Source organism: Dokdonella sp., from assembly GCF_035511235.1.
Classification (GTDB): domain Bacteria; phylum Pseudomonadota; class Gammaproteobacteria; order Xanthomonadales; family Rhodanobacteraceae; genus Dokdonella.
The window spans coordinates 57,672-113,063 of sequence record NZ_DATKFQ010000036.1 but is presented as its reverse complement, the minus strand read 5'-3'; the positions used below and the strand labels follow the sequence as shown (position 1 = coordinate 113,063).

The 55,392-nt window shown below is 70.1% G+C and carries 56 protein-coding genes (2 of these 56 running past the window's edge); 34 read left to right on the top strand and 22 right to left on the bottom strand.

Annotated elements, in window-relative coordinates; genetic code table 11:
* Together cysI and VMR06_RS15520 are read right to left on the bottom strand one after the other, a co-directional pair.
* A protein-coding gene (gene cysI / locus VMR06_RS15525) for an assimilatory sulfite reductase (NADPH) hemoprotein subunit (protein ID WP_325377949.1) crosses the window boundary here: on the bottom strand, positions 1-1,627 show its 5' portion. It extends 62 nt beyond the left edge of the window; 1,627 of the gene's 1,689 nt are visible here — the first part of the coding sequence; the start codon lies at positions 1,625-1,627; its stop codon lies off the left edge, out of view.
* A complete protein-coding gene (locus VMR06_RS15520) occupies positions 1,627-3,435 on the bottom strand; it encodes an assimilatory sulfite reductase (NADPH) flavoprotein subunit (RefSeq protein WP_325377947.1) in 1,809 nt (602 codons plus the stop codon). Before VMR06_RS15520 ends, cysI begins: the two co-directional genes overlap by 1 nt.
* Before the next feature lie 229 nt (positions 3,436-3,664).
* Between VMR06_RS15520 and VMR06_RS15515 the strand changes: the two genes are divergently transcribed.
* A complete protein-coding gene (locus VMR06_RS15515; protein WP_325377945.1) occupies positions 3,665-4,864 on the top strand; it encodes an OprO/OprP family phosphate-selective porin in 1,200 nt (399 codons plus the stop codon).
* A 96-nt stretch (positions 4,865-4,960) separates the two neighbouring features.
* Positions 4,961-5,914 (top strand): GTP cyclohydrolase FolE2, encoded by a 954-nt coding sequence (gene folE2 / locus VMR06_RS15510; protein ID WP_325377943.1) that lies wholly within the window; start codon positions 4,961-4,963, stop codon positions 5,912-5,914.
* 30 nt (positions 5,915-5,944) lie between these two features.
* On the opposite strand, the gene serA is transcribed toward folE2, so the two are convergent.
* The gene (gene serA, locus VMR06_RS15505) at positions 5,945-7,180 is read right to left on the bottom strand and encodes a phosphoglycerate dehydrogenase (protein WP_325377941.1); all 1,236 of its coding nucleotides are present in this window, start codon (positions 7,178-7,180) and stop codon (positions 5,945-5,947) included.
* A 172-nt stretch (positions 7,181-7,352) separates the two neighbouring features.
* On the opposite strand from serA, the gene VMR06_RS15500 reads away from it, so the two are divergent.
* A complete protein-coding gene (locus tag VMR06_RS15500; protein WP_325377939.1) occupies positions 7,353-8,750 on the top strand; it encodes an FAD-binding oxidoreductase in 1,398 nt (465 codons plus the stop codon).
* Positions 8,751-8,787: 37 nt separating this feature from the next.
* Positions 8,788-9,294, top strand: a complete 507-nt coding sequence (tadA, locus tag VMR06_RS15495) for a tRNA adenosine(34) deaminase TadA (RefSeq protein ID WP_325377937.1) — start codon at positions 8,788-8,790, stop codon at positions 9,292-9,294.
* Positions 9,295-9,409: 115 nt separating this feature from the next.
* Here tadA and VMR06_RS15490 read toward each other — a convergent pair whose 3' ends face one another.
* Together VMR06_RS15490 and VMR06_RS15485 are read right to left on the bottom strand one after the other, a co-directional pair.
* Positions 9,410-11,095, bottom strand: a complete 1,686-nt coding sequence (locus VMR06_RS15490) for an electron transfer flavoprotein-ubiquinone oxidoreductase (RefSeq protein ID WP_325377935.1) — start codon at positions 11,093-11,095, stop codon at positions 9,410-9,412.
* A gap of 162 nt (positions 11,096-11,257) precedes the next feature.
* A complete protein-coding gene (locus VMR06_RS15485) occupies positions 11,258-12,154 on the bottom strand; it encodes a phosphoribosylaminoimidazolesuccinocarboxamide synthase (protein ID WP_325377933.1) in 897 nt (298 codons plus the stop codon).
* Positions 12,155-12,361: 207 nt separating this feature from the next.
* Here VMR06_RS15485 and djlA point away from each other — a divergent pair, with 207 nt between their 5' ends.
* Both djlA and rpe read left to right on the top strand, forming a co-directional pair.
* A complete protein-coding gene (gene djlA, locus VMR06_RS15480; RefSeq protein ID WP_325377931.1) occupies positions 12,362-13,144 on the top strand; it encodes a co-chaperone DjlA in 783 nt (260 codons plus the stop codon).
* A gap of 5 nt (positions 13,145-13,149) precedes the next feature.
* Positions 13,150-13,824, top strand: coding sequence for a ribulose-phosphate 3-epimerase (gene rpe / locus VMR06_RS15475; RefSeq protein ID WP_325377929.1), 675 nt, complete (start codon positions 13,150-13,152; stop codon positions 13,822-13,824).
* A gap of 76 nt (positions 13,825-13,900) precedes the next feature.
* Here the strand turns inward: rpe and VMR06_RS15470 are convergent, their stop codons facing one another.
* From VMR06_RS15470 to VMR06_RS15460, 3 genes are read right to left on the bottom strand one after another with little or no spacing between them, the layout of a single operon-like run.
* Positions 13,901-14,059 (bottom strand): hypothetical protein, encoded by a 159-nt coding sequence (locus VMR06_RS15470; RefSeq protein ID WP_325377927.1) that lies wholly within the window; start codon positions 14,057-14,059, stop codon positions 13,901-13,903.
* Positions 14,056-14,208 carry a hypothetical protein gene (locus tag VMR06_RS15465; protein ID WP_325377925.1) on the bottom strand — a complete coding sequence of 51 codons (153 nt, stop codon included), beginning with the start codon at positions 14,206-14,208 and terminating at the stop codon, positions 14,056-14,058. The genes VMR06_RS15470 and VMR06_RS15465 overlap by 4 nt, the downstream gene beginning before the upstream one ends.
* Before the next feature lie 17 nt (positions 14,209-14,225).
* Positions 14,226-14,384 carry a hypothetical protein gene (locus VMR06_RS15460; RefSeq protein ID WP_325377923.1) on the bottom strand — a complete coding sequence of 53 codons (159 nt, stop codon included), beginning with the start codon at positions 14,382-14,384 and terminating at the stop codon, positions 14,226-14,228.
* 175 nt (positions 14,385-14,559) lie between these two features.
* Here VMR06_RS15460 and pdsR point away from each other — a divergent pair, with 175 nt between their 5' ends.
* From pdsR to VMR06_RS15390, 14 genes are all read left to right on the top strand, one after another.
* Positions 14,560-15,249: a proteobacterial dedicated sortase system response regulator gene (gene pdsR / locus VMR06_RS15455; RefSeq protein WP_325377921.1), complete on the top strand. Its 690-nt coding sequence runs from the start codon at positions 14,560-14,562 to the stop codon at positions 15,247-15,249.
* A gap of 76 nt (positions 15,250-15,325) precedes the next feature.
* Complete coding sequence (locus tag VMR06_RS15450; protein WP_325377919.1) at positions 15,326-17,350, top strand: ATP-binding protein; 2,025 nt, start codon at positions 15,326-15,328, stop codon at positions 17,348-17,350.
* 176 nt (positions 17,351-17,526) lie between these two features.
* Entirely contained in the window at positions 17,527-19,005 is a 1,479-nt protein-coding gene (gene trpE / locus VMR06_RS15445; protein WP_325377917.1) for an anthranilate synthase component I, read from the top strand.
* A 95-nt stretch (positions 19,006-19,100) separates the two neighbouring features.
* On the top strand, positions 19,101-19,289 hold the full coding sequence (locus tag VMR06_RS15440; RefSeq protein ID WP_325377916.1) for a hypothetical protein: 189 nt from the start codon (positions 19,101-19,103) through the stop codon (positions 19,287-19,289).
* A 102-nt stretch (positions 19,290-19,391) separates the two neighbouring features.
* Complete coding sequence (locus VMR06_RS15435) at positions 19,392-20,852, top strand: hypothetical protein (RefSeq protein WP_325377914.1); 1,461 nt, start codon at positions 19,392-19,394, stop codon at positions 20,850-20,852.
* A 208-nt stretch (positions 20,853-21,060) separates the two neighbouring features.
* On the top strand, positions 21,061-22,551 hold the full coding sequence (locus VMR06_RS15430) for a hypothetical protein (RefSeq protein WP_325377912.1): 1,491 nt from the start codon (positions 21,061-21,063) through the stop codon (positions 22,549-22,551).
* Positions 22,552-22,590: 39 nt separating this feature from the next.
* The gene (locus tag VMR06_RS15425) at positions 22,591-24,084 is read left to right on the top strand and encodes a hypothetical protein (protein WP_325377910.1); all 1,494 of its coding nucleotides are present in this window, start codon (positions 22,591-22,593) and stop codon (positions 24,082-24,084) included.
* A gap of 288 nt (positions 24,085-24,372) precedes the next feature.
* A complete protein-coding gene (locus tag VMR06_RS15420; protein WP_325377908.1) occupies positions 24,373-25,944 on the top strand; it encodes a S8 family serine peptidase in 1,572 nt (523 codons plus the stop codon).
* Positions 25,945-26,010: 66 nt separating this feature from the next.
* Positions 26,011-26,940 carry a 5'-nucleotidase gene (locus tag VMR06_RS15415; RefSeq protein WP_325377906.1) on the top strand — a complete coding sequence of 310 codons (930 nt, stop codon included), beginning with the start codon at positions 26,011-26,013 and terminating at the stop codon, positions 26,938-26,940.
* Between the two features lie 44 nt (positions 26,941-26,984).
* On the top strand, positions 26,985-28,190 hold the full coding sequence (locus VMR06_RS15410; RefSeq protein ID WP_325377904.1) for a class I SAM-dependent rRNA methyltransferase: 1,206 nt from the start codon (positions 26,985-26,987) through the stop codon (positions 28,188-28,190).
* Positions 28,191-28,260: 70 nt separating this feature from the next.
* Positions 28,261-29,160 (top strand): prolipoprotein diacylglyceryl transferase, encoded by a 900-nt coding sequence (gene lgt, locus VMR06_RS15405; protein ID WP_325377902.1) that lies wholly within the window; start codon positions 28,261-28,263, stop codon positions 29,158-29,160.
* Positions 29,160-29,954: a thymidylate synthase gene (locus VMR06_RS15400; RefSeq protein ID WP_325377900.1), complete on the top strand. Its 795-nt coding sequence runs from the start codon at positions 29,160-29,162 to the stop codon at positions 29,952-29,954. Before lgt ends, VMR06_RS15400 begins: the two co-directional genes overlap by 1 nt.
* Positions 29,955-29,956: 2 nt before the next feature.
* Positions 29,957-30,445 (top strand): dihydrofolate reductase, encoded by a 489-nt coding sequence (locus VMR06_RS15395; protein WP_325377898.1) that lies wholly within the window; start codon positions 29,957-29,959, stop codon positions 30,443-30,445.
* A gap of 96 nt (positions 30,446-30,541) precedes the next feature.
* Entirely contained in the window at positions 30,542-31,153 is a 612-nt protein-coding gene (locus VMR06_RS15390; protein ID WP_325377896.1) for a cysteine dioxygenase family protein, read from the top strand.
* Positions 31,154-31,178: 25 nt separating this feature from the next.
* Here VMR06_RS15390 and VMR06_RS15385 read toward each other — a convergent pair whose 3' ends face one another.
* From VMR06_RS15385 to rsmA, 3 genes are all read right to left on the bottom strand, one after another.
* The gene (locus tag VMR06_RS15385) at positions 31,179-32,030 is read right to left on the bottom strand and encodes a symmetrical bis(5'-nucleosyl)-tetraphosphatase (RefSeq protein WP_325377894.1); all 852 of its coding nucleotides are present in this window, start codon (positions 32,028-32,030) and stop codon (positions 31,179-31,181) included.
* Positions 32,030-32,413, bottom strand: a complete 384-nt coding sequence (apaG, locus tag VMR06_RS15380) for a Co2+/Mg2+ efflux protein ApaG (RefSeq protein ID WP_325377892.1) — start codon at positions 32,411-32,413, stop codon at positions 32,030-32,032. Before apaG ends, VMR06_RS15385 begins: the two co-directional genes overlap by 1 nt.
* Before the next feature lie 86 nt (positions 32,414-32,499).
* Entirely contained in the window at positions 32,500-33,291 is a 792-nt protein-coding gene (rsmA, locus tag VMR06_RS15375) for a 16S rRNA (adenine(1518)-N(6)/adenine(1519)-N(6))-dimethyltransferase RsmA (RefSeq protein ID WP_325377890.1), read from the bottom strand.
* A gap of 90 nt (positions 33,292-33,381) precedes the next feature.
* On the opposite strand from rsmA, the gene VMR06_RS15370 reads away from it, so the two are divergent.
* Complete coding sequence (locus VMR06_RS15370) at positions 33,382-34,257, top strand: DMT family transporter (RefSeq protein WP_325377888.1); 876 nt, start codon at positions 33,382-33,384, stop codon at positions 34,255-34,257.
* Positions 34,258-34,517: 260 nt separating this feature from the next.
* Here VMR06_RS15370 and pdxA read toward each other — a convergent pair whose 3' ends face one another.
* From pdxA to asnS, 6 genes are all read right to left on the bottom strand, one after another.
* Positions 34,518-35,513: a 4-hydroxythreonine-4-phosphate dehydrogenase PdxA gene (pdxA, locus tag VMR06_RS15365; protein WP_325377886.1), complete on the bottom strand. Its 996-nt coding sequence runs from the start codon at positions 35,511-35,513 to the stop codon at positions 34,518-34,520.
* 31 nt (positions 35,514-35,544) lie between these two features.
* Positions 35,545-36,858, bottom strand: coding sequence for a peptidylprolyl isomerase (locus VMR06_RS15360; protein WP_325377884.1), 1,314 nt, complete (start codon positions 36,856-36,858; stop codon positions 35,545-35,547).
* A 96-nt stretch (positions 36,859-36,954) separates the two neighbouring features.
* Positions 36,955-37,743, bottom strand: coding sequence for an SDR family oxidoreductase (locus VMR06_RS15355; protein ID WP_325377882.1), 789 nt, complete (start codon positions 37,741-37,743; stop codon positions 36,955-36,957).
* Positions 37,743-38,081 carry a hypothetical protein gene (locus VMR06_RS15350; protein WP_325377880.1) on the bottom strand — a complete coding sequence of 113 codons (339 nt, stop codon included), beginning with the start codon at positions 38,079-38,081 and terminating at the stop codon, positions 37,743-37,745. The genes VMR06_RS15355 and VMR06_RS15350 overlap by 1 nt, the downstream gene beginning before the upstream one ends.
* The gene (locus VMR06_RS15345) at positions 38,074-38,385 is read right to left on the bottom strand and encodes a hypothetical protein (protein ID WP_325377878.1); all 312 of its coding nucleotides are present in this window, start codon (positions 38,383-38,385) and stop codon (positions 38,074-38,076) included. The genes VMR06_RS15350 and VMR06_RS15345 overlap by 8 nt, the downstream gene beginning before the upstream one ends.
* Positions 38,385-39,794: an asparagine--tRNA ligase gene (gene asnS, locus VMR06_RS15340; RefSeq protein WP_325377876.1), complete on the bottom strand. Its 1,410-nt coding sequence runs from the start codon at positions 39,792-39,794 to the stop codon at positions 38,385-38,387. Before asnS ends, VMR06_RS15345 begins: the two co-directional genes overlap by 1 nt.
* Before the next feature lie 186 nt (positions 39,795-39,980).
* On the opposite strand from asnS, the gene VMR06_RS15335 reads away from it, so the two are divergent.
* The 7 genes from VMR06_RS15335 (at position 39,981) to radA (ending at position 45,937) form a co-directional block, all read left to right on the top strand.
* Entirely contained in the window at positions 39,981-40,319 is a 339-nt protein-coding gene (locus tag VMR06_RS15335) for an iron-sulfur cluster assembly accessory protein (RefSeq protein WP_325377874.1), read from the top strand.
* A gap of 156 nt (positions 40,320-40,475) precedes the next feature.
* The gene (gene rpsF, locus VMR06_RS15330) at positions 40,476-40,937 is read left to right on the top strand and encodes a 30S ribosomal protein S6 (protein ID WP_325377872.1); all 462 of its coding nucleotides are present in this window, start codon (positions 40,476-40,478) and stop codon (positions 40,935-40,937) included.
* Between the two features lie 36 nt (positions 40,938-40,973).
* Positions 40,974-41,201, top strand: a complete 228-nt coding sequence (gene rpsR, locus VMR06_RS15325) for a 30S ribosomal protein S18 (protein WP_067645960.1) — start codon at positions 40,974-40,976, stop codon at positions 41,199-41,201.
* A 118-nt stretch (positions 41,202-41,319) separates the two neighbouring features.
* On the top strand, positions 41,320-41,766 hold the full coding sequence (rplI, locus tag VMR06_RS15320) for a 50S ribosomal protein L9 (RefSeq protein ID WP_325377867.1): 447 nt from the start codon (positions 41,320-41,322) through the stop codon (positions 41,764-41,766).
* Positions 41,767-41,980: 214 nt separating this feature from the next.
* Positions 41,981-43,369, top strand: a complete 1,389-nt coding sequence (locus tag VMR06_RS15315) for a replicative DNA helicase (RefSeq protein ID WP_325377863.1) — start codon at positions 41,981-41,983, stop codon at positions 43,367-43,369.
* 109 nt (positions 43,370-43,478) lie between these two features.
* The gene (gene alr, locus VMR06_RS15310; RefSeq protein WP_325377859.1) at positions 43,479-44,558 is read left to right on the top strand and encodes an alanine racemase; all 1,080 of its coding nucleotides are present in this window, start codon (positions 43,479-43,481) and stop codon (positions 44,556-44,558) included.
* The gene (gene radA, locus VMR06_RS15305; protein ID WP_325377857.1) at positions 44,558-45,937 is read left to right on the top strand and encodes a DNA repair protein RadA; all 1,380 of its coding nucleotides are present in this window, start codon (positions 44,558-44,560) and stop codon (positions 45,935-45,937) included. Before alr ends, radA begins: the two co-directional genes overlap by 1 nt.
* Positions 45,938-46,270: 333 nt before the next feature.
* Here the strand turns inward: radA and VMR06_RS15300 are convergent, their stop codons facing one another.
* Entirely contained in the window at positions 46,271-47,071 is an 801-nt protein-coding gene (locus VMR06_RS15300; protein WP_325377855.1) for a cytochrome C assembly family protein, read from the bottom strand.
* 135 nt (positions 47,072-47,206) lie between these two features.
* Here VMR06_RS15300 and ffh point away from each other — a divergent pair, with 135 nt between their 5' ends.
* The 6 genes from ffh (at position 47,207) to htpG (ending at position 52,746) form a co-directional block, all read left to right on the top strand.
* Positions 47,207-48,583 carry a signal recognition particle protein gene (gene ffh / locus VMR06_RS15295; protein WP_325377853.1) on the top strand — a complete coding sequence of 459 codons (1,377 nt, stop codon included), beginning with the start codon at positions 47,207-47,209 and terminating at the stop codon, positions 48,581-48,583.
* A gap of 162 nt (positions 48,584-48,745) precedes the next feature.
* Entirely contained in the window at positions 48,746-49,006 is a 261-nt protein-coding gene (rpsP, locus tag VMR06_RS15290) for a 30S ribosomal protein S16 (protein ID WP_325377851.1), read from the top strand.
* Positions 49,007-49,011: 5 nt separating this feature from the next.
* Positions 49,012-49,521: a ribosome maturation factor RimM gene (gene rimM, locus VMR06_RS15285; RefSeq protein WP_325377849.1), complete on the top strand. Its 510-nt coding sequence runs from the start codon at positions 49,012-49,014 to the stop codon at positions 49,519-49,521.
* 20 nt (positions 49,522-49,541) lie between these two features.
* On the top strand, positions 49,542-50,318 hold the full coding sequence (trmD, locus tag VMR06_RS15280) for a tRNA (guanosine(37)-N1)-methyltransferase TrmD (protein ID WP_325377847.1): 777 nt from the start codon (positions 49,542-49,544) through the stop codon (positions 50,316-50,318).
* A gap of 34 nt (positions 50,319-50,352) precedes the next feature.
* Positions 50,353-50,721, top strand: coding sequence for a 50S ribosomal protein L19 (gene rplS / locus VMR06_RS15275; protein ID WP_325377845.1), 369 nt, complete (start codon positions 50,353-50,355; stop codon positions 50,719-50,721).
* A gap of 150 nt (positions 50,722-50,871) precedes the next feature.
* A complete protein-coding gene (htpG, locus tag VMR06_RS15270; protein ID WP_325377843.1) occupies positions 50,872-52,746 on the top strand; it encodes a molecular chaperone HtpG in 1,875 nt (624 codons plus the stop codon).
* A 98-nt stretch (positions 52,747-52,844) separates the two neighbouring features.
* Here htpG and VMR06_RS15265 read toward each other — a convergent pair whose 3' ends face one another.
* The 4 genes from VMR06_RS15265 to VMR06_RS15250 form a co-directional block, all read right to left on the bottom strand.
* Complete coding sequence (locus VMR06_RS15265) at positions 52,845-53,378, bottom strand: hypothetical protein (RefSeq protein WP_325377841.1); 534 nt, start codon at positions 53,376-53,378, stop codon at positions 52,845-52,847.
* Positions 53,371-53,931, bottom strand: a complete 561-nt coding sequence (locus VMR06_RS15260) for a sigma-70 family RNA polymerase sigma factor (protein WP_325377839.1) — start codon at positions 53,929-53,931, stop codon at positions 53,371-53,373. Before VMR06_RS15260 ends, VMR06_RS15265 begins: the two co-directional genes overlap by 8 nt.
* A 143-nt stretch (positions 53,932-54,074) precedes the next feature.
* Positions 54,075-55,109, bottom strand: a complete 1,035-nt coding sequence (locus VMR06_RS15255; RefSeq protein ID WP_325377837.1) for a hypothetical protein — start codon at positions 55,107-55,109, stop codon at positions 54,075-54,077.
* 169 nt (positions 55,110-55,278) lie between these two features.
* Positions 55,279-55,392 carry the 3' portion of a 2OG-Fe(II) oxygenase gene (locus tag VMR06_RS15250; protein ID WP_325377835.1) on the bottom strand. 600 nt of this gene lie beyond the right edge of the window, so the window shows 114 of its 714 coding nt (coding positions 601-714); the start codon falls outside the window, past its right edge; it ends in the stop codon at positions 55,279-55,281.

The window sequence follows — 55,392 nt, the reverse complement described above, 5'->3', positions numbered from 1 at the left end:
CGAAGCGCTCGCCGGGCCGGCGCTCGGCGGCATAGCGCGCGAACAGGCGGTCGAGCTCGGCGAGGATCTGTGCCTCGGTCACGTTCTCTTGGTGCAGCCGGTTGAGGCGGCGGCCGCAGGCGTCGGCGCCGAGCATCAGGTTGTAGCGGCCGGGCGCCTTGCCGATCAGCGCGATCTCGCCCAGATACGGACGCGAGCAGCCGTTCGGGCAGCCGGAGATGCGCAGGCCGATCGGCGCGTCGGACAGGCCGTGCACCGCCAGCAGGGCCTCGATCCGATCGAGCAGCTCGGGCAGATAGCGCTCGGCCTCGGCCATCGCCAGCGAGCAGGTCGGCAGTGCGACGCAGGCCAGCGCATCGCGGCGGACCGGCGCGCGCCGATGGTCGTCCAGGCCGTGCTCGGCGACCAGGCGCTCGATCGCGTCGCGCGCGGCCGCGGAGACGTTGGCCACGATCAGGTTCTGGTTGCCGGTCAGGCGGAAATCGCCGTCGTGGATCCGCGCGATCGCGCGCAGGCCGCTCAGATGGCGGCGCGCACCGCGGTCGGCGACGCGGCCGGACTCGATGCGCAGACCCAGATGCCAGCGTCCGTCGTGCCCCTCGACCCAGCCGAAGCGGTCGCCGGCGTGCTCGAACGCACAGGCGCGCGCGGGCTGAAGCGGCTCGCCGAGCCGCCGCTCGACCTCGGCCTTGAACGCGGCCAGGCCGATCCGGTCGATCGTGTACTTGAGCCGCGACAGCTTGCGGTCGCTGCGGTCGCCCAGATCGCGCTGCGCGGTCACCACCGCCTCGGCGACCGCGAGCAGGCGGTCGGGCGTGACGAAGCCGATCACCTCGGCCAGCCGCGGATAGGTCCGCGCGTCGCCGTGCGTCGCGCCGAGTCCGCCGCCGACCGCGACATTGAAGCCGTGCAGCACGCCCTCCTCGATGATCGCGATCAGGCCCAGATCGTTCGCGAACACGTCGACGTCGTTGTACGGCGGGATCGCCAGCGCGGTCTTGAACTTGCGCGGCAGATAGACCGGCCCGTAGAGCGGTTCGTCCTCCTCGCCGCTGCCGGCGACCTTGCGTTCGTCGAGCCACAGCTCGTAGTAGGCGCGGGTCTGCGGCTTCAAGTGCTCGGACAGGCGGCAGGCCCAGGCGTAGACCTCGGCATGCGCGCGCGACTCGACCGGATTCGGCGAGACCATGACGTTGCGGTTGACGTCGCCGCAGGCCGCGATCGAGTCGATCAGGCTCTGGTTGATCGCCTGGATCGTCGCCTTGAGCTGATGCTTGATCACGCCGTGGAACTGGAACGCCTGACGCGTCGTCAGCCGCAGCGTGTGATTGGCGTAGCGCGTCGCGATCGCATCGAGCGCCAGCCATTGCGCCGGCGTGACCACGCCGCCGGGCGTACGCGTGCGGATCATGAAGCTGTAGGCCGGTTCGAGCTTCTGCGCGCGGCGCTCCTCGCGCAGGTCGCGGTCGTCCTGCTGATAGCTGCCGTGAAACTTGATCAGCTGGGTATCGTCGGCGCGCAGCGCGCCGGTCAGTTCGTCGGCGAGGCTCTCGGCCAGCGTGCCGCGCAGGCGCCGGCTGGCGGCCTTGATCGTCTCGACCGGGGAGGGCGGGGCAGCGGGCGGCATCAGTAGACGTCCCGGCCGTAGCGGCGATCGGCCGCGAGCGCGGCCACCCATTCGGCGGCCGACTCGGCGTCGTGGCCGCCGTGCGCGACCGCGATCTCGCGCAGCGCCGCATCGACGTCGCGCGCCATGCGCGAGGCGTCGCCGCAGACGTAGAGGTGGGCGCCGTTCTCGATCCAGTCGTAGAGCTCGCGGCCGCGACGGCGCAGCGCGTGCTGCACGTAGACCTTTTCGGGGCGGTCGCGCGAGAACGCCAGATCCACGCGGTGCAGATGGCCCTCGCGATGCGCTTGCTGCCATTCGGTCTGGTAGAGGAAGTCCAAGCGGAAATGGCGATGACCGAAGAACAGCCAGTTGCGTCCCGCTGCGCCGCTCTCGCTGCGTTCCTGCACGAAGGCGCGGAACGGCGCGACGCCGGTACCGGCGCCGATCATGACGATGTCGCGCGCCGGATCCTCGGGCAGGCGGAAGCGCTCGTTCGGCTCGACGAAGACCGGCACCGCATCGTCCTCGCCGCGATCGGCCAGGAAGCGCGAGGCGGTGCCGGCGCGTGCCTGGCCGAAGGCCTCGTAGCCGACCACGGCGACGGTCAGATGCACCTCGTCGCCGACCACGGCGCGGCTCGACGCGATCGAGTACAGACGCGGTGCCAGCGGGCGCAGCGCGGCGACGAGATCGGCGGCGTCCCAGGCCGCGGGATAGCGCTGCAACAGATCGATCAGCTGGTGGCCGTCGAGCAGGGCGCGCAGGGCATCGGCAGCGTCGGCCGCGAGCGCCGCGTCGAGCACGGCCGAGCGCGCACGCTGCGCGTGCGCGGCGACGAACGGCCGCGTCAGCCGCGTCAGCTCGCGCCGCGCCGCCAGCCATTGTGCGAGCGGCAGCGTCTCGCCGGCGATCGTCACCGTCTGCTCGCGATCGGCGCCGAGCGCCGCAAGCACGGCCTCGACCAGGCCCGGCGGCTGGGTCGGCCAGACGCCGAGCGCGTCGCCGGGCCGGTAGTCGAGGTTCGAGCCCTGCAGCGAGAGTTCGACGTGGCGGACGTCGCCGGCGCTGTCGCGGCCGACGATGCGCCGGTTCGACAGCAGCGGCGCCCTGAACGGCCGCTTGCGCGACCAGGCCGTCGCGTCCGCCGGCGCCGCCGGGCCGCGCAGCGGCGTCACCGTCGCCAGCGCGGGCGTCGGTTCGAGCACGGCCTGGGCTTGCGTCAGCGCGGTCCGCCGCCACGAAGCGGCGGCCGTGTCGACGTCGACGTCGGCTTCGCCGCGCGCGAACAGCCGTTCGGCGCCGAGGGCGGCCAGGCGCTCGTCGATCAGCGTGCCGACCGCGCAGAACTTCGGATAGCTCGAATCGCCAAGGCCGAGCACGGCATAGCGCAGCTGCGGCAGCCGCGGTGCGCGGCGGCCGGTCAGATGCTCGACGAACGCGCGTGCATCGTCCGGCGGATCGCCGTCGCCCTGCGTGCTGACGACGACGTAGAGCAGGCGCTCGGCCGGCAGCTCGCGCAGCGGATAGGCATCGGCGCGCAGGACGCGCCGCGGCAGGCCGGCCTGCTCGAGCTCGCGCGCGAGCGCCTCGGCCTGGCGGCGGGCGTTGCCGGTCTGCGAGCCGTAGACGATCGTGGCCGGGATCGCCGCCGCCGCTGCGGCCGACGGGACCGACGCGGCCTGGCGTATCGTATGCGCGGCCAGACCGGCGAGATAGCCCGAGGCCCATTGCAGGGCGTCGCGGTCCAGTCCTTCGGTCAGGCGCGTCAGTTGCGCGAGCGTGTCCGGACTGAGGGCGGTTGCCGGGCGGGCGGGTAGGGCGGACACCGATACTCCGTGGATTTGGACGTCCAGACGTCCGAATGAGAACGGATGCTAGGCGCTCCGGGCGCGCCGCGGAACGAACCGATGGTTATGGGTTCATGCCGGGCGCGGTCCGGATCGCCATGCGCTTGCCGGCGCGGCCGGGTGATCGGGATATGCGCAGCCCTCATTTCCGGGCCGGACGGCGCCGTGGCGATAGTGGCGGCCGATACTCATCAGCAGGGGGATGCACATGCGCAAGCTTGCAACGGGGCCGTTGGCGGCGTTTGCGGTCGCGATCGCGCCGGCGAGTGGCCCGGCGGCCGCCTACGGCATCGACGACTGGCCCACCCACGTCGTGTTCGCCGACGGCGCCGACCTCGGCCTCAGCGCGCAGTACCAGTTCGACACCAACCGGTTCTCGGACGATCGCCTGCCCGACGGAAGCCACCGCTTCGACGACGAGAGCGCGAACCGGCGCAAGGAACTCGGCTTCTATCTGCGCAAGAAGGGCGTCTACGACCTCGGCACGGTCTACGACTTCTGGAACAAGCAGTGGCTGGACACCTACGCGCGCGTGCAGTCCCAGGCGCTGTTCGGCGCGGACTATGGTGCGTTCCGGATCGGCTACACCAAGACCCCGGTCGGCTTCGAGGGCGTGACCAGCTCGCGCGCGACCAGCTTCCTCGAGACCGCGCTGCCGATCCAGGCGTTCTACGAGAACCGCCGCACCGGCATCGACTGGGCGTTCGAGCGGCCGCGCTACCGGGTCGATCTGGGCTACTACTTCGGTCAGGATCTGCAGGGCGACAACGACGGCACGACCGTCGGCGGTCGCGTGGCGGTCACGCCGGTCAAGGCGGCCGGGCAGGTGCTGCATCTGGGCGTCTCGGCCTCGCGCGAGTCGCCCGATGCCAGCACCGACGGGCAGGGCCGGCGTAACCGGCCGTCGATCCGGCCGCGCGCAAGGCCCGAGGCCGCGCTGACGCCGGTGCGCCTGGTCGACACCGGCACGCTCGGCGACGTCGACACGATCGACCGCCTCGGCCTGGAGGCGCTGTGGATCGACGGTCCGTGGTCGCTGCAGGGCGAAGTGCTGACGCTCGCGGTCGAGCGCAGCCGCGGCCTGCCGGACTTCCGCGGGCACGGCTACTACGTGTTCGGCAGCTGGATCGCGACCGGCGAATCGCGGCCGTACAGCGGCGGCAACAGCGGCAACGTCAAGCCGAAGGGCCGCTGGGGCGCGCTCGAATGGCTGCTGCGCTACAGCGCGGTGGATCTGGACGACGGCGCGATCCGCGGCGGCCGCCAGCACGACTGGACGCTCGGCGCGAACTGGTACCTGACCCCGTACGTCAAGTTTCAGGCCAACTACGTCAAGGCGGCCAGCCGCCGGCAGGGACTGGACCTCGATCCGGCGGTGTTCCAGCTGCGCGCGCAGGTCTTCTTCTGAGACGTGCGGGCGCGGGCTCACTTGACCTTCGGCCGATCGCGCCCAAGATAGGGCCGGCGGGTCCGCCCGCCCCCGATCCTGAACGAGTTTTCCGCGATGACCGCCACCGACAGCAGCGCCCTGCGCGCGATGCCCGATATCGCCACCGAGCCGCAGGCGGCCACCGCCGGCGTGCTGGACTGGGTCGGCATGGACGAGATCGCGGCGCCGGTGCGGCTGGCGCTGGCCGACGGCAGCATCGTGCAGTCGCCGGCACGCGTGGCCGCATTCGTCAACCTCAAGCGTCCGGACGCGCGCGGCATCCACATGTCGCGGCTGTATCTGCACGTGGACCGGCATCTGTCGTCCGAGCCGCTGACGCCGTGCTCGCTGCGGCGGCTGCTGCGCGATTTTCTCGATTCGCACGCCGATCTGTCCGATCGCGCGAAGGTGTCGATCCGCTTCGACCACATGGTGCGGCGGCCGGCGCTGCGCAGCGACAACAGCGGCTGGAAGTCCTATCCGATCCAGGTCTCGGCCTCGCTGCACGAGGGCCAGTTCGCGCTCGAGCTCGGCTGCCAGATCGCCTATTCGAGCACCTGTCCGTGCTCGGCCGCGCTGGCGCGCCAGCTGATCCAGCAGCGCTTCGCGGCCGACTTCGCCGACCGCCCGCTGTCGCGCGAGGCCGTGCTCGACTGGCTCGGCCGCGAGCAGGGCATCGTCGCCACGCCGCACAGCCAGCGCAGCCTCGCCGAGGTGCGCGTGCGCCTGGCGCCGGGCTTCGAGTTTCCGATCCTGGACCTGATCGACCGTGTCGAGGACGCACTGCAGACGCCGGTGCAGACCGCGGTCAAGCGCGAGGACGAGCAGGCGTTCGCGCTGCTCAACGGCCAGAACCTGATGTTCTGCGAGGATGCGGCGCGGCGCATGCAGCACGCGCTCGACGCCGACGAGCGCATCGCCGACTTCTGGGTGCGCGCCAGCCATCTGGAGAGCCTGCACCCGCACGACGCGGTCGCGGTCGCCAGCAAGGGCGTACGCGGCGGCTACGGCGCCGACCCGGCCCCGTAATCCCCCGGCCGGCCGCGGTCCGATCTCCGGTCAGTACAATACGCGCGCGCGCAGCGTACCGGGAATCTGCGCCAGCGCGTCCTTGAGCGCGCCGGCCTGCGCCTCGGACGTCGACACGTCGATCACGACGTAGCCGATCGACGGATTGGTCTGCAGATACTGGCCGTCGATGTTGACGTTCTCGCGCGAGAACAGCTCGTTGATCCGCGACAGCATGCCCGGCGTGTTGCGATGGATGTGCAGCAGGCGGCGGCTGTGCGGATGCTCGGGCAGCGTGACCTCGGGGAAGTTGACCGCCGACAGCGTCGAGCCGTTGTCGCTGTAGCGCACCAGCTTGGCCGCGACCTCAATGCCGATGTTGTCCTGGGCTTCGAGCGTGCTGCCGCCGACGTGCGGCGTCAGCAGCACGTTGTCCATGCCGACCAGCGGCGAGACGAAGCGGTCGTCGTTGCCCTTGGGCTCGACCGGGAACACATCGATCGCCGCGCCGGCGACGTGGCCGCTGCGCAGCGCGTCGGCCAGCGCGTCGATGTCGACCACGGTGCCGCGCGAGGCATTGATCAGGCAGGCGCCGCGGCGCATCCGTGCCAGTTCGGCGGCGCCGATCATCAGCCGCGTCTGCGGCGTTTCGGGTACGTGCAGCGTGACCACGTCGGCGCGCGCGAGCAGGTCGTCGAGGTTCGCCGCCGGCTGCGCGTTGCCGAGCGTGAGCTTGGACTCGATGTCGTGGAACAGCACGCGCATGCCGAGCCCCTCGGCGAGCAGGCCGACCTGGGTGCCGATGTGGCCGTAGCCGACGATGCCGAGCACCTTGCCGCGCACCTCGTAGCTGCCGGCGGCGGACTTGGACCAGCCGCCGCGATGGCACTGCGCGTTCTTCTGCGGGATGCCGCGCATCAGCAGGATTGCCTCGGCCAGCACCAGCTCGGCGACGCTGCGCGTATTGGAGTACGGCGCGTTGAACACCGGCACGCCCAGATCCTGGGCGGCCGCCAGGTCGACCTGGTTGGTGCCGATGCAGAAGCAGCCGACCGCGATCAGGCGCTTGGCGCTCTCGAGTACGCCGGCGTCGAGCTGGGTGCGCGAACGGATGCCGATCAGATGCGCCTCGGCGACGCGGCGCTTGAGCTCGGCTTCGGGCAGCGACTTGTCGTGGTACTCGATCTGCGAGTAGCCGGCGGCCTTGAACGTCTCGACGGCGCTGGGGCTGACGCCTTCGAGCAGCAGTACGCGGATGTCCTGCTTCGGGAACGAGGTCTTCTTCATCGGTGGCGGTGGCGTCTCGCGGCGGAGCCCGGTCCGGGCCGGCCGGGCGAGGGCCAGACTATGCCACGAGCCGGCCGCGCCGCGCGGCGGCGGCCGGTGGACGGTTTGCCGCATCGCTGGCAGGCTAGGTGCCCGCGGCCCGCCGGGGCCGCATCCGTAAGTCCGCTCGCCGATGCCCAAGACCGATCCCGTGCTGGCCGACCTGGTCGCCGGCCAGCCGCAGCTGACCGTGACCACCGATCCGGGCGACCTGGAGCACTACGGCCGCGACTGGACCCGGCGCTGGCGGCCGGCCCCGCTCGCGGTCGTGCTGCCGAGCGAGGTCGCGCAGGTGCAGGCGATCGTGCGCTGGGCGCTCGAGCGCCACATCGCGCTGGTGCCCTCGGGCGGACGCACCGGCCTTTCCGGCGGCGCCGTCGCCGCGCACGGCGAGGTCGTGGTCAGCTTCGAGCGCATGAACCGCGTGCTCGGCTTCGACGCCGCCGACCGCACGCTGACGGTGCAGCCGGGCCTGCCGCTGGAGCGCCTGCAGCAGGCCGCCGCCGAGCACGGCCTGCTCTATCCGGTCGACTTCGCGGCGCGCGGCTCGTGCACGATCGGCGGCAACATCGCGACCAACGCCGGCGGCATCCGCGTGATCCGCTACGGCAATACGCGCGAATGGATCGCCGGGCTCAAGGTGGTCACCGGCAGCGGCGAGCTGCTCGATCTCAATCGCGGCCTGATCAAGAACTCCAGCGGCTACGATCTGCGCCATCTGATGATCGGCTCGGAAGGCACGCTGGGCCTGGTCGTCGAGGCGCGCGTGCGCCTGACCGATCCGCCGCCGGCCTCGAGCGTGATGCTGTTCGCGCTGCCGGCGATGGACGCGCTGATGCGCGTGTTCGACGCCTGCCGCCGCCAGCTGACGCTCGGCGCGTTCGAGTTCTTCACCGACCGCGCGCTGCACCACGTGGTCGCGCACGGCGCGCAGCCGCCGTTCGCGCAGGGCGCGCCGTTCTACGTGATCGTCGAGTTCGACGCGGCCGGCGAAGCCGAGCAGGCGCTGGCGCTGAACGTGTTCGAGCAGTGCCTGGACAACGGCTGGGTCGTCGACGGCGTGATGAGCCAGAGCGCGGCCCAGGCCGCCGCGCTGTGGCGATTGCGCGAGGGCATCACCGAGAGCCTGGCGCCGCACCGCCCGTACAAGAACGACATCGCGGTGCGGATCGGCGAGATTCCGGCCTTCATGCACGGCATGCAGGCGATCTTCGCGCGCGAGTATCCCGATTTCGAGGTGGTCTGGTTCGGCCACATTGGCGACGGCAACCTGCACATCAACGTGCTCAAGCCGGCCGGCCTGGCCGACGATGCGTTCATCGCGCAGTGCGAGCACGTCACGCGCCTGCTCGGCGATGCGCTGGCCGCCTGCGGCGGCAGCATCTCGGCCGAGCACGGCATCGGCCTGGTCAAGAAGCCCTACCTCGCCGGTACGCGCAGCCCCGCCGAGATCGCCGTCATGCGCGGCATCAAGCGCGTGCTCGATCCGGCCGGCCTGCTCAATCCCGGCAAGCTGTTCGACGAGCCGTGAAGCGCCGCGCCGCCAGACCTCCGTCGCCGGGCGTCCGATGGAACCGCTGACGCCGATCGACGCCGCACTCGACGCGCGCGACCGCCATTACATGCAGCGCGCGCTCGACTGCGCGCGCGAGGCGCAGGCGCGCCACGGCGAGGTGCCGGTTGGCGCGCTCGTCGTGGTCGGCGACGCGATCGTCGCCGAGGGCGGCAACCGCTGCATCACCGACCACGATCCGACCGCGCACGCCGAGATCGTCGCGCTGCGCGCGGCCGGCCGCGCGCTCGGCAACTACCGCCTGCCCGGCGCGACGCTGTACGTGACGCTGGAGCCGTGCGTGATGTGCGCCGGCGCGATGATCCATGCGCGCGTCGAGCGCGTCGTCTACGCTGCCGCCGATCCGAAGACCGGCGCGGCCGGCAGCGTGTTCGACACGCTGATCAGCGAGCGCCACAACCACCGCGTCGCGGTGCGCGGCGGCGTGCTCGCCGAGGAGGCCGGCGAGCTGCTGCGCGGCTTCTTCGGCGCGCGCCGGCAGGCGGCCGCGCTGCGCCGCTGAGGTCCGCGCCGGCGAGCTGGGCGCTGGCGTATGCGGCCGTCCGCCCCCGCCGAGCGGGCGCCGCTACGGCGCCCGCGCACATCCGGATCTGCGCAAGGCTCGCGCCAGCGGCGGCTCACATGCCCGAGTAGTTCGGTCCGCCGCCGCCCTGTGGCGCGACCCAGACGATGTTCTGCGTCGGGTCCTTGATGTCGCAGGTCTTGCAGTGCACGCAGTTGGCCGCGTTGATCTGCAGGCGCTCGCCGCCGCCTTCGGCCGGTACGAACTCGTAGACCGCGGCCGGGCAGTAGCGCGCCTCGGGGCCGGCATAGGTGGCGAGGTTGATCGCGACCGGCACCGCCGGATCCTTCAGCGTCAGATGCGCCGGCTGGTCCTCCTCGTGATGGGTGCTGCTGAGGAACACCGAGCTCAGCCGGTCGAACGTCAGCACGCCGTCGGGCTTCGGATAGACGATGCGCGTATGGCGGTCGGCCGGCTCGAGGCAGGCATGGTCGGCGACGCGGCGGCGCAGCGTCCACGGCGGCGTGCGCAGGCCGAGCTTGGGCAGCAGCCACTGCTCGATGCCGTTCATCAGCGTCGCGACCAGCAGGCCCTTCTTGAACCACTGCTTGAAGTTCTTCGAGGCATCCAGCTCCTCGCGCAGCCAGCTGCGCTCGTAGGCCTGCGGATAGGCGGTCAGCTCGTCGCGCGCGCGGCCGGCGCCGATCGCCTCGAACGCGGCCTCGGCGGCGAGCATGCCGGTCTTGATCGCGGCATGGCTGCCCTTGATGCGGCTGGCGTTGAGGAAGCCGGCCTCGCAGCCGATCAGCGCGCCGCCCGGGAACACGGTCCTGGGCAGCGAGACGACGCCGCCGGCGGTGATCGAGCGAGCGCCATAGCCGATCCGCTTGCCGCCTTCGAGGTGGCTGCGGATCGCCGGATGCGTCTTGAAGCGCTGGAATTCCTCGAACGGGCTCAGCCACGGGTTCTTGTAGTCCAGGCCGACGACGAAGCCGACCGCGACCTTGCCGTCCTCCAGGTGGTACAGGAACGAGCCGCCGTAGGTATCGGACGCCAGCGGCCAGCCGGCGGTATGCACGACCAGGCCCGGCCGGGCCTTGGCCGGGTCGACCTGCCACAGCTCCTTGATGCCGATGCCGTAGCTCTGCGGATCGCGGCCCTCGTCGAGCCGGTAGCGCGCGATCAGCTCGCGGCCGAGCTGGCCGCGCGAGCCTTCTGCGAAGATCACGTATTTGGCGGTCAGCTCCATGCCGAGCTGGAACTGCTCGGTCGGCTCGCCGTCCTTGCCGACGCCGAGGTTGCCGGTCGCGACGCCGCGCACCGCGCCGGCCTCGTCGTAGAGCACCTCGGCCGCGGCGAAGCCGGGAAAGATCTCCACGCCGGCCGCCTCGGCCTCGCGCGCGAGCCAGCGCACGACGTTGCCGAGGCTGACGATGTAGTTGCCGTGGTTGTTCAGGCTCGACGGAATCAACAGCTTCGGCGTCGCGATTGCGCGCTCGCGGCCGAGGAACAGGATCTGATCCTCGGTGACCGGCTGGTTCAGCGGCGCGCCGCGCGATTGCCAGTCCGGGATCAGCTCGGTCAGCGCGCGCGGATCCATGATCGCGCCGGACAGGATATGCGCGCCGGGCTCCGATCCCTTCTCGAGCACGCAGACCGACAGCTCGCGACCGGCCGCGGCGGCCAGCTGCTTGAGCCGGATCGCGCAGGCCAGACCACCGGGGCCGGCACCGACCACGACGACGTCGTATTCCATCGACTCGCGCGGGCCGTATTTCGCTAGCAGTTCATCGTGATTCATGGCTGAGGTTCCGTCGGGACGACCCTGGCTTCGAGGGGATGCCGGACACGGACGGTCCGCACCGGCGGTTCGACCGCCGATGATCGCACGGCGGCGCGCCGAGGGCATGCCGCACGGTGGCGTGAAGGACGCCGCCGGCCGCGGCGGGCGGATGCCGGACGCTCAGTCCAGCGTGATGCCGGCGAGCTTCTGCAGCGCCTCGGCGTAGCGCGCGGCGGTGCCGTCGATGATCGCGCGCGGCAGGATCGGCGCCGGGGCGCGCTTGTTCCAGTCCAGCGTCTCGAGGTAGTCGCGCACGTACTGCTTGTCGTAGCTCGGCGGGCTGCTGCCGGGCTGGTACTGGTCGGCCGGCCAGAAGCGCGAGGAGTCGGGCGTCAGCATCTCGTCCATGACGTAGAGCCGGCCTTCGGCGTCGGTGCCGAACTCGAACTTGGTATCGGCGATCAGGATACCGCGCTCGGCCGCATAGGCGGCGGCATAGCGGTACAGCTTGAGTGTCGCGTCGCGGACCCGCTCGGCGAGGTCGGCACCGATCGTCGCGACGACCTGGTCGAAGCTGACGTTCTGGTCGTGGTCGCCGAGCGCGGCCTTGGTCGACGGCGTGAAGATCGGCTCGGGCAGGCGGTCGGCCTGGCGCAGGCCGGCCGGCAGCGCGATGCCGCAGACCCTGCCGCTGGCCTGGTAGTCCTTCCAGCCCGATCCGATCAGATAGCCACGCGCGATCGCCTCCACCGGCAGCGCGTTGAGGCGGCGTGCGACGACGCTGCGCTTCTCGTACAGCGCCGCGTCCACGCCGGCCGGCAGCACCGACGCGACCGGCTTGCCGGTCAGGTGGTTGGGCACCAGCGTCCGGGTCTTGTCGAACCAGAAGTTCGACAGCTGGGTCAGGATTTCGCCCTTGCCGGGAATCGGATCGGGCAGGACGACGTCGAATGCGCTCAGGCGGTCGCTGGCGACGATCAGCAGCTCGTCGGCCGAGAGCGCATAGACGTCGCGAACCTTGCCGCGGTGGATCAGTTCGAGGTCGGGCAGGTTCGACTGGTGCAGGATGGTCGGCACGGCGGTGAACGGTCTTTCGTGGAAAGGGCGCGATTGTAGCGGCAACTGATCGGCGTCGATGTGTCGGTGTCGACGTCGCCGCACGCGCCGCGGCGTCCGGCCGGACCGGTTTGCTACCATGCGCCACCCGGCGCGCCGGCCGTGTCGCGCCGGTACGCCGGCCCGGCGCATTCCCGTTTCCCTCATGCGTTCTCCCGTCACTCCTCGATGAAGATCCTCGGCAAGATCGTCGGCGCCGTCGTCGGCTTCGTGATCACCCGCAACGGCTGGGGCCTGCTGGCCGGACTGTTTCTCGGCCATCTGTGGGACCTCGGCGTGCTGAGGCCGCGTCCGCCGGTGCGCAGCGCCTCGTTCCTCAACCCGCTGTTCGCGTTCGCCGGCGCGGTATCCAAGTCCGACGGGCGCGTCTCGGAGGCCGAGATCCAGGCCGCCGAGGCGCTGATGACGCGCATGCAGCTCGACGGCGAGCAGCGGCGCGCGGCGATCGACAGCTTCAACCGCGGCAAACAGTCGCAGTTCGACACGCAGCCGGCGATCGCCGAGCTGCGCGCCTGGGCCGGCGGCCGCCGCGACCTCGGCTTCCTGCTGCTCGACATGCTGCTCGACATCGTCCACGCCGACGGTGCGCTGTCGAACGAGAAGCTGAGCCTGATCGGCCGGCTCGCCGGCGCGCTCGGCATCAGCGACAACGAATTCAGCGCGCTGTCGGCGATGAAGGGCTACGGCCGGCGCGGCACCGGCCCCGGTGCGCAGCCGGGCGGCGGCCGCAGCGCGCGCCCGCAGCCCGGTCGGCCCGACCCGTACGCGATCCTCGGCCTCGCCCGCGGCGCCAGCGACCGCGACATCAAGACGGCGTGGCGGCGGTTGATGAGCCAGCACCATCCCGACAAGCTCGGCGACGTTCCCGACGAGCTCAAGCGCCGGGCCGAACAGCGGGCGCGCGAGATCAACGCGGCCTACGAACAGATCAAGAACGAGCGCGGTCACTGAAAGCCATGGCAAAGCAATCCTGCGTCATCGCACCGTCCATCCTCTCGGCCGATTTCGCGCGCCTCGGCGCCGAGGTCGATGCGGTTCTCGCCGCCGGCGCCGACTGGGTGCATTTCGACGTGATGGACAACCACTACGTGCCGAACCTGACGATCGGGCCGCTGGTCTGCGAGGCGCTGCGCAAGCATGGCGTCATCGCCCCGATCGACGTCCATCTGATGGTCAAGCCGGTCGACCGCATCGTGCCGGACTTCGCCAAGGCCGGCGCGACGACGATCAGCTTCCATCCGGAGGCGAGCGAGCACGTCGACCGCACGATCCAGCTGATCAGGAGTGCCGGCTGCGGCGCCGGCCTGGTGCTGAACCCGGCCACGCCGCTGAACCATCTCGATCACGTGCTCGACCAGCTCGACCTGGTGCTGCTGATGTCGGTCAATCCGGGGTTCGGCGGACAGAGCTTCATCCCGTCGGCGCTCGACAAGCTGCGCGCCGTGCGCGAGCGGATCGACCGCAGCGGCCGCGCGATCCGGCTCGAGATCGACGGCGGCGTCAAGGCCGACAACATCGCCGAGATCGCGCGCGCCGGCGCCGACACCTTCGTCGCCGGCTCGGCGATCTTCGGCCAGTCCGACTATGCGGCGGTCATCGCCGCGATGCGCGCGGCGGTCGCCTCGGTCTGAGCGGGGGCGACAGAAGATCCGCGCTGCACCGCCGGCGGAGGAGCGCGGCGCAGCGCGGACGAAAGACGCCGGGCGGTCAGCGTTCGCGCGCCGTCAGGCGCGGCTGGACGGTCCCGGGTCGCGGCGTGGCGCAGCGCTCGAGCAGCCAGGCCAGGAAGTAGCGGTCATGGCGCTGCCGCCTGCGACCGGTCGCCGCCGCGGGCGGCGCCGGCGCGAGCCGCGGCACGATGTTCATTGCGCGGCCGCCGCGGCTGGCGCGCCGGCCGGTCCGGGATCGGAAGCGCCGACGGTTGCGGCGAGGCCGAGCAGCAGGGCGAGTACCGCGAACGCGATGCGCATCGGTTCGCGGCCTTCGAGGTCGGTATCGGGGCGGGGGTCTTTCACGGCGGTCTCCTTTTCGATCAGGGGCGCGGCGCTGCCGCGGCGGCTGCGACGGCCAGCCTGGCCGCATCCGGCGCGCCGGCCGGCAGCAGCGCGGTCAGCACGGCGAGGCCGGTCCAGGCCAGGCACAACAGATGGAAGCCGCGCTGCCGGTAGTACGGTCGGGACGAGGACGGCACGAACGGCGGCTCCATCGGGGTGTGTGGCGGCCATTGCAGCGCCGGTGCCGGCCGTCGCGGCGGCCCGCCGATGGCGGAGCGACGACCGGTTGTGGCGGTTCGCGGGCAGCGGCCGCCGATGCGTTGCGTGCCGCTCGCAGCCCTGCGTAAGCTGGCCGCCACCCGGAGGACACCCATGCCGCGCACCATCGCCATCGTCGAAGACGAACCCCTGATCCGCGCCAACTACGTCGAGGCGCTCGGCCGGATCGGCTACGAGGTCCGCGGCTACGCCTCGCGCCCGGAAGCCGAGGCCGTGTTCGCGCAGCGCATGCCGGAGCTGGTCATCATCGACATCGGACTCGGCGACGAGCCCGAAGGCGGGTTCGAGCTGTGCCGCTCGCTGCGCGTGCGTTCGCCGACGCTGCCGATCATCTTCCTGACCGCGCGCGATTCGGATTTCGACGTGATCTCGGGCCTGCGCCTCGGCGCCGACGACTACCTCGCCAAGGATGTCTCGTTCCATCAGCTCGCGGCGCGGATCAGCGCGCTGTTCCGGCGCATGGACGCCTTGCGCCGGCCGGCCGAGAGCGACAGCGTGATCGAGCAGGGGCCGCTGCGGATCGAGTCGGAGCGCATGCGGATCAGCTGGGCCGGTCAGGACGTGCCGCTGACGGTGACCGAATTCTGGATGGTCTACACGCTGGCGCGTTTCCCGGGCCACGTGAAGAGCCGCGATCAGCTGATGCGCGATGCCCAGGTCGTCGTCGACGACGCGACGATCACATCGCACATCAAGCGCATCCGCAAGAAGTTCGTCGCGATCGATCCGGCGTTCGACGCGATCGACACCGTGCACGGCGCCGGCTACCGGTGGCGCGGCTGAACGCGCCGGCATCCGGCGCGCGCGGCCGCGCGCGGCGCCGCCGCGATCCGGTCCGAGTCCCACGGATGCGCCCGGCATGTCGCTGCGCTTCAAGCTGCTGATCGTCGCGCTGTCGACGCTGGTGCTGCCGTGGATGGGCTGGCAGCTCGTCCGGCAGACCGAGAGCCTGTTGCGGCAGGGGCAGGAGCAGGCGCTGCAGGCTTCGGCCGAGGCGATCGTCAAGGCGATCGACGCGCTCGGCGTCGCCGTGCCGGTCGAAGAGCCGGTGTTTCCGGCATTCGCGGCGACCGCGCCGGTTCTCGTCGACGGCTACACCGACGACTGGAGCGCATGGCGGGCCGACCTGCAGCCGGTCGGCCCCGGCGATCAGGCGCGCGCGCGCGTCGCCCTGGCCGAGGATCGCGCCTGGCTCTACGTGCTGGTCGAGGTGCGCGACGGCACGCGCACCCGCGTCGATGCGCGCGACCGGCGGGTGTGGACCAGCGATCACGTCGTGCTCGAGCTCGAGCGCGGCGGCGAGCGCTCGCGCTATCCGTTGGCCAGCGCCGCACCGGGCGAGTTCGACGCGCCGGCCGATCCGCCGCTGCGCGAACTGCCCGAACGCATCCTCGGCCAGTGGCAGGAGGACGGCTCGTCGTACCGCATCGAGTTCCGCCTGCCGCGCGCGGTGCTGCCGGACCGGCTCGCGTTCGCGCTGTACGACGCGGCCGCTCCGGCGCGTGCCGATCCGCCGCTGCGCCGCCTGCTGCGCTACGACGAGGATGCGGCGCGCGCCCTGGCGCGGCTCGCGCCGGAGCGCATGCGTGCGCGCCTGGCGACGCCGGAAGGCTGGCTCGTCGCCGACAGCGGCGGTCTCGTCGCCGATGCCGACGCGGCCGAGCCCGACGACGAGGGCTGGTTCGGCGGTCTGATCTACCGCGGCATGATCGCGCCGGCCTTGACCGGGACGCGGTCGCTCGACGGCGTCTCGGCACGGCTCGCCGGCGAGGAGGTCGCGGCGGCGGCGACCGGCCGGCCGCGCCTGAGCTGGCGCCCCGGCGAGCGTCCCGGCGAGGTGGTGCTGGCCGCGGCCGTGCCGCGCCATGCCGATGGGCGCGTGACCGGTGTATTGCTGCTCGAGCAGGCCAGCCGCGCGCTGCCGCTGCTGGCCAACCGCGCGTTGACCGGGCTGGCGGTCGCCAGCGCGATCGCGCTGGCCGTCGCGGCCGGCGTCCTGGTCTCGTTCGGTGCGCTGCTGTCTTTCCGGATCCGCCGCCTGCGCAACGCCGCCGAACAGGCGGTCGGCAGCGGCGGTCGCTGGACCGGACCGCTGCCGCTGGCCGATGCCGGCGACGAGCTCGGCGATCTGGCACGCAGCTTCGGCAAGCTGCTGCACGAGGTCGACGCCTACACCGGCTACCTGCGCACGCTGGCGTCCAAGCTCTCGCACGAGCTCAACACGCCGCTGGCGATCGTCAAGTCCTCGCTCGACAACCTCGACCAGCAGCCGCTCGGCGACGGCGCACGCGCGTATCTGGCGCGCGCCCGCGACGGCGCCGAGCGGCTCGGCACGATCGTCCGCGCGATGAGCGAATCGCACCGGATCGAGCGCGCGATCGCCTCGGCCGATGCCGAGGACTTCGACCTGGCCGCCCTGGTCGCCGGCTGCGCCGAGGGCTATCGCGCGCTGGCCGGCCCGCGCACGATCCGGCTGCGGCTGCCGGACGGCCCGGTGCCGTTCCACGGCGCGCCGGAGCTGATCGCCCAGGCGCTCGACAAGCTGTTCGACAACGCGCGCTCGTTCACGCCCGAAGGCGGCTGGATCGAGCTGCGTCTGGCGCGCGAACGCGACGGCGTCGTGCTGACGGTCGCCAACAGCGGCCCGCTGCTGCCGGCGGCGCTGCAGGACCGGCTGTTCGACACGCTGGTCAGCATGCGCGAGCGCAGCGCGCGCGGCAGCGGCGAAGCGCCGCATCTGGGCCTGGGCCTGTACGTGGTGCGCCTGGTCGCCGATCTGCACCGCGGCCACGCCGCTGCGCACGACCGTGCCGAACGCGACGGCGTCGAGTTCGTGCTGCGCCTGGCTGGCATGCCGCGGCGGCGTCTGGCCGACGTGCACTGACGCCGGACGCCCTGCTATGTTGGCGGGCCGACTCGCGACCGGGCGCGCCTGTCGTCGATTCGCCGCGCACGCGGGTCGATTCGCGCGGACAATGCCGGGCCGGGCCCCGTGCTTCGCGGACCGTCGGCGCCGCGTATGCCACGGCGCGTCGGCCGCCATCATTTCGAGGAGACGCCGTGATTTCGCAGGACCAGTTCGACACGCTGGCGGCCGAGGGCTACAACCGGATCCCGGTCGTGCGCGAGGTGCTGTCCGATCTCGACACGCCGCTGTCGGTCTATCTCAAGCTCGCCGACGGCCCGTATGCGTATCTGTTCGAATCGGTCGAAGGCGGCGAGACCTGGGGGCGCTACTCGATCATCGGCCTGCCGTGCCGACGCGTCTATGCGTTGCGCGGCCACCGGCTCGAGGTCGAGGATCTGGGCGAGGTCGTCGAGCGCCGCGAGCTCGACGATCCGCTGGCCGAGATCGAGACCTTGCGCCGCCACTATCGCGTGCCGCAGCTGCCGGGCCTGCCGGCGTTCACCGGCGGCCTGGTCGGCTATTTCGGCTTCGAGACGATCGGCTGGATCGAACCGCGCCTGGCCGGCGGCGCCGACAAGCCCGACCAGCTCGGCACGCCCGATGCGCTGCTGATGCTGAGCGAGGAGGTCGCGGTGTTCGACAGCCTCAAGGGCCGCCTGTACCTGATCGTGCATGCCGATCCGGCGCAGCCGCAGGCCTATGCGCGCGCCCGGCGGCGCCTGGACGAGCTTGCGTTCCGGCTGCGCCATGCCGGCGCGGCGTATCCGGAGATGCTCGATCCCAAGCCGCTCGACGAGACCGATTTCGTCTCCGGCTTCACGCGCGAGGGCTTCGAGGACGCGGTGCGCCGCGCGCAGGACTACATCCGCGCCGGCGACATTTTCCAGGTCGTGCTGTCGCAGCGGCTCAGCGTGCCGTTCCGCGCGCGGCCGGTCGATGTCTACCGTGCGCTGCGCTCGATGAACCCCTCGCCGTACATGTACTTCCTCGACCTCGGCGCCACGCAGATCGTCGGCTCCTCGCCGGAGATCCTGGTCCGCCAGCAGCAGGGCCGCGTCGTGCTGCGGCCGATCGCCGGCACGCGGCCGCGCGGCGCGACGCCGGAAGAGGACCTCGCGCTGGAGCGCGAGCTGCTCGCCGATCCGAAGGAGCGTGCCGAGCATCTGATGCTGATCGATCTGGGTCGCAACGACGTCGGCCGCGTCAGCCGCACCGGCACGGTCAGGCTGACCGATCGCTTCGTCGTGGAGCGCTATTCGCACGTCATGCACATCGTCAGCCAGGTCGAGGGCGAGCTGCGCGACGGCCTGACCTACATGGACGTGCTGAAGGCCGCGTTTCCGGCCGGCACGGTCAGCGGCGCGCCGAAGATCCGCGCGCTGGAGGTGATCGGCGAGCTCGAGCCGGTCAAGCGCAACATCTACGCCGGCGCGATCGGCTACATCGGCTGGTGGGGCGACGCCGATACCGCGATCGCGATCCGCACCGCGGTGATCCAGGACGGATGCCTGCACGTGCAGGCCGGCGCCGGCATCGTGTTCGACTCCGATCCCGGCCGCGAGTGGGAGGAGACGATGAACAAGGGCCGCGCGCTGTTCCGCGCGGTCGCGCAGGCGGCCGGCGGTCTGTAGCCGCACGACGCGCGGCGGTCGCTCCGCCGCAGGCGCGATCGCCGCGCGTTCGAGTATGGCGCTTGTCCGGAACGCCCCGTGGACAGGGAGCGCCGATGATCCGCTGCCCGTTCGTCGCCCCGGCATCGCCGCAGGTCCGTGTTCCGCGATCTGCCGGCGATCGGCTGCTGGGCGTCGGGCCCGTCAACGCCCGGGTCGCCGACGGCGTGCTGTCCGACGATGCCGGCGCGTTGCCGCATGCGCGGCGCGTCACCTGCATGCAGGGCGCCGGAACGCGTGACTGATCGGGGCGGCATCGGCCGCCGATGCCTCGCCGCAGTTGCCGAACGGCATCGGCGGTTGGGATACTCGCGGCGTTTCGATCCCGACGCCAATGGAGCGAGTTCATGACGAAGCGCAGCGGTTCCAGGAATTCCCGTCGTCTCGCCGCGTCGATCGCGGTCGCATGCGGTTTCGCCGCGGCCGGCCAGGCCGCTGCGGTGCATCTGGATCCTCGTGGTTCGGGGCAGGTGCTGTTCTATCCGTACTACACGGTCAACAAGCAGCAGCAGACCTACGTGACGGTGCTCAACACCGGCGACCGCGCGAAGATGGTCTCGGTATCGTTCCGCGAGGGATACAACAGCCGCCAGGTCATGAGCTTCAACCTGTTCCTCGCGCCGTTCGATACCTGGACCGGCACGGTCTTCGCGCTCGCCGAGGTGGCCGGCGAGGGCGGCGACGGTGCCGCGATCCTGACCAGCGACCGCAGCTGCACGGCACCGGACTTCTGGACCGAAGGTCATGGCATGGTCGGCGGCTCCCCGTACGCGCGCTTCTCGTCGACCGCGTTCGCCGACGACGAAGGCCCCCAGGGCAGTGCACGCACGCGCGAAGGACACATCGAGATCGTCGCGCTGGCCGATCTGACCGGCGCGCTGGCCGACGCGGTGTCGTTCCGGTCGGGGCAACCTGCGGACTGCGCTCGCGTGCGCAACCTGGCTGCGGCGACGGCGGAAACCGTGGCACCGACCGGCGGCCTGACCGGCAGCGGTGCGGTGATCAACGTCGGCCAGGGCACCTACTTCTCGTACCGGCCCGACGCGCTCGGTGGATTCACCTCGACCGTGCTGTTGGGGGCGGGCGTGGCCGAGCCGCTCAGTGCCGTCAACGACGGCGGCGGTACCACCGTGACGGCGCGCGTCGCAGCCGATGGCAGGCTGATCGAGGCCAGCTACGGCACGGCGACCGACAGCGAACGAATCGACGCGGTCAGCGCCGTGCTGATGGCCGACACGCTCTACAACGAGTACGTCGTGCAGACGGCGATCGGCGCGAATTCCGACTGGGTCGTGACGTTCCCGACCAAGCGCTTCTATACCGACCCTCTGCTGTGGGTCGGCGAGACCGCGGCCGAGCCGTTCGTCGAGCTGTTCGGCGAGAACGGTTCCTGCGTGCGCGCGCAGATGGTTCATTTCAACCGCGAGAGCGCGGTCGCACCGAACGGAGGATTCGGCGCGCCGTTCGCCGAGCCGCGGCTGTGCTACGGCACCAACGTGCTCTCGTTCGCCGGCCTGCCGGTCACGCAGTCGGCGGCACTCGGCTCGAGCCTGCTGGTGCGCGACTTCTCGGTCCGCTTCGATGCGGGGCATGCCGCGCTCAATCTCAACCCGGCCAGCGAACCGCATGCGCTGTTCCCGTCGCTCGGCGCGGACGCCAAGGTGTTCCACGGCCTGCCGGCGATCGGGTTTTGGGCCGTCAACCTCGTCAACAGCAATGTCGCCGACGGTGTGATGTCGAACTACAGTGCGGCGGTGCCTCACAGCTCGCGCGTCAGTTGCACCGCTGGCGAAGCGGCTTGCGACTGACGTCGTCGTGCCGCGCGGCGTACCCGATCGAGGTACGCCGCACGGCGCATCGGCTGAAGCCGATCCGGCATGCGCTGGATACGGCCGCCTCGCTCAGACGACCGAGCTCGATCCGCGCCATGCCTTGGCTCGAGCGCGGATCTCGAACGCGATTCAGCACGGCGGGGAAGTGCACGTCGACCACGATTCGAGGAATGGAGATTAGGAAATGATGCGATCAGTATCCGCTCATCGGACCGGAGCGGTCCTGCTGGGTTCGGCGCTTGCGCTCACGCTGGCCGGTGAGGGCGCCGTCGCCGCCATTCACGTCGATGCGCGCGGCATCGGACAGGCGCTGCTGTTCCCGTACTACACCGTCAACGAGGGCCAGCAAACCTATCTGACGGTCGGCAACACCTCCGATCGCGCCAAAATGCTCGAGCTCCAGTTCATGGAGGGCTACAACAGCCGGACGGTGTTCGACGTCCGGCTGTTCCTCGCGCCGCACGATGTGTGGACCGGCACCGTGTTCGCGCTCGACGACATCGCCGGCGAGGACGGCGAGGGTGCCGCACTGCTGACCAGCGACCGCAGCTGCACCGGGCCGGATATCTGGACCCAGGGACACGGCATGCTCAACGGCTATCCGTATGTGCGGTTCTTCAGCGGCGGCTACGCCGGCGACGGCGGTCCGCAGGCGGCGTCACGCACACGCGAGGGGCATGTCCAGATCGTCGAACTGGCCGATCTGACCGGTTCGCTGGCGAGCGGTGTGACGCATCGCGAGGGCGTTCCGCTCTCGTGCGATCGCGTGCGCAACCTCGTCGCGCCGACGGCCGAGACGGTGCCGTCGACCGGCGGACTGTTCGCGTCCGGCGCCGTCATCAACGTCGCGCAGGGCACCTACTTCCCGTACCGGGCGACTGCGCTGGCCGGTTTTCCCGAGGGGATCCGGTTCAACGGCCTGGACATCGTCATCGATCCGCTGACGCAGACGTTCGACTATCAGACGGGCCGTTCCGACGCGCAGGTCTTCGTCGACGGCGCGATCGTCGACGCGAGTTACGACGGACAGCATCCGTACATGCTGATCGATGCCGTCAGCGCCGCCCTGATGGCCGACACGCTGCAGAACGAGTATCTGCTCGATCCGGCGATCGGTGCCCATTCGGACTGGGTCGTCACGTTCCCGACCAAGCGATTCTACACCGACCCGCTCCTCGCTCCGGATGCGGCCTTTCCGCCGTTCGTCGAACCGTTCGGAGAGGGCGGCTCCTGCGTGGAGACGCACATCCGCTATTTCGATCGCGAGCAGGCGACGATCGCCGACTCGTCATTTCCGGGCGGGCCTCCGCTGCCGACCCGGCCGCGCCTGTGCTACGGGACCAACGTATTGACCTTCCTGGACGCTGCCGGATCGGATCGGTCGGCCGTACTCGGCTCGCGGCTGGTCGCGCCCGGCTTTGCGCTGGCACCGCCGTTCAAGGCCGGCTGGGCCACGCTCAATCTCGATCCTGGCGGCGAGCCGCACGCAATGCGCGCGTCGATGGCGACCGGCGGCGCCGCCGGCAAGGTGTTCCGCGGTCTGCCGGTGATCGGCTTCTGGGCAACCAATCTGGTCAATCACAATGTCGCCGGCGGCGTGATGTCCAACTACAGCGCCGTGGTTCCGCACGGCTCGCACGCGAGCTGCAGCGCCGGCGAGTCGGCCTGCCGCTGATTCGACGGCGCATCGATCCAGTCAAACAGGAGTGACGACATGCGAATCTCTTCCAAAACCCAAGCGGCGGCCGCGCTGGCCGCGATACTGACAGGCGTGCTCGCCGGTGACGTGTGCGCCGCGATCCACGTCAATCCGCACGGAACCGGTCAGGCGCTGCTGCTGCCGTACTACACGGTCAACAAGCAGCAGCAGACCTACCTGACGGTCGGCAACACCTCCGATCGCGCCAAGATGCTCGAGCTCCAGTTCATGGAGGGCTACAACAGCCGGACGGTGTTCGACGTCCGGCTGTTCCTCGCGCCGCACGATGTGTGGACCGGCACCGTGTTCGCGCTCGACGACATCGCCGGCGAGGACGGCGAGGGTGCGGCGCTGCTGACCAGCGACCGCAGCTGCACCGCGCCGGACATTTGGACCGAGGGGCATGGCATGCTCAACGGCTATCCGTATGTGCGGTTCTTCAGCGGCGGCTACGCCGGCGACGGCGGTCCGCAGGCGATATCGCGCACGCGCGAAGGCCATGTCCAGATCGTCGAATTGGCCGACCTGACCGGATATCTGGCCGATGCGGTGACGCACCGTCAGGGCGTGCCGCTCGACTGCTCGCGCGTGCGCAACCTTGTCGCGCCGACGACCGAGACCGTGCCGTCGACCGGCGGACTGTTCGCGTCCGGCGCCGTCATCAACGTCGCGCAGGGCACCTACTTCCCGTACCGGGCGACCGCGCTGGCCGGATTTCCCGATCAGGTCCGCTTCAACGGTCTGGACACCATCATCGATCCGTTGACGCTGACATTCGATTATCAGACGGACCGTTCCAATGCGCAGGTCTACGTCGACGGTGCGATCATCGACGTGACCTATGAAGGCGGGCTCGCTTATCAGGCCATCGATGCGGTCAGCGCTGTGCTGATGGCCGATATGTTGCAGAACGAGTACCTGCTCGATCCGGCGATCGGCGCGAATTCCGACTGGGTCGTCACGTTCCCGACCAAGCAGTTCTACACCAACGGACTATTTTTTCCGGGTCAGTCAGAAGCCCTGCCGCCGTTCGTCGAACTGTTCGGAGAGAACGGTTCCTGCGTCCGCACCCACGTGCGCTATCTCGATCGCGAGTCGCAGACCGTCGCCGACTCGGGTTTCCCGGGTGCTCCCCCGATCCCGACGCGGCCGTCGCTGTGCTACGCCACCAATGTGCTGTCGTTCCTCGGCACCGCCGACGTCGAGCCGTCGCCGGTGCTCGGTTCGCGGCTGATCGCGACGGGCTTCGCGCTGGATCGCGCGTTCAAGGCCGGCTGGGCGCGGCTCGATCTCGATCCCGATGCCGAGCCGCACGCGATGCGCGCTTCGATGTCGATCGGCGGTGCCGGCGCGTCCGGCAAGGTGTTCCACGGTCTGCCGGCGATCGGCTTCTGGGCGACCAACCTGGTCAACAACAGCGTCGCCGACGGCGTGATGTCCAACTACAGCGGCACCGCACCGCACGTGACGCACGTGGCCTGCACGTCCGGCGAGAGCGCCTGCGACTGACTGATCGGCCCGGGTGCGACGAGGCGCATGTGGCGCGCCGTCGCGATGTCGGGGCGAAGCGCTGGCGCGGCTGCACGGGCCGCGCCAGAATGCCGGCTTACAGGCGGCGTGCCGGAGGCGCTCCGTGCGCGGGCGCCTCGCTTGGAATACCGTTGGGAGCGCGCGTCAACGCCCGCATCGGCATGACGTCCGAGTCGCCGACGACGCGCCGGTGCGATGTCGCCGTCTCCTAACCCGAGATCACGTCATGCAGTCGATGCGCCTCGCTTTGATCGGAATCCGGCCACGATGAGCGCCCGGCGCACGGGATACTCGCGCCCGCTGGCGGCCATCGCGCCGCCCCGTCGCAGCCGCGTCGACGCGAACGCAGCGTGTCCGCAACGGCGGAACGTCGCCGCGGCTGCCTGCCTGCCGCTGCTGCTGAGCGGCGGCATCGCGTCGGCGGCGGCGCGGATCGATCCGCGCCTGGCCGCCGAGGCTGAAGCCGGGCCGGCCGAGGCCTTGATCGAGCTGCGCGCGAAGGCGAGCGATCTGCCGCTGGATCCGGCGCTGACGCCGCTGGCAAGACGGCGCCTCTGGGTCGACCTGCTGCGATCGACGGCCGCCGAGAGCCAGCGCGATCTGGTCGCCTGGCTCGATGCGCAGCGGATCGACCACGAAGCGTTCTGGATCGCCAATGCGGTCCGCGTGCACGCCGATCGGGCGACGCTCGAATCGATCGCCGCGCGGCCGGAGGTCGCCGCGGTGCAGGCCGACCGGGCGGTGCGGTCGGTCCCGGCGCAGACCGCCGCAGCCGCCGGCGGCGCGCGCGGCGTCGAGTGGGGCGTCGAGCGCGTGCGCGCGCCGCTGGCCTGGGCGGCCGGCATCCGTGGGGCCGGCGTCGTCGTCGCCGGCGCCGATACCGGCTACCAGTGGGACCATCCTGCGCTGCGCGCCGCCTATCGCGGCTGGAACGGCGGCTCGGCCGTGCACGACCACCACTGGTACGACGGCGTGCGCACCCCGATCGGATCGGGCAGCGGTCCTTGCGGCGCGGCCTCGCCGGTGCCGTGCGACGACCACGGTCACGGCACGCATACGATGGGCACGATGCTCGGCGACGACGGCGGCGCGAACGCGATCGGCGTGGCGCCCGATGCGCGCTGGATCGCCTGCCGCAACATGGACCGCGGCAACGGCCGGCCGTCGACCTACATCGGCTGCACGCAGTGGTTTCTCGCGCCGACCGATCTGGCCGGCGGCGATCCACAGCCCGATCTGGCGCCCGACGTCGTCAACAATTCCTGGGCCTGTCCGCCCAGCGAGGATTGCATAGCGCCGGACGTGCTGCTCGAATCGGTCGAGAACGCGGTGCGCGGCGGCCTGTTCTTCGTCGCCGCCGCCGGCAACAGCGGTCCGGCCTGCCAGACGATCGACGCGCCGCCGGCGATCTATGCGCAGAGTTTCGTCGTCGGCGGCAGCAACGAGGCCGGCCGCCTGTACGTCGGTTCGAGCCGCGGACCGGTGCCGGGCCTGGCCGAGATCAAGCCGGACGTCATCGCGCCGGCCGAATCGGTCCGCTCCAGCGTGCCCGGCGACGGCTACGGCCGGATGACCGGCACCAGCATGGCCGCGCCGCACGTCGCCGGCGCGGCTGCACTGATGATCTCGGTCAACCCGGCGCTGCGCGGCCGGCCCGAGCGGATCGCGGCGATCCTGCGTGCCACCGCGGTGCCGCTGACGACGAGCAGTCAGGTCTGCGGCGGCGTCGCGGCCGACCTGTTTCCGAATCCGGTGCAGGGTTACGGGCAGATCGACGCCTGGGCCGCCGTGCGGCTGGCCGATACGCCGTTCGCCGACGACTTCGACACGGCGCCCTGAGCGCGCGCCGGACGATCGCGCGCGATCGGGCGCGCCGCGTGGTGCGCCAGGCGTTAGACTGTCGCGATGTCGATCGATCCCCCGCCCGCCGCCGCCGGCACCTCGCCCGACGGCGATCGTCTGGTCGTCGCGATCTCCTCGCGCGCGCTGTTCGATCTCGGCAAGAGCCATGCGCTGTTCGAGCGCGAGGGCGTGGATGCCTACGCGGACTATCAGATCGCGCACGAGAACGAGCTGCTCGCTCCGGGCGTGGCGTTTCCGCTGGTGCAGAAGCTGCTGCGCCTCAACCGCCTGGCGCCGGAAGCGCCGCGCGTCGAGGTGATCCTGCTCTCGCGCAACTCGGCCGATACCGGCCTGCGGATCTTCAAGGCGATCGAGCACTACGGGCTGGACATCGTGCGCGCGGCGTTCACCAACGGCGCGCCGACGGCCCCGTACGCGCATCCGTTCGGCGCCAGCCTGTTCCTGTCGTCGAACAGCGAGGACGTCGACCGAGCGCTCAAGGCCGGCATCGCCGCGGCGACGATCCTGCCGTCCAAGACCTTGCAGGGCCATTCGGAGCAGCTGCGCATCGCGTTCGACGGCGACGCGGTGATCTTCGGCGACGACGCCGAGCGCGTCTCGTTCGAGCACGGCATCGAGGCGTTCCACCGCAACGAGCGCGAACGCGTCGGCGAGCTGCTGGCGGTCGGCCCGTTCCGCACGTTCCTCGACGCGGTGCATCGGATCCAGGCCGCGTTCCCGCCTGAGGATTCGCCGATCCGCACCGCCCTGGTCACCGCGCGTTCGGCGCCGGCGCACGAGCGCGTGATCCTGACGCTGCGTGCCTGGGGCGTGCGCCTGGACGAGGCGCTGTTCCTCGGCGGGCGCGACAAGGGACCGTTCCTGGAGGCGTTCGGCGCCGACATCTTCTTCGACGACTCGACCGCGAACGTCGAGTCGGCACGCCGTCACGTCGCCACCGGCCACGTGCCGCACGGCGTGCGCAATCTCTGAGGCCGCCGCGTGACCTCTTCATTCCGCCTGGGAGCCTCCACCGCATGAGCGAGCCCGTCGATTATCCGGCCCTGATACTCAAGCGCGGCGAGGACGCGCGCCTGCGCGCCGGCCACGCCTGGGTGTTCTCCAACGAGGTCGACGTGCAGCGCACGCCGCTGACCGAGTTCGCGCCCGGTCAAGCCTGCGCGATCCTCGACAGCCGCGAAAAGCCGATCGGCGTCGGCTACGTCAACCCGCATTCGCTGATCTGCGCGCGCCTGGTCGCGCGCGGCCTCGAGCACGCGCTCGACAAGTCGCTGTTCGTGCATCGGCTCAACGTCGCGCTGTCGCTGCGCGAGCGGCTCTACGACGAGCCGTACTACCGCCTCGTGTTCGGCGAGGCCGACGGCCTGCCGGGGCTGACCGTCGACCGTTTCGGCGACGTGCTGGTCGCGCAGACGACCACGGCCGGCATGGAGCGCCTCAAGGAGCCGATCGCCGAGGCGCTGGTCAAGACGCTCAAGCCGGCGGCCCTATGGTGGAAGAACGATGCGGCGGTGCGCGCGCTGGAGGGACTGCCGTCGTACGCCGATCTCGGCTACGGCGACGGCGCGCTGCCGCTGGAGGCGCGCGAGGGCGGCCTGCGTTTCGCCGTCGATCCGGTCGGCGGACAGAAGACCGGCTGGTTCTACGACCAGCGCGCCAACCGCGACCTGCTCGCGCGCTTCGTCGCGGGCAAGCGCGTGCTGGACGTGTGCAGCTACCTCGGCGGCTGGGGATTGCGTGCCGCGTCGATGGGCGCGTCGGAGGTGGTCTGCGTCGATGCCTCGGCCGACGCGGTCGAGGCGATCGCCGCCAATGCCGAACGCAACGGTCTGGCCGGCAGCGTGAGCGCGGTGCGCGCCGATGCCTTCGACCACCTGCGTGCGCTGCGCGAGGCACGCGAGCGCTTCGACGTGGTGATTCTCGATCCGCCGGCCTTCGTCAAGCGCCGCAAGGACCTGTCCGAAGGCAAGCAGGCCTATCGCCGGCTCAACGAGCTCGGCATGCAGGTGCTGGCGCGCGACGGCATCCTGGTGACCTGCTCGTGCTCGTATCACATGCCGCGTACGCTGCTGCTCGAAGGCATCCAGCTCGGCGCGCGCCACCTCGACCGCCAGGCGCAGGTGCTGGTGCAGCTGCAGCAGGCGCCGGATCATCCGGTGCATCCGGCGATTCCCGAAACCGACTATCTGAAGGGCTACATCCTGCGCGTACTGCCGGCCTGACGGCCGGCCCGCCCGCGGTCCGCGTCTGCGGCCGTGGACGGTGTGCGAAGCGGACGAGTACACACACGCCATGCGCTATTTCCACGACATCGACCCGATCGCGTTCTCCGTCGGCCCGTTCGGCGTGCACTGGTACGGCATCATGTACCTGCTCGGCCTCGGCGCGGCCTGGTATCTGGGCGAGCGCCGGCGCCGCGCCGGCCGCCTGCCGGTCAGCGAGTCCGCATTCTCGGACCTGCTGTTCTACGGCATGCTCGGCGTGATCCTCGGCGGGCGGATCGGCTACATGCTGTTCTACGGCACCGCCGAGCTGATCGCCGATCCGCTGAGCCTGTTCAAGATCTGGCAGGGCGGCATGTCGTTCCACGGCGGCCTGCTCGGCGTCCTGCTCGGCAGCTGGTTCTGGTCGCGGCGCCACGGCCTGCACTTCTTCGACACGATGGATTTCGTCGCGCCGCTGGTGCCGATCGGCCTGGGCCTGGGCCGGCTCGGCAACTTCATCGGCGGCGAGCTGTGGGGCCGCCACACCGACGCGCCCTGGGGCGTGATCTTCCCGAACGCGATCGAGGCCGGCGGTCGTACGCTCGAGCAGCTGCGTGCGCTGGCGCTGGCCGGCCAGCTCGATGCCGAGGCGCGCCATCCCTCGCAGCTCTACCAGTTCTTCCTCGAAGGCGTGGTGCTGTTCGTGGTGCTCTGGCTGATCTCCTCGCGGCCGCGCCGGCGCTATGCGGTGTCGGGCTGGTTCGCGCTGCTGTACGGCGTGTTCCGCTTCGCAGTCGAGTTCGTGCGCGAGCCCGACGCGCAGCTCGGCTACGTCGCGTTCGGCTGGATGACGATGGGGCAGGTGCTGTCGTTGCCGTTGATCGCGGTCGGCATTGGGCTGCTGCTGGCCTCGCGCAAGGCGCCGGTGCTGACGCCGGTTGCGCCGTCTCCGGCGGCCGCGGCGGCCGCGAAGGAAGGAGCGCCCTGATGCGCCAGTATCTGGATTTGCTGCGCCACGTGCTCGAGCACGGCGCGATCAAGAGCGACCGGACCGGCACCGGCACGCGCTCGGTGTTCGGCTGGCAGATGCGCTTCGCGCTGCAGGACGGCTTCCCGCTGGTGACCACGAAGAAGCTGCATCTGCGCTCGATCGTGCACGAGCTGATCTGGTTTCTGCGCGGCGAGACCAACATCGCCTATCTGAAGGAACACGGCGTCGGCATCTGGGACGCGTGGGCCGATGCCGACGGCGAGCTCGGGCCGGTCTACGGCAAACAGTGGCGCGCCTGGGGAACCGCCGACGGCGGCGCGATCGACCAGATTCGCAACGTCGTCGAGGAGATCCGCCGCAATCCCGATTCACGGCGTCTGATCGTCAGCGCCTGGAACGTCGGCGAGCTCGGCCGGATGGCCCTGCAGCCGTGCCATGCGCTGTTCCAGTTCTACGTCGCCGACGGGCGCCTGTCGTGCCAGCTCTACCAGCGCTCGGGCGACATCTTCCTCGGCGTGCCGTTCAATATCGCCAGCTATGCGCTGCTGACCCATATGATCGCGCAGGTGACCGATCTGGAACCGGGCGACTTCGTGCACACGCTCGGCGATGCGCACCTGTACGCGAACCACGTCGAGCAGGCGCGCCTGCAGCTCGAGCGCACGCCGCGGCCGTTGCCGCGTCTGCGCCTCAATCCGGACGTGCGCTCGCTGTTCGACTTCCGCTGGGAAGACGTCGCGTTCGAAGGCTACGACCCGGCACCGGCGATCAAGGCGCCGGTCGCGGTCTGAGCATGGCGATCGCCCTGATCGCGGCGCTGGACCGCAACCGCGCGATCGGCCGCGCCGGCGGCCTGCCGTGGCATCTGCCCGACGATCTGAAACGCTTCAAGGCCCTGACGCTCGGCGGCACGGTACTGATGGGGCGCACGACCGCCGAATCGATCGGCCGGGCCCTGCCGGGACGCCGCAATCTGGTGCTGACGCGCCGGGGGCATGCGCCATATCCGGGGCAGGAAGCGGTCGACTCGCTGCCGGCGGCGCGTGCGCTCGCCGGCGACGCGGACCTGCTCGTGATCGGCGGCGGCGAGGTCTACGGGCTCACGCTGCCGCAGGCGGACCGGCTGCACCTGACCCTGGTCGACACCGAGGTCGACGGCGCCGATGCCTGGTTTCCGGCCTGGCCGCCGGCGCAATGGCGCGAGGTCGCGCGCGTCGCGCACGTGGCCGACATGCTGCATGCGCACAGTTTTTCGTTCGTCGATTATTGCCGTACGGAATGATGCGCGACGGCCCTTTTTCGCCCGCGAATTTTTACCTTTCCGTAACCGGCGACATGGTCTGATCGAGGCATGTCTTCGATCGCCGGAAGTGCTGCCATGAGCGACGTCCCCGACACGCTGCCGATCGGTCCGGGCTGGGCGCGTGCCGCATGCGACATCGTCGAGCGGCACCTGGCCGGCGGCACCTCGGCCTCGGTGATCGAGGCGATGCGCTCGCGTCTGCTGGAACTGGCGTTCCGCGCCGATTGCCCGCAGGCCGACGGTCTCGGCGAGGCCGGCGAGATCAGCCGCTACAGCCGCCATCAGCTGGTCGCCGAGCCCGGCATCGGCTACTCGTGTCTGCTGATCCAGTGGCCGGCCGGGCATGCCACGCCGCTGCACGACCACGATGGCCTGTGGGGCATCGAGCTGGTCCTCGACGGCGCACTGCAGGTCGAGGAATTCCGCAAGGACGAGAGTCCCGGCAGTGACGGTCTGGCCCATGCGCGGACCCTGGTGCTCGGCGTCGGCGATGCGGCCGCGTTTGCCGATCCGCGCTACGTGCATCGCTGCCGCAACCTGTCGGCGCGCAAGCCGGCGCTGTCGCTGCACGTCTACGGCGGCCTGCTCGAGCGCTTCAACACGTTCGAACCGGACGTCGCCGGCCGCTACCAGCCGTCGCGCTACGTGACGCGCCTGGACAGCGTCGCCGGACTCGCCGGCATCTGAGCGGCCTTAGCCGGGCCGCCGGCGGTCAGTCCATCACCACCTTGCCGGCGGGGGCAGGGCGGTTCGACTTCAGCGCGACCCATTCCGGCCGTTCGCCGTCCAGGCGCAGCGCCGTCAGCGCGCCGCCCCAGACGCAGCCGGTGTCGATCGCATGGACGCCGAGTCCCGAGAACAGGCCCAGCGTCGACCAGTGGCCGCAGACGATGCGCAGGTCGCGCGGCGCGTGGCCCGGCACCTCGAACCACGGGTACAGCCCCGGCTTCTGCGTGCCCGGCGTGCCCTTCTCGTTGAATGCGATGCGGCCGCGGATGTCGCAAAAGCGCATCCTCGTGAATACGTTGATGCTCGCGCGCAGCCGGTCGATGCCTTGCAGCTTCGGTGTCCACATATCCGGCTTGTTGCCGAACATCTGCCGCATCAGCATCTTGTAGTTGCTGCCGCGCAGGCGCTGTTCGACCTCGCGTGCGGCGCGTTCGGCGCGTTCGATCGTCCAGCGCGGCGCCAGGCCGGCGTGCACCAGCGCGTAGCCGAGCCTGCGATCGGTGTGCAGCAGCGGACGCGTGCGCAGCCAGCCGAGCAGTTCCTCGCGATCGGGCGCGAACAGGACCGCACGCAGTTCGGGGTTGACCTTGGCCTGCTCCTCCTCGCGGCGCTCGGCGACGGCCAGCAGCGACAGGTCGTGGTTGCCGAGCACGCTGACGGTGCGCTCGCCGAGCGACATCACCAGGCGCAGCACTTCGAGCGACTGTCCGCCGCGGTTGACGAGGTCGCCGCAGAACCACAGCGTGTCGCGTGCCGGGTCGTAGTCGATCCGGTCGAGCAGGCCGGCCAGTTCGTCGTGGCAACCCTGGACGTCCCCGATGGCCCAGGTCGCCATCAGTGGACGGTCCGCGGGATCGACAGCACGAAAGCGGGGATCGCCGCGTCGAAGCGCGTGCCGTCGTCGGCCAGCATCTGGTAGCTGCCTTCCATGGTGCCCAGCGAGGTCTCGATGACGGCGCCGGAGGTATAGCTGTAGTCGTCGCCCGGCCGCATCCACGGCTGTTCGCCGACGACGCCCTCGCCGCGGACCTCGCTGATCTTGCCGTTGCCGTCGGTGATGATCCAATGCCGGCTGATCAGCCGTGCCGGCACGCTGCCGGTATTGGCGATGGTGATCGTGTAGGCGAAGACGTAGCGGTTCTCGGCCGGCGCGGACTGCTCGTCGAGGAAGCGCGCGGCGACCGAGACATCGATCTGATAAGGCTTGTCGGGTCTCATTCGGCCCCATTGTCGGGGAGGCGCCTGCTCGCGGCAAGATTGGCCGCGGCCGGCCGCGCCGGCGAGGCCCGTTCCGGCGCAGGCGTTCAGAGCCGCTTCGCCAGCGCGACGTAGGCCTCGGGCGCCAGCTGCTCGGCACGCTGGCGCGGATCGATGCCGCAGGCCTCGATCGCGGCCGCCGGCAGCACGCCGCCCAAAGCGTTGGACAGCGTCTTGCGGCGCTGGCCGAACGCGGCGCGCACGACCCGTTCGATCGCCGGCGCCAGCTGCGGCGCCGGGCGCGCCTCGCGCGGCAGCGGCGTGAGGCGCACGACTTGCGAATCGACCTTCGGCGGCGGCCGGAACGCGCCGGGCGGCACGTCGAGCAGCGGCTCGACGCGGCAGCTCAGCTGCAGCATGACGCTGAGGCGGCCGTAGACCTTGCTGCCGGGCTCGGCCGCCATGCGCTCGACGACCTCCTTCTGCAGCATGAAGTGCATGTCGGCGATCGCATCGAGATGATCGAGACAGTGGAACAGGATCGGCGTGGAGATGTTGTACGGGAGGTTGCCGATCACGCGCACGGGGCCATCGGAGGCGAGGGCGCCCAGATCGATGCCGAGCACGTCGGCGTTGATGACGTCGAGGGTGCCGATGCCCTCGGCCCGCGCATGCAGCCGCGGCGCCAGGTCGCGGTCGAGCTCGATCACGGTCAGGTGGCCGGCGCGGCGCAGCACCGGCATCGTCAGTGCGCCCTCGCCGGGACCGATCTCGACCAGAGCCTGCCCCGGTTTGGGCGCGATCGCCTGGACGATGCGCTCGATCAGGCCGGCGTCGTGCAGGAAGTGCTGTCCGAAGCGCTTGCGCGGGACGTGGGGGGAGTGAGCAGGTTCTCGCATCGCCAGAGTGTGGCCATTCTTCGGCCTGCTTTCCATGCCTATGATGGCGAACGGGAGGCGCGGCCTCCGCTCGATCGGTCCTGCTACGCCATGACGCCGGCTTCCCTGGCCCGCCTGATCCTGCTCGGCATGATCTGGGGCGCTTCGTTCCTGTTCCAGCGCGTCACCGTTCCGGCGGTCGGCGCGAGCTTCACCGCGGCGGCGCGCCTGGCGCTGTCGGCGGCGCTGCTGCTGGTGATGCTGCGCCTGCTCGGACGGCCGCTGGACCTGCGCCGGCGCTGGCGCGGCTATCTGCTGCTCGGCGCGTTCAGCGCCGGGCTGCCGTTCCTGTTCTTCGCACTGGCCGCACGCCAGCTGCCGGCCGGCTATCTGGCCGTCGTCAACGCCACGGTGCCGCTGTTCACGGTCGTGCTGATGTGGGCGGTGCTGCGCCAGCGCCCGTCGTCCTCGAAGCTGGCCGGTGTCGTCGTCGGCCTGTTCGGCGTCGCCGTGCTCGCGCGCTACGGCAGCGTCGCGTTCGGCCTGCCCTCGCTGCTGGCGTTCGCGCTCGCGCTGGCGGCCTCGCTGATGTATGCAGGCAGCGCGCTGCACATCCGGCGGCACTACGCCGGTACCGATCCGCTGGTGCTGGCCGGCTGCAGCCAGCTCGGTGCCGCGCTGGTGCTGGCGCCGCTCGGCCTGGCTCATCTGCCGGCGGCGCTGCCGGATCTGGGCGTCGTGCTGTCGCTGATCGCGCTGGGCCTGGTCTGCACCGGCCTGGCCTACGTGCTGTACTTCCGGCTGCTGCACGACATCGGCACCGAGAAGGCGGTGACCAATACGTTCCTGGTGCCGATCTTCGCGCAGATCTGGGGCGCGGCATTCCTCGGCGAGCATCCGACCTGGATCAGCCTTGCCGGCAGCGCGCTGGTGCTGCTGGCGGTCGCGCTGGTGTTCGAGAAGGTGCCCTGGATGCGCCGGCGCTAGCCGCGCGCTTCTCCGAAGCGCCGGGGCCGGTCCGCGCATGGGCGCCGGTGCGTCGTCGCGAGCCCGGGTCGCAGTGTCGCGCGCGCCGGTCGCGGCGCGATCGGGATGGTCCCGGCCCGGAGCGGCCGACCGCATGCCGGCAGCGCGCGGCGGATCGCGGTGAGCCCGGGGTCGGGTGCCGCCGCACGATCCGTCGATGGCCGGCCGGCGCGCGTCGCGGCCGAGGGCGAGGCGCCGTGGTGCGCCGCGATTGCGCGCGGTCAGCCGGCGCGGCTGGTCAGATCGAGCGCGAGACGGGTCGCGGCGATCAGGCTGCCGGCGTCGGCGCGGCCGCTGCTGGCGAGGTCCAGCGCGGTGCCGTGGTCGACCGAGGTGCGCACGTACGGCAGGCCGAGCGTGACGTTGACGGCATGGCCGAATCCGACGTGCTTGAGCACCGGCAGGCCCTGGTCGTGGTACATCGCGAGGACCGCGTCGTAGCCGGCCAGGCGGTCCGGCAGGAACGCGGTGTCGGCCGGCAGCGGTCCGATCAGGTGCAGGCCCTCGGTCCTCAGCCGTTCGAGCACCGGGATGATCGTCTCGATCTCCTCGCGTCCGAGATGGCCGCCCTCGCCGGCATGCGGGTTGAGGCCGAGCACCGCGATCGCCGGCTGCGCGATCGCGAAGCGCTCGCGCAGCTCGCGCTCGACGAGGCGCAGGATCGTGTCCAGCGCGGCCGGCGTGATCGCGGCCGGCACCGCCGACAGCGGCAGATGCGTGGTCGCCAGCGCGACGCGCAGCCGGTCGGCCACCAGCATCATCGCGACCTCGCGGCCGGCGTGCTCGGCGAAGAACTCGGTGTGGCCGCTGAAGGCGACGCCGGCATCGTTGATGATGCCCTTGTGTACCGGGGCGGTGACGATCGCCGCGAATGTGCCCGATTCGGCGCCTGCGGCGGCCCGCGCGAGCATCTCGAGCACATGCGCGGCATTGGCGACGTCGAGCCTGCCCGGCGTCACCGGCCGGCGCAGCGGGACCGGCAGCACGCGCAGCTCGCCGGCGCGGTGCGGCTGCGGCGGATCGGACGCATCGAACGGCAGCAGCTGCAGCGGCAGGCCGAGCGCGCCGGCGGCTGCCGCGAGCTGTTCGGGCGCGGCCAGCGCGACGAGATCGGCGGCGAGGTCGGTCGCGGCCAGGCGCACGAGAAGCTCGGGCCCGATGCCGGCCGGCTCGCCGGCGGTGACCGCGATGCGGGGCAGGGCAGGCGACGTCGTCATCGTCGCGCGGCGCCGCTGCGGCGCCGCTGCGTCAGCCGGCCGACGTGCCGGCGCCCTCGGCGCCGGGCAGACGGATCTCGATGTGGCTTTCCGACCGCAGCTGGCGCAGGAAGCTCTGGTACTCGTCCTCGGCCTTGCGGCTCATCAGCATCTGCCGGGCCTGGTTGCGTTCGATGTCCTGGGTCTTGTCGGTGCTGCGCGTGCCGAGCAGCTGCAGGATGTGCCAGCCCAGTTCGGTCTCGAACGGCTGGCTGATCTGGTTGTCCTTGAGCGTGTCGAGCACCTCGGCGACGCGGCTGCCGTAGCCCTCCTTCGGAAACCAGCCCATGTCGCCTTCGAGGTTGGCGTTGTTGGTGTCTTCCGAATACTGCTTGGCGAGCTTGCCGAAATCCTCGCCGGCCTCGGCGCGCGCGCGCAGGCCCTCCACCGTGGCCCGCGCCTGCTCGTTGCTGGTCAGCTCGCTGGTCTTGATCAGGATGTGGCGTGCGTGATACTCGGTGACCAGCTGCGTGTTCTGGTCGCGCCGCTCGATCAGCTTGAGGATGTGGAAGCCGTTGGGGCCGCGCAGCGGCACCGAGACCTGGCCCGGCTGCATCTGCTCGGCGACGTCGGCGAATGCCGCGGGGACCTGGTCATACGGGCGCCAGCCCAGATCGCCGCCGTCGAGCGCGTTCTGCGCGTCGGAGTAGCGGATCGCCGCCGCTGCGAAATCCATGCCGCCGTCGATCTGCGCCTTGACGTCCTCCGCCTTCGCGCGTGCTTCCTCGATCTGGTCCGGCGTCGCGCCGTCGGCCAGGCCGACCAGGATGTAGGCCAGATGGATCTGGCCGCGGCGCAGCTTGCCGTTCTTGATGACGCTGTCGATCTCCGCGTCGCTGATCTGCACGCGGCTCTGCACCATGCGCTGTTGCAGCGCCTGCACGGTCAGCTGGTCGCGTACGCTGCGGCGGAACTGGTCGTAGGACTGTCCCTGCGCCTGCAGCGCCTGGCGCATCTGGGCGACGGTCAGCTTGTTCTGTTCGGCGATGCGGCCGAGCGTCTGGTCGACTTCGCTGTCGGGAATCTTGATGCCGTTGCTGTTCGCACGCGCGATCTGCAGCTTCATCAGGATCAGGCGGTCGAGCACCTGACGCTCGAGCACGTCCATCGACGGCAGCTGCTGCGGATTGCTCGCGTACTGCTGGCGGATCATCTGTACGTCGCGGTCCAGCTCGCTGCGCAGCACGATGTCCTCGTCGATGATCGCGACGATGCTGTCGAGCGATTCGACCGGCAGGGTTTGTGCGCGCCCGACCGACAGGGCGCCGAGAAAGACGACGAACAGGGTGAACAGCAGCTTCTTCATGGGCGATCGGTACCTGAGCGAGGCGGTAATGTTACCCGATCGCGCCGCGCGCCCCGGAGATCGGCCCGGTCGGCAGCGGGCGCAGTCGGGCGCCGTTCAGAGCGAGAGCGTGCGGCCTCCGTCGACCGGCACGTTGACGCCGTTGACGTAGCCGGCCGCCGGCGAGGCGAGGAACGCCACGACCTGGGCGATGTCCTCCGGCTCGGCGAAGCGGCCGGCCGGCACGCTGGCCAGCATGCCCTGCACGATGTCCTGGACGTCCCGTCCGGTCGCGCGGACGCGATCGGCCAGGATCTGGTCGAGCCGGCCGGTCCGCGTATAGCCCGGCAGCACGTTGTTGACGGTGATGCCGTAGCCGCCGAGTTCGCCGGCCAGCGTCTTGGCCCAGTTCGCGACCGCGCCGCGGACCGTGTTGGAGACACCGAGATTGCGGATCGGTTCCTTCACCGAGGTCGAGATCACGTTGACGATCCGGCCGTAGCCGGCCGCCTGCATGCCGGGCAGGGTCGCCTGCAGCACCGCCTGAGCGGCGATCAGGTGCTGATTGAAGGCCGCGAGGAATGCCTCGGCGCCGGCATCGCTGGCGCGGCCGCCCGGCGGACCGCCGCTGTTGTTGACGACGATCTGGATCGGGTGGGCGCTCGCGACGGCCTCGATCCGCGCGCGCAGCTGCGCCGCATCGCTCATGTCGGCCGCCACGTAGCCGTGGTGCTGGCCGTCGCGCCGGCGCGGCAGTTCGGCGGTCAGGTCCTGCAGGCGCGCCTCGCTGCGCGCCAGGACGGTCACGTCGGCGCCGAGCTGCGCCAGTTCGATCGCGGTGGCGCGGCCGATGCCCTGCGAGGCGCCGCAGACCAGGGCGTGGCGTCCGGTGAGATCGAGGTTCATCAGGCGTGTCCGACCAGCTTGACGATCATCTGCGGGATCAGATCCGCGTCGTCGTCGCCGCGCGGCGGCTCGGTCGAATCCAGATCGAAGCCGAGCACGGCTGCGTCCTCCTCGTCGAGACCGTCGAGCGCGCGGAATTCCGCGTCGAGCAGCGCGGCGCGGCCGGCCTGGTCGTCGTCGTAGCGCAGCACGCGACCGTCGCAGTCGAACACCTCGGCGATGCCCGAGTCGAGCACCGACAGCCGCGCCCAGATCAGCGTGTCGCCATGGACCGCCAGCCACCATTCGACCTCGACGGCTGGATCCTCCGCCGCGAGCGGTTGTTCGTTGTCAGACATAGCCGATGCCCTTGGAGACGATGACGCAAACGATGCCGGCGAGGATCGACCACACGCCGATGCAGCCGGGCAGGGCGATCGCGTTGAGCGCGGTATCGCCAGCGGCGCGATAGCGCGCGCGCAGGAACCAGCCGATCATGCGCGGCGCGGCGATGTTGGCGCCGAGCTCGGCGCGCAGCGCCGGATGCTTGTCGCGCACATGCACGACCGACAGGATGCCGATGATGACGTAGGTGGTCAGGCCGGCGACGATCAGGCCCAGCCCCATGATCAGCAGGAACTCGCGCGAGGCGCCGACCAGCATCAGTATTCGGCCTGGCCGGGCGCGCGCGGGAACGGAATCGCGTCGCGGATGTTGGACAGACCGCACACGTAGACCAGCAGGCGCTCGAAGCCCAGGCCGAAGCCCGCGTGCGGCACGCTGCCGTAGCGGCGCAGGTCGCGATACCACTGGTAGTGCGCGGGGTCGAGACCGAACTGGCCCATGCGGGCGTCGAGCAGGTCCAGACGCTCCTCGCGCTGCGCGCCGCCGACGATCTCGCCGATGCCGGGCGCGAGCACGTCCATCGCCGCGACCGTGCGGCCGTCGTCGTTGAGGCGCATGTAGAACGCCTTGATCTTCTCCGGGTAGTTCATCACGACGACCGGACGGCCGACGTGTTCCTCGGCCAGGTAGCGCTCGTGCTCGGTCTGCAGATCGGCGCCCCAGGCGACCGGGTACTCGAACGACCTGCCCGAGCGCGACAGGATCTCGATCGCCTCGCCGTAGTCCACGCGCGCGAACGGCGCCGACAGGAACGTCTCCAGGCGCGAGATCGCGGTCTTCTCGATGCGCTCGGCGAAGAACGCCATGTCGTCGGCGCGTTCGTCGAGCACCGCCTTGAAGACGTACTTGAGCAGCGCCTCGGCGAGATTGGCGTCGTCGTCGAGATCGGCGAAGGCGATCTCCGGCTCGATCATCCAGAACTCGGCCAGATGGCGGGTGGTGTTGGAGTTCTCGGCGCGGAACGTCGGGCCGAACGTGTAGACCTTGCTGAGCGCCAGACAGTAGGTTTCGGCGTTGAGCTGGCCCGATACCGTCAGGAACGCCTCGCGGCCGAAGAAATCGCGATGGAAGTCGACCGCGCCGCGATCGTTGCGCGGCAGGTTCATCAGATCGAGCGTCGAGACGCGGAACATCTGGCCGGCGCCTTCGGCGTCGGACGTCGTGATGATCGGCGTATTGACCCAGTAGAAGCCGTTCTCGTGGAAGAAGCGGTGGATCGCCTGCGCGATCGTGTGGCGCACGCGGCTGACCGCGCCGAACAGGTTGGTGCGCGGCCGCAGATGCGCGACCTCGCGCAGGAACTCCAGCGAATGCGGCTTGGGCTGGATCGGATAGGTCTCCGGATCGTCGACCCAGCCGAGCACCTCGATCGCGCTGGCCTGTATCTCGAAACCCTGCCCCTTGCCCTGCGAGGCGACCAGGGTGCCGCTCGCCACGACCGAGCAGCCGGTGGTCAGCCGCGCGATCTCCTCGGCGTAGTTGGGCAGGTCGTTCGTCGCGACGACCTGGATCGGATCGAAGCACGAGCCGTCGCTGACCGTCACGAACGACAGTCCGGCCTTCGAATCGCGCCGTGTGCGCACCCAGCCGCGCACCGTGATCGCGCTGCCGGGCGCGACGGCGCCGGACAGTGCGTGCTTGACGTCGACGACGATACCCTCTGACATGGTTTCCTCTGGCGGATCGGATGTGGGCGGGCCGCCGCCGTCGCCAGGGGCCTGGAACGGCCTTGAAACGGCGCCTGCGGCAGCCATCTGGACGGGACGCCCGATAGACCGTTCATGATAGCCCATCCGATGGGCCGAACGGCCGCGGTGCTACACTCGATTCCGTTCGACTCCGACGCCTCGCCCATGACGATCCAGCTCACTCCAGCCGCCCAGGCGCGCATGCGCGACTTCATCGCACGCAGCGAAGGCCGCGCCGAGGCGGTCCGCTTCGGCATCAAGCGCACCGGCTGCTCGGGCTACGGCTATACCGTGGACCTCGCCGAATCGGTCGGCGCGGACGACCGCGTCTTCGAGACCGGCGGCGTGCGCGTCGTCGTCGAGCGCAAGTGGCTGCCGTTCATCGACGGCACCGAGATCGACTTCCAGCGGCAGGGGCTCAACGCCACGTTCGTCTTCCGCAATCCCAACGCGACCGGCGCCTGCGGCTGCGGGGAGAGCTTCACGGTCGACGCCCCGGCCTGATTTTCCTTTGCCGACGCGCGCTTGCGGACCGGCAGCGGTTCGACTACCATGCGCGCCCCCTCGTCGACCCCGGGTCGGCGAGGCGTCCTTGCCTCACCGCCGCAGCCGCGCCGGGAGGCTGCCCCCGCCTCGCGCGGACATCCACAAGGTAATGCCATGCGTCAGTATGAAATCGTGTTTCTGGTCCACCCTGACCAGAGCGAGCAGGTTCCCGGCATGATCGAGCGCTACAAGGCGCTGATCGAGAACGACGGCGGCAAGGTCCACCGTCTGGAAGACTGGGGCCGCCGTCAGCTGGCCTATCCGATCCAGAATCTCGCCAAGGCCCACTACGTGCTGATGAACGTCGAGTGCGGCCAGGGCGCGCTGAACGACCTGGAGACCGGCTTCCGCTTCAACGATGCGGTGCTGCGCCATCTGATCATGAAGCGCGAGGACATCGTCACCGAGATGTCGGCGATCATGAAGAACAAGGACGACAAGGGCGGCGAGCGCCGTCGTCGCGACGAGGAAGGCTTCGGCGGCGACAGCTTCGACGACGAGCCGCGCCGTCGCGCGCCGCGCAACGCCGAGGCCGGCGCCGAGAGCGCCTCCGCCGACGCCCCGGCCGCCGAGTAAGCCGGCCGACCCCCGACCCGTCCAGGAATCCATCCCATGTCCAAGATGTTCTTCCGCCGCAAGAAGTTCTGCCGCTTCACCGCCGAAGGCGTGACCGAGATCGACTACAAGGATCTCAACACGCTGCGCCAGTACGTGACCGAGACCGGCAAGATCGTGCCGAGCCGCATCACCGGTACCAAGGCGCGCTACCAGCGTCAGCTGACCACGGCGATCCAGCGCGCGCGCTTCCTCGCGCTGCTGCCGTACAGCGACAGCCACTGATCCGGCCCGCGCGCCGCGCCCGAGAGGGATGCGGCGCGCCGACCGCCCTCATCGTCCTCATTCGGACAGCCCACGCTGCACCGGCCGGGCCGGTGCTAACGAATACGGAGCCCGTTTCATGGAACTCATCCTTCTTCAGAAAGTGAAGAACCTCGGCAACCTCGGCGACAAGGTCAACGTCAAGCCGGGCTATGGCCGCAATTTCCTCGTGCCGCAGGGCAAGGCCGCGCCGGCGACCGCCGAGAATCTCGCGCAGTTCGAGCAGCGCCGCGCCGACTACGAGGCCAAGGCCAACCAGCAGCTCGCCGGCGCCGAAGCGCGCAAGGCCGCGCTGGAGAGCGCCAGCGTCACGCTGACCGCGCACGCCAGCCCGGAAGGCAAGCTGTTCGGCTCGGTCGGCCCGCGCGACATCGCCGAGGCGTTCACCGAGGCCGGCCACGCGCTCGGCAAAGGCGAGGTCGTCCTCGCCGACGGCCCGATCCGCAACGTCGGCGAGTACGAAGTGCCAGTGCATCTGCACGCCGACGTGCACACGACGATCAAGGTCATCGTCGTCGCCGGCTGACCGGACGATTCCACGGATGATCGACGGGCGCTTCGGCGCCCGTCTTTTTTTGCGCCGGGGCCGGTGGCGTCCACAGGATGCCAGCCGGGTTATCCCCAGGCTGCGCGGCGCTTGTCCACAGGTTTTCCCGCGCGCGTCCACATAGTTGTATCTCGACAGGCGAGACGCGCTTGTCGATGATGGCCCCGCCCCCGTCGTCTCCGGTCCCGACTCCATGCCCGCCTTTTCCGAACGCAAGAGCGCCGCCAGCGTCGAGGCGCTGCGCGTGCCGCCGCACTCGATCGAAGCCGAACAAGCCGTGCTCGGCGGCCTGATGCTGGCGCCCGAATCCTGGGACCGCGTCGCCGACCGCATCGGCGAGGATGACTTCTACCGCAAGGATCATCGTCTGATCTTCCGCGCGATCGGCGAGCTGTCGGCCAAGAACATGCCCTACGACGCGATCACGCTCGGGGAATGGTTCCAGTCGCAGAATCTGGCCGAGATGGTCGGCGGCGTCGGCTACGTCGTCGAGCTCGCCAACACGACGCCGAGCGCGGCCAACATCGTCGCCTACGCCGACATCGTGCGCGAGAAGTCGGTGCTGCGGCAGCTGATCGACACCGGTACCGAGATCGCCGGCACGGCCTACCAGCCCGAGGGCCGCTCGAGCCAGGAGCTGCTCGAATCGGCCGAGCAGCAGGTGTTCCGGATCGCCGAGGCCGGCGCGCGTGGGCGCAAGGGCTTCGTGCCGATGCGTCAGGCGGTCAAGGACGCGTTCCAGATCCTGCATCATCGCTACGAGAACCGCGGCTCGATCACCGGCCTGACGACCGGCTTCACGGATCTCGACGAGAAGACCACCGGCCTGCAGCCGTCGGACCTGATCATCCTCGCGGCGCGTCCGTCGATGGGCAAGACCGCGCTGGCGCTGAACCTGGCCGAGGCGGCGGCGATGCGCGGCAAGAAGGCGGTCGCGGTGTTCTCGATGGAAATGTCGGCCTCGCAGCTGGCGTTCCGACTGATCTCCTCGCTCGGCCGCATCAACCAGCAGCATCTGCGCACCGGCGACCTGGCCGAGGAGGAGTGGCCGCGCGTGACCAGCGCGATCACGATGCTCTCGGAAGTGAAGATCTTCATCGACGACACGCCGGCGCTGTCGCCGGGCGAACTGCGCGCGCGGTCGCGCCGGCTCAAGCGCGAGCACGATCTGGGGCTGATCGTCATCGACTACCTGCAGCTGATGCAGGTGCCCGGAAACACGGAGAACCGCGCCACCGAAATTTCAGAAATCTCGCGTGGACTCAAAGCGCTGGCCAAGGAGCTGGACGTGCCGGTGATCGCGCTGTCCCAGCTCAACCGCTCGCTCGAGCAGCGTGCCGACAAACGACCGATGATGAGCGACCTGCGCGAGTCGGGCGCCATCGAGCAGGACGCCGACCTGATCATGTTCATTTACCGCGACGAGTACTACAACCCCGATTCGCCCGACAAGGGGCTGGCCGAAGTGATCATCGGCAAGCAGCGAAACGGTCCGACCGGCACCGTCAAGCTGACGTTCCTCGGCCAGTACACGAAGTTCGAGAACTATGCCTCGGACAGCTATTCCGGCAGCTTCGAGTGAAGCGGCGGCGACGCGCCGGCTGCGCCGGATCTCGATGTGCGTCCGATTCCGGCCGCGCTGCGCCGGCCGTGCGCGGCCGCTTGGTTCCTTGAGCGGGAGCGTCTGAGGCATGCGCGCCAGCAGCGCGACGATCCACATCGACGCCTTGCGCGAGAACCTGCGGCGCGTGCGCGAGCTCGCGCCGGGCCGCAAGGTCATGGCGATCGTCAAGGCCGATGGCTACGGACACGGCCTGGAACGCGTCGCGCGCGCCTTGCAGGGTGCCGACGGCTTCGGCGTCGCCTGCATCGCCGACGGCCAGCGTCTGCGCGCCGCCGGGGTCTCGCAGCGCATCGTGGTGCTGTCCGGCCTCGACGAGCCGGCCGATCTGTCGGAAATGCGCCGGCTCACTCTCGAATCGGTGATCCACCATCCGGTCCAGATCGACTGGCTCGCGGCCGATCGCGATTCGCGACCGCTGCGCGTCTGGCTGAAAGCCGATACCGGCATGCACCGGCTCGGCTTCGCGCCGCAGCAGGTGCGCGATGCCTACGCGCGGCTGCGCGAGCTGCCGAGCGTGCATCGCGACATCGGGCTGATGACGCATTTCGCCAATTCCGACGCGTTCGACGATCCGCTGACCACGCGCCAGATCGACGCGTTCGAGGCGGCCACGGCCGGACTCGCCGGCGAGCGCGCCCTGGCCAACTCCGCCGGCGTGCTCGGCTGGCCCGAAGCGCACGGCGACTGGGTCCGCGCCGGTGGCGCGCTGTACGGCATCTCGGTGGTCGAGGGGCGGGTCGGCGCCGATTTCGGCTTTCGGCCGGCGATGACGCTGTCGAGCCGCCTGATCGCGATCAACCGCCTCGCGCGCGGCGACCGGATCGGCTATGCGTCGACCTGGCAGTGCCCGGAGGACATGGCGGTCGGCGTCGTCGCGATCGGCTACGGCGACGGCTATCCGCGCTCGGCCGCGAGCGGCACGCCGGTGCTGCTCGACGGCCGCCCGGCGCCGATCGTCGGCCGCGTCTCGATGGACCTGGTCACGATCGATCTGCGCGCGCACCCGGAGGCGCGGATCGGCGATCCGGTGATCCTGTGGGGGCGCGGTCTGCCGGTCGAGGACGTCGCGGCCCATGCCGGCACGATCGGCTACGACCTCACCTGCGGCGTCACGCGGCGCGTGCGCTTCACCGAGGAGGCCGGCTGATGGCCAAGGCGCGCACCGCCTACGTCTGCACCGAATGCGGCGCGGCCCATGCCAAATGGCAGGGCCAGTGCACCGAATGCGGCGTCTGGAACACGCTGAGCGAGATCGTCGTCGAATCGGAGAAGGCCGCGCCGGCTGCGCGGCGCGGCGGCTATGCCGGTGCTTCGGGGCCGGCCAAGGTCACTTCGCTGGCGAGCGTCGCCGGCGAGGCCGAGCAGCGCAGCCCGACCGGCATCGGCGAGCTCGACCGCGTGCTCGGCGGCGGTCTGGTCGCCGGCTCGGTCGTGCTGATCGGCGGCGATCCGGGCATCGGCAAGTCGACGCTGCTGTTGCAGACGCTCGGCACGATCGGCCAGCGCCTGCGCGGCCTCTACGTGACCGGCGAGGAGAGCCTCGCCCAGGTCGCCGCGCGCGGACAGCGGCTCGGCGTGCCGCTCGACGGCGTCCAGGCGCTGGCCGAGACCTCGATCGAACGCATTCTTGCCGAAGCCGCCGAGGCGCGTCCGCAGGTGCTGGTCGTCGATTCGATCCAGACGATCTGGACCGAGCTGCTGACCGCCGCGCCCGGCTCGGTCAGCCAGGTGCGCGAGGCGGCGGCGCGGCTGGTGCGCTTCGCGAAGGAGACCGGCACCAGCGTGTTCCTGGTCGGTCACGTGACCAAGGAAGGCGGCATTGCCGGCCCGCGCGTGCTCGAGCACATGGTCGACGCCGTGCTGTATTTCGAGGGCGAATCGGGCAGCCGCTTCCGCATCCTGCGCGCGTTCAAGAACCGCTTCGGCGCCGTCAACGAACTGGGCGTGTTCGCGATGGCCGAGAAGGGCCTCAAGGAAGTGCCCAATCCCTCGGCGATCTTCCTGTCCGCGCATGCACAGCCGACGCCGGGCAGCGCAGTGATGGTGACGCGCGAGGGCACCCGCCCGCTGCTGGTCGAAGTCCAGGCCCTGGTCGATGCCTCGCCACTGGCCAATCCGCGCCGCGTGACGCTGGGGCTCGAGCAGAACCGCCTGGCGATGCTGCTGGCGGTGCTGCACCGGCACGGCGGCGCGGCCGTCTACGACCAGGACGTCTTCGTCAACATCGTCGGCGGCATCCGCGTGCAGGAGACCGCGGCCGACCTGCCGGTCGTGCTGGCGGTGCTGTCGAGCTTCCGCGACCGGGCGCTGCCGGACAAGCTCGTCGCGTTCGGCGAGATCGGGTTGTCCGGCGAGATCCGTCCGGTGCCCAACGGCGAGGAGCGCCTGCGCGAGGCGGCCACGCACGGCTTCCGCTACGCGATCGTGCCGAAGGCCAATGCGCCCAAGCGCGGCAGTCTCGGCGATCTGAAGATACTCGGCGTCGACCGGCTCGGCGACGCGCTGACGGCCGTGCACGATCTCTGACCGCCACGCGCGCGCTCGGTCGCGCGCCATGGACGCAGGACGCAGGACGCAGCCGATCGTGGTCGGCGCGGACGCGGTACGCAGGTCGTATTCGCGCGCGCCGATCGAGATCGGCGGTCAGCACGAGCGGGCACGGGAGCGCTGTCTCGTCGTCGCCCGCCGCGCGGCGTCCTTGCGCCGACGCGCCGAGACGGGTGCCGGCCGACGGCGGCCAGGACGCGTCCCTAGACACCGGCTCGCCGCCGGCCGGTGCAGGACAGGCGGGCGTGGCCGGACCGAGGCATGATCGGCCGCCGCCGTGCGAGGCCGCACGCGCAGGTTGCCTTCCGGCCGTCAGAGGCCCTTCTTCAGCACCAGCTCGAGCACGAACTTGCTGCCGAAGAACGCCAGCAGCAGCACGGCCATGCCGATCAGGGTCAGGCGCACGGCGCGGCGGCCGCGCCAGCCCCAGCGCCAGCGCCCGAACAGCAGCAGGCCGAACACCAGCCAGGACGCGATCGACAGCACGGTCTTGTGGACCAGGTGCTGCGCGAAGAGGTCGTCGACGAACAGCACGCCGCTGACCAGGGTCAGCGTCAGAAACGCGAAGCCGGCCGCGATCAGCCGGAACATCAAGGCTTCGGTCAGCGTCAGCGGCGGCAAGGCGCGGATCAGGCTCGAATCGAACGCGCGCCGGCGCAGGGCGCGTTCCTGCAGCGCCAGCAGGATCGCCAGCAGCGCGGCGATGCTGAGCAGGCTGTAGGCGAGCAGCGCGAACCCCGCGTGCAGCGTGATCTGCCACTCCAGCGGCTGCGGATGCGTATCGGGCGCGACGTAGACGTCGATCGCGAGCAGCGCCGCAGCCAGCGGGAACACGATCACGCCGAGGCCGGCGACCGGCCGGAACAGGTTGACCAGCAGGGTCAGCGCCGCGACGCCGAAGCCGGCCAGCGACAACGCTGCGAAGAAATGCAGGTCGAGCCCGCCGCGGTGCATGCCGAAGATCAGCGTGGCATGGACGGCGGTCGCCAGCGTCGCCAGCAGCAGCGCGATGCCGCGCGCCGGCGCCGGCAGGCGTGCGATCGGCAGCGCGAGCAGGATCGCTGCGATCACGTAGTCGGCGATCGCGAACGCGCTGAGCAGGGAGGTCGGCATGCCGCGAGTGTCGCATAGCGGCGCGGGCATCGGAACGCAGCTGCGGGCCCGCGCGCCGGCGGCGGCCGGCACGCCGGGGCGCGCCGCCGCGCTGATATACTCGCCGGCCGTTTTTTCGTGCCGCCGCCGATCGCCATGTTCGAATCCCTCAGCCAGCGTCTATCCTCGACGGTCGAGCGCCTGCGTGGCCGCGGACGCCTGACCGAGTCCAATATTCGCGAAGCCCTGCGCGAGGTGCGCGTCGCGCTGCTGGAGGCGGACGTGGCCCTGCCGGTGGTGCAGGCCCTGATCCAGCGTGTGCAGGTGCGTGCGATCGGCCAGGAGGTGCTCAAGAGCCTGACGCCGGGCCAGGCTCTGATCAAGGTGGTGCGCGACGAGCTGACCGCGGTGATGGGCACCGCGAACGCCGACCTCAATCTCGCCGCCGCGCCGCCGGCGGTGATCCTGATGGCCGGCCTGCAGGGCGCTGGCAAGACGACGACGGTCGCCAAGCTCGCGCGGTTCCTGCGCGAGCGCCGCAAGAAGAAGGTCATGGTCGTCAGCTGCGACGTCTACCGGCCGGCCGCGATCGAGCAGCTGCGCACGCTGGCCGAGCAGGTCGACGTGCTGTTCCACCCATCGACCGGCACCGATCAGCCGATCGCGATCGCGCGAGCGGCAATCGATGCGGCGCGCAAGAACTTCGCCGACGTGCTGATCGTCGACACCGCCGGCCGTCTGCACGTGGAGGCGGCGATGATGGACGAGATCAAGGCGCTGCATGCCGCGCTCGATCCGGTCGAGACGCTGTTCGTCGTCGATGCGATGACCGGCCAGGACGCGGCCAACACCGCCAAGGCGTTCTCCGAGGCACTGCCGCTGACCGGCGTGGTGCTGACCAAGACCGACGGCGACGCGCGCGGCGGTGCGGCCCTGTCGGTGCGCTACATCACCGGGCGGCCGGTCAAGTTCATGGGTGCCGGCGAAAAGCCCGACGCGCTCGAGCCGTTCCATCCCGATCGCGTCGCGCAGCGCATCCTCGGCATGGGCGACGTGCTGTCGCTGGTCGAGGAGGTCGAGCGCAAGGTCGATCAGGAGAAGGCGCAGAAGCTCGCCGAGAAGGTCATCAAGGGCAAGCGCTTCGATCTGAACGACATGAAGGATCAGCTCGAGCAGATGGTCAACATGGGCGGCATGTCGTCCCTGCTCGAGAAGCTGCCGGGCGTCAGCGCGCTGCCCGATCAGGTCAAGTCGAAGGTCAACGACAAGGAGGTGCACCGGATGATCGCGATCATCAATTCGATGACCAAGAAGGAGCGCCGTCATCCGGATCTGCTCAACGGTTCGCGGCGGGCCCGCATCGCGCGCGGCGCCGGACAGCAGCCGGCCGACGTCAACCGTCTGCTCAAGCAGTATCAGCAGATGGAAAAGATGATGGCCAAGCTCGGCAGCGGCGGCATCAAGGGCTTGATGCGCCAGATGAAGGGCGCGATGCGCGGCATGGGCGGCAGTGGCATGCTTCCGCCGCGCTGAGCGGAACCCGCGCCGCCGGCGCCGGCGGCCTAAACCCGTATCGGGCTTTCATTTTTTCGCGTTTCGGCTAGAATACGCGGCTCGCTCGGCCGGCCTTCGTACACGATCGTGCGCGGTCGCCCGGCCGGCTCACATTTTCACCCAAGAATTCAGAGACTTACAATGGTCAAGATTCGCCTGTCCCGTGGCGGTGCCAAGAAGCGGCCGTTCTACCACATCGTCGTGACCGACGAGCGCAATGCGCGTGATGGCCGCAACATCGAGCGCATCGGCTTCTTCAATCCGATCGCCGCGGGCAAGGACGTGCGTCTGCAGATCGACACCGACCGCGTCAAGCAGTGGGTCGCCAAGGGCGCCCAGCTGACCGGCCGCGTGCAGGCGCTGTACAAGGAAGCGGCCAAGTCGCCGGCTCAGGCGGCCTGAGCGGCATGACCGAGGACCGGCTGATCCTGCTCGGCAGGATCGTCGGACTTTACGGCGTACAGGGTTGGGTCCGGCTGGAGTCGTGGACCGAGCCCCGGATGCAGATCTTCAGCTACCAGCCGTGGCTGTTGAAGACGGCCTCCGCGGAGAGGGAATTCCGGGGAAGTCACGGGCGCGAGCAGGGCAAGGGCATCGTCGCCCAACTGCCCGGTGTCGCCGACCGCGACGAGGCCGCCGCCTGGATCGGCGCCGAGATTCGCGTGAGACGCTCGGTATTGCCGCGTCCGAAGCAGGACGAGTACTACTGGGTCGATTTGGAAGGACTGGCCGTCGTCACGGTCGACGGGGCGAGTCTGGGCACGGTGTCGCATCTGATCGCGACCGGCGCGAACGACGTCCTGTTCGTCGTCGACGGCGAGAAGGAACGGTTGATTCCGTTCGTGACCGGGCCGTTCGTCAAGGCAGTGGATTTCGATGCACGCCGCATCGTGGTCGACTGGGATCCGGAGTTCTGATCGGTGTGGGTACGGGCGCGATGCGGATCGACGTCATCACGCTGTTCCCCGACCTGATCGAGGCCTGTGCCGGTGCCGGCGTGGTCGGCCGGGCGAGGGAGCGGGGGCTGCTTGAGGTTCGCACCTGGAACCCGCGCGACTTCGCCACCGACAACCATCGCACGGTCGACGATCGGCCGTTCGGCGGCGGCCCGGGCATGGTGATGATGGTCGGTCCGCTGCGCGATGCCCTGGAACGGGTGCGTGCCGCGGGTGGTCCGGCCAGAACGATTTACCTGAGTCCGCAGGGAGCGCGGCTCACGCAGGCCAAGGTGGCGCAGCTCGCACGCGGACCGCGTCTGGTCCTGCTGTGCGGTCGCTACGAGGGCGTGGACGAGCGCCTGCTGGCCGAAGCAGTGGACGAGGAAGTCTCGATCGGCGATTACGTGCTGTCCGGCGGCGAGCTGGCGGCAGCGGTGCTGATCGATGCGATCGGACGGTTGCAGGAAGGTGCGTTGAGCGACGCGCAATCGGCACAGCAGGATTCGTTCTCGGACGGACTGCTCGACTGTCCCCACTACACGCGGCCGGTTCGCGATGCGTGGGGCGAGGTGCCGGCGGTGCTGCTGTCGGGCGACCACGCCGCGATCCGGCGCTGGCGCCGCAAGCAGGCGCTGGGGCGGACGTGGCTGCGCCGGCCGGATCTGCTGGCGCGGGTCGAGCTGGACGCCGAATCGCGACGATTGCTGGACGAGTTTCGCCGTGAGTACGTGACGGCACGGGATCAGGCAGAAGCGGGCAAGGACCGGACTGGCTGAAACAAACTACAACGATCAACATTTGGTGAGTGTCATGAGCAACATCATTCAGCAGTTCGAAGCCGCCCAGATGACCCGTGAGCTGCCGGCTTTCTCGCCGGGCGACACCGTGGTCGTCAACGTGAAGGTCAAGGAAGGCAACCGCGAGCGCGTGCAGGCCTACGAAGGCGTGGTGATCGCCAAGAAGAACGCCGGCCTCAATTCGGCGTTCACGGTCCGCAAGATCTCGCACGGCACCGGCGTCGAGCGCGTCTTCCAGACGCACAGCCCGATCATCGACTCGGTCGTCGTCAAGCGTCACGGCAAGGTGCGCGGCGCCAAGCTGTACTACCTGCGCGGTCTCGAGGGCAAGGCGGCCCGCATCAAGGAAGACCTCAGCGCTCATGCGAAGAATCAGGCCTGATTGAAGTCTTGGAGCATCGAGTCGCGTCTGTGCTCCTCGTCGCAAACCGGCTGCCGCAAGGCGGCCGGTTTGTTTTTTTGGGCGGATTGAAAGCGGACTCCGGCGCCCTCATAGGCGCGGCAGATCATCTACGGGAGGAGACCGTCCCACATGACTGCAAGCGCTGAAACCCGCCGCTTCGAGGCGGAGGTGGCCCAGGTCCTGCACCTGGTCACCCATTCGCTGTACTCGCACAAGGAGATCTTCCTGCGCGAGCTGATTTCCAATGCGTCCGACGCGCTCGACAAGCTGCGCTTCGAGGCCTTGGCGCGCCCCGAGCTGCTCGCCGGCGACGCCGATCTGCACATCGATCTGAGCTGGGATCCGGACGCCGGCACCTTGACGCTGACCGACAACGGCATCGGCATGAGCCGCGAAGAGGTCATCGACAACATCGGCACGATCGCGCGTTCGGGTACGCGCCGGTTTCTCGATGCGCTGTCGGGCGACGCACGCAAGGACAGCCGTCTGATCGGCCAGTTCGGCGTCGGTTTCTATTCGGCCTTCATCGTCGCCGACCAGGTCACGCTGACGACGCGCCGCGCCGATGCGCCCGAGGCCGAAGGCGTGCGCTGGGAGTCGAGCGGCACCGGCGAATACTCGCTCGAAACCCTCGCGGTGCCTGAACGCGGCACGCGGATCGTGCTGCATCTCAAGGCCGACGAGCGCGAGTTCCTCGATGGCTGGAAGCTGCGCGACCTGATCGCGCGCTATTCCGATCACGTCGCGTTCCCGATCCGCATGCAGGCGTCCAAGGACGGCAAGCCCGACGGCGAGTTCGAGGCCGTCAACCAGGCGTCCGCGCTGTGGATGAGGCCCAAGTCCGAGCTGACCGACGCCGACTACCAGGCGTTCTACAAGTCGCTCGGCCACGACTTCAACGATCCGCTGGCCTGGACGCACAATCGCGTCGAGGGCAACCAGAGCTACACCCTGCTGTTGTACGTGCCGGGCGCGCAGCCGTTCGACGCGATGCTCGGCGGCCGCGACGAGCGCAAGGGCCTCAAGCTCTACGTCCGTCGCGTCTACATCATGGACGGCGCCGAGCAGCTGCTGCCGCCATGGCTGCGCTTCGTGCGCGGCGTGGTCGATTCGGACGATCTGCCGCTCAACGTCAGCCGCGAGCTGCTGCAGGACAACCGTCTGGTCGCGCAGATTCGCGCCGCCTGCATCAAGCGCGTGCTCGACCTGCTCGAGAGACTCGCCAAGGACGACCCGGCCAAGTTCGCGCAGTTCACGCGCGAGTTCGGCAACGTCCTCAAGGAAGGCATCGCCGACGATCCGGCCAATCGCGAGCGCATCGCCAAGCTGCTGCGCTTCGCATCCACGCACGGCGACAGCGCCGACAAGACCGTATCGCTCGAGGACTACGTCGGGCGCATGCAGGCCGACCAGGACGTCATCTGGTACGTGACGGCCGATTCGTTCGCCGCAGCCAAGGGCAGCCCGCAGATCGAGGCGCTGAAGGCGCGCGGTGTCGAGGTGCTGCTGATGTTCGAGCGCATCGACGAGTGGATGATCGGCTATCTCGGCGAGTTCGCCGGCAAGAAGCTGCGCCACGTCGCGAAGGGCGAGTTCGAGGCGGCCGGCGGCGCCGATGCCGAGCAGCGCAAGCAGGTCGAGGACGCCGCGGCCGGCGTCGTCGACAAGCTCAGGCAGTCGCTCGGCGAGCGCGTGCGCGACGTGCGGGTCAGCCATCGGCTGACCGACTCGCCGGCCTGTCTGGTGCTCGACGAGCACGACATGGCCCTGCATATGCAGCGCCTGCTGCGCGAGGCCGGGCACGACGTGCCGGCCAGCCAGCCGGTGCTCGAGGTCAATCCGGCGCACGCGCTGGTCAAGCGTTTCGAGGCCGAGACCGATCCGGGCCGCGCGTCCGATCTGGCGCTGCTGCTGCTCGATCAGGCGCAGCTGGCCGGCGGCGGCGCGCTGGACGATCCGGCCGCGTTCGTGCAGCGGCTCAACCGCGTGATCCTGGGCGCCTGATCGGCACGATCGGCGCTACGGTCCGCCGCAAAAAAGAAGAAGGCCCCGGTTTCGAACCGGGGCCTTCGCGTTTCGGGATGAGCCGACGCCGGGGGCGATCAGCTGCCGTTGAATTCCGAGTGGAACAGCTTGTCCTGTCCGCCTTGAGCGCCCGACTCGCCGTTGGACCAGGCGAAGATGCTGTCCTTGGTCGTGAAGATGCGGTCGCTCTTGTGCTCGGCGTAGATTCCGTTCGATGCGCCATCGATCGAGCCGGGACCGATGCGATGCGTCGACCACAGGCCGAGCACGGCCATCAGACAGGCGCCCATGCCGGCCCAGCGGACCGTCCTGGTGCGCCGTGCGGTCGCCGCGATCGGGCGCGCACGCCGGTCGAGACGGCGGCCGTGGCTGCGGTCGTAGCGGGCGAGGTCGGTCGCGAGCGCCTGCGAATCGTCCTCGAGGACCGCCAGCATGCGGACCAGGTCGGCTTCGGCCGGCGACGCGGCCAGGCGGCTGACGACGGCTTCGCGGCGCTCCGCCGGCAACGAGCCGGCCGCAGCGGCGACAAGCGTGTCGGCATCGAGAGCGACGGGACCGGCGCTGCGCGCGGTCAGGTCGCGGTAGAGCTGGGCCAGGCGGTTGTCATTCATCGAAGTCACCATGTCCACATTCGCGCAGGCGGGATTTGAGTTCGTCCATGCCGCGCGATACCAGTTTTCGGGCCGCTTCGGCGGAAACTCCGACCGAATCGGCGATCTCCTGCAGCGAAAAGCCCTGCAGGTGCAACGTGATCGGCAGGCGCCGCCGCTCCGGGATCGAATCAAGGCAGCGCGCCAGATCGTCCATGCGTTCGCTGTCGCTGGCCTGTCGATCGGGGCCGGCGGCCGCATCCGGGAGCGGGGACGCCTCGCTGTCCTCGTCAGGCAGGGGCTCGGCTGCCCGAACCTCCGCCCTGCGCAGGGCATCGACGACCGCGGTCGCCACCACTCTCTGGATGTAAGACGCATGAAAGGCCGCAGACCGGTCACGCTCGATCGCACGCCAGAGGCGGATGCGGACTTCCTGCTCGACGTCGGCCGGGTCGATGCCACGCTGATCGAGGCCGTGGGACTGCAGCAGGCGGCGCACGCGGGCGCCGTAATCGCGCAACAACTGCTCGAGGCGGGCCTGTATCGGATCGGATGGCGGTGGCGGTGGCGGCATCGCAACGGCAGTCGTGAAAAGAGCGTTATGCTCACCGACTGGGCGCGCCGTGGCAATCCCGGAACCGGGTGCGAAGCACGTGGCTTGCGAAGAAAACGCCGCGAACGATGGCCGAGCGGTTCCGGCGACCGCTGCCGGCGGACTCAGAGGTCCTGACGATACTGCACGTACGGCACGCGATTCTGCGTGGCCTCGGCATCGCGGCCGTTGGCGTCGATCACCGGCGTCAGCTGGCTTTGCGTGCCGAGGCTGAGCTCGCCCTGCCACGGCGTGCGCCATGACACGCCGAAGTCGAACGTCGTCCAGCGCTTGCCGGTCAGCAGCGGATCGGGCGACACCGCGGTGCGGCCGATGATGCTGCCGCGCAGGCTGCCGCTGCTGATCGCGAGACTGAGGCTGGTTTCCTGCAGGTCCAGCCCCGGCAGCGCGAGCGTCGACGGCGCACCGCCGAACGGCGTCAGGCGGCTGCGGCCGAGGCCGGCGCCGAGATCGAGCAGGGTTCCGTCACCGAGCCGCATGCGCGCGTTCGCGACAACGCCGTCCGCCGAATCGAGCTGATAGAGCCCGGACTGCGACCGGATCAGATCGGCCAGTCCGTCGCCGTAGACGGCCGACGGGGGCGAGCCCCACGGCACGCTCGGCTCGGTCGAGCGCAGCCATGACAGGCCGTATGACAAATCCAGCGCACCGCTACCGCTGCCGGATGTCCAGCCCAGGCCGAGACTGCCCTGCATCCAGCCGGCGCTGGCCGGCGCCGGCGCGGTCGAGAACAGGCAGTCGCTTCCGGCGCCGATGCAGGCATTGCGCGACCAGGACTGCTGACTGAACAAGGCGTCGACGTGAAGACCTTGCGGGCTCTGCCAGCGCAGGCCGCCCGAGAGGAGGTTCGATACGTCGATGAGCCGCCAGTCGGCGGCGATGCCGGAGGCCGTCGTCGCCGACCAGCGCGATGCGAGACTGCCGGTATTGGAGAAATCGACCAGGGCGACCAGGCGGCCGTTGGCATCGGACCACACCGGCACGACCTGGGTGTCCGGGGTCAGCAGGGCCGCCGGCAGCTCCGGCACCAGGCGGGAATCGACGATCAGCTCGCCGGCCGGCGGCATGCCCGACGTCTGCGCGTTCCCCAGCAGGGGAAGCGACAGTGCGAGCAGCAGGCTGGCGCAACGCAGTTTCATCAGGAGGCAGTCGTCGGGACGCACGGGGCAGGGGTGTCGCTTCGACCCGCGGGTCCGGCGCGAGTTCCCCCAGTTGAGAGGCGTCGCGACAGCCGGGTCGATCGGTCGCGATATTAACCGATTTTACGAAAGCCTAACAGCACCGATAGTGCGAACGCTTCGACAGGATTCAGCGCGGATGAGCGGCGTTCGGACCGCGGCCGGCACCGAATCGGCGGTCCAGCCGTCCCAGCAGCCGCTTGAGCCAGCGCGAGAAGCGGCCGCGCCGGGTCTTGCGGCGTTT

Coding starts and splice junctions, on each gene's coding strand:
- VMR06_RS15515 (WP_325377945.1), top strand. CDS start 3,665: ATGCGCAAGCTTGCAACGGGGCCGTTGGCGGCGTTTGCGGTCGCGATC.
- folE2 (WP_325377943.1), top strand. CDS start 4,961: ATGACCGCCACCGACAGCAGCGCCCTGCGCGCGATGCCCGATATCGCC.
- serA (WP_325377941.1), bottom strand. CDS start 7,180: ATGAAGAAGACCTCGTTCCCGAAGCAGGACATCCGCGTACTGCTGCTC.
- VMR06_RS15500 (WP_325377939.1), top strand. CDS start 7,353: ATGCCCAAGACCGATCCCGTGCTGGCCGACCTGGTCGCCGGCCAGCCG.
- tadA (WP_325377937.1), top strand. CDS start 8,788: ATGGAACCGCTGACGCCGATCGACGCCGCACTCGACGCGCGCGACCGC.
- VMR06_RS15490 (WP_325377935.1), bottom strand. CDS start 11,095: ATGAATCACGATGAACTGCTAGCGAAATACGGCCCGCGCGAGTCGATG.
- djlA (WP_325377931.1), top strand. CDS start 12,362: ATGAAGATCCTCGGCAAGATCGTCGGCGCCGTCGTCGGCTTCGTGATC.
- rpe (WP_325377929.1), top strand. CDS start 13,150: ATGGCAAAGCAATCCTGCGTCATCGCACCGTCCATCCTCTCGGCCGAT.
- VMR06_RS15470 (WP_325377927.1), bottom strand. CDS start 14,059: ATGAACATCGTGCCGCGGCTCGCGCCGGCGCCGCCCGCGGCGGCGACC.
- pdsR (WP_325377921.1), top strand. CDS start 14,560: ATGCCGCGCACCATCGCCATCGTCGAAGACGAACCCCTGATCCGCGCC.
- VMR06_RS15450 (WP_325377919.1), top strand. CDS start 15,326: ATGTCGCTGCGCTTCAAGCTGCTGATCGTCGCGCTGTCGACGCTGGTG.
- VMR06_RS15440 (WP_325377916.1), top strand. CDS start 19,101: ATGATCCGCTGCCCGTTCGTCGCCCCGGCATCGCCGCAGGTCCGTGTT.
- VMR06_RS15435 (WP_325377914.1), top strand. CDS start 19,392: ATGACGAAGCGCAGCGGTTCCAGGAATTCCCGTCGTCTCGCCGCGTCG.
- VMR06_RS15430 (WP_325377912.1), top strand. CDS start 21,061: ATGATGCGATCAGTATCCGCTCATCGGACCGGAGCGGTCCTGCTGGGT.
- VMR06_RS15425 (WP_325377910.1), top strand. CDS start 22,591: ATGCGAATCTCTTCCAAAACCCAAGCGGCGGCCGCGCTGGCCGCGATA.
- VMR06_RS15420 (WP_325377908.1), top strand. CDS start 24,373: ATGAGCGCCCGGCGCACGGGATACTCGCGCCCGCTGGCGGCCATCGCG.
- VMR06_RS15415 (WP_325377906.1), top strand. CDS start 26,011: ATGTCGATCGATCCCCCGCCCGCCGCCGCCGGCACCTCGCCCGACGGC.
- VMR06_RS15410 (WP_325377904.1), top strand. CDS start 26,985: ATGAGCGAGCCCGTCGATTATCCGGCCCTGATACTCAAGCGCGGCGAG.
- lgt (WP_325377902.1), top strand. CDS start 28,261: ATGCGCTATTTCCACGACATCGACCCGATCGCGTTCTCCGTCGGCCCG.
- VMR06_RS15400 (WP_325377900.1), top strand. CDS start 29,160: ATGCGCCAGTATCTGGATTTGCTGCGCCACGTGCTCGAGCACGGCGCG.
- VMR06_RS15395 (WP_325377898.1), top strand. CDS start 29,957: ATGGCGATCGCCCTGATCGCGGCGCTGGACCGCAACCGCGCGATCGGC.
- VMR06_RS15390 (WP_325377896.1), top strand. CDS start 30,542: ATGAGCGACGTCCCCGACACGCTGCCGATCGGTCCGGGCTGGGCGCGT.
- VMR06_RS15385 (WP_325377894.1), bottom strand. CDS start 32,030: ATGGCGACCTGGGCCATCGGGGACGTCCAGGGTTGCCACGACGAACTG.
- apaG (WP_325377892.1), bottom strand. CDS start 32,413: ATGAGACCCGACAAGCCTTATCAGATCGATGTCTCGGTCGCCGCGCGC.
- rsmA (WP_325377890.1), bottom strand. CDS start 33,291: ATGCGAGAACCTGCTCACTCCCCCCACGTCCCGCGCAAGCGCTTCGGA.
- VMR06_RS15370 (WP_325377888.1), top strand. CDS start 33,382: ATGACGCCGGCTTCCCTGGCCCGCCTGATCCTGCTCGGCATGATCTGG.
- pdxA (WP_325377886.1), bottom strand. CDS start 35,513: ATGACGACGTCGCCTGCCCTGCCCCGCATCGCGGTCACCGCCGGCGAG.
- VMR06_RS15360 (WP_325377884.1), bottom strand. CDS start 36,858: ATGAAGAAGCTGCTGTTCACCCTGTTCGTCGTCTTTCTCGGCGCCCTG.
- VMR06_RS15355 (WP_325377882.1), bottom strand. CDS start 37,743: ATGAACCTCGATCTCACCGGACGCCACGCCCTGGTCTGCGGCGCCTCG.
- VMR06_RS15350 (WP_325377880.1), bottom strand. CDS start 38,081: ATGTCTGACAACGAACAACCGCTCGCGGCGGAGGATCCAGCCGTCGAG.
- VMR06_RS15345 (WP_325377878.1), bottom strand. CDS start 38,385: ATGCTGGTCGGCGCCTCGCGCGAGTTCCTGCTGATCATGGGGCTGGGC.
- asnS (WP_325377876.1), bottom strand. CDS start 39,794: ATGTCAGAGGGTATCGTCGTCGACGTCAAGCACGCACTGTCCGGCGCC.
- VMR06_RS15335 (WP_325377874.1), top strand. CDS start 39,981: ATGACGATCCAGCTCACTCCAGCCGCCCAGGCGCGCATGCGCGACTTC.
- rpsF (WP_325377872.1), top strand. CDS start 40,476: ATGCGTCAGTATGAAATCGTGTTTCTGGTCCACCCTGACCAGAGCGAG.
- rpsR (WP_067645960.1), top strand. CDS start 40,974: ATGTCCAAGATGTTCTTCCGCCGCAAGAAGTTCTGCCGCTTCACCGCC.
- rplI (WP_325377867.1), top strand. CDS start 41,320: ATGGAACTCATCCTTCTTCAGAAAGTGAAGAACCTCGGCAACCTCGGC.
- VMR06_RS15315 (WP_325377863.1), top strand. CDS start 41,981: ATGCCCGCCTTTTCCGAACGCAAGAGCGCCGCCAGCGTCGAGGCGCTG.
- alr (WP_325377859.1), top strand. CDS start 43,479: ATGCGCGCCAGCAGCGCGACGATCCACATCGACGCCTTGCGCGAGAAC.
- radA (WP_325377857.1), top strand. CDS start 44,558: ATGGCCAAGGCGCGCACCGCCTACGTCTGCACCGAATGCGGCGCGGCC.
- VMR06_RS15300 (WP_325377855.1), bottom strand. CDS start 47,071: ATGCCGACCTCCCTGCTCAGCGCGTTCGCGATCGCCGACTACGTGATC.
- ffh (WP_325377853.1), top strand. CDS start 47,207: ATGTTCGAATCCCTCAGCCAGCGTCTATCCTCGACGGTCGAGCGCCTG.
- rpsP (WP_325377851.1), top strand. CDS start 48,746: ATGGTCAAGATTCGCCTGTCCCGTGGCGGTGCCAAGAAGCGGCCGTTC.
- rimM (WP_325377849.1), top strand. CDS start 49,012: ATGACCGAGGACCGGCTGATCCTGCTCGGCAGGATCGTCGGACTTTAC.
- trmD (WP_325377847.1), top strand. CDS start 49,542: ATGCGGATCGACGTCATCACGCTGTTCCCCGACCTGATCGAGGCCTGT.
- rplS (WP_325377845.1), top strand. CDS start 50,353: ATGAGCAACATCATTCAGCAGTTCGAAGCCGCCCAGATGACCCGTGAG.
- htpG (WP_325377843.1), top strand. CDS start 50,872: ATGACTGCAAGCGCTGAAACCCGCCGCTTCGAGGCGGAGGTGGCCCAG.
- VMR06_RS15265 (WP_325377841.1), bottom strand. CDS start 53,378: ATGAATGACAACCGCCTGGCCCAGCTCTACCGCGACCTGACCGCGCGC.
- VMR06_RS15260 (WP_325377839.1), bottom strand. CDS start 53,931: ATGCCGCCACCGCCACCGCCATCCGATCCGATACAGGCCCGCCTCGAG.
- VMR06_RS15255 (WP_325377837.1), bottom strand. CDS start 55,109: ATGAAACTGCGTTGCGCCAGCCTGCTGCTCGCACTGTCGCTTCCCCTG.